The organism is Aliiroseovarius sp. (assembly GCF_030148435.1).
In the GTDB taxonomy this organism is placed as follows: domain Bacteria; phylum Pseudomonadota; class Alphaproteobacteria; order Rhodobacterales; family Rhodobacteraceae; genus JASBTN01.
Map to the genome: position 1 here is coordinate 55697 of NZ_JASBTN010000001.1, position 56850 is coordinate 112546.

The 56850-nt window shown below is 63.9% G+C and carries 51 protein-coding genes, 1 tRNA gene, 1 pseudogene and 1 riboswitch (2 of these 54 only partly in view); of the genes and pseudogenes, 30 read left to right on the top strand and 23 right to left on the bottom strand.

The genetic code is table 11. From position 1 onward, the window contains the following. The 3 genes in view from Q1V43_RS00275 to Q1V43_RS00285 are tightly spaced (each overlapping or abutting the next) and all read right to left on the bottom strand, a layout consistent with a single transcriptional unit that may run on beyond the window. On the bottom strand, window positions 1-1138 hold the 5' portion of the coding sequence (locus tag Q1V43_RS00275; RefSeq protein WP_300512730.1) for an aspartate aminotransferase family protein. The gene continues 200 nt to the left of window position 1, outside the view; the window shows 1138 of its 1338 coding nt (coding positions 1-1138); the start codon lies at window positions 1136-1138; the stop codon falls past the left edge of the window. Further along, window positions 1135-1896 carry a 3-keto-5-aminohexanoate cleavage protein gene (locus tag Q1V43_RS00280; RefSeq protein WP_300512732.1) on the bottom strand — a complete coding sequence of 254 codons (762 nt, stop codon included), beginning with the start codon at window positions 1894-1896 and terminating at the stop codon, window positions 1135-1137. The genes Q1V43_RS00275 and Q1V43_RS00280 overlap by 4 nt, the downstream gene beginning before the upstream one ends. After that, complete coding sequence (locus Q1V43_RS00285; RefSeq protein ID WP_300512734.1) at window positions 1893-4283, bottom strand: FAD-dependent oxidoreductase; 2391 nt, start codon at window positions 4281-4283, stop codon at window positions 1893-1895. Before Q1V43_RS00285 ends, Q1V43_RS00280 begins: the two co-directional genes overlap by 4 nt. Before the next feature lie 130 nt (window positions 4284-4413). Between Q1V43_RS00285 and Q1V43_RS00290 the strand changes: the two genes are divergently transcribed. The 4 genes from Q1V43_RS00290 (at window position 4414) to Q1V43_RS00305 (ending at window position 9499) form a co-directional block, all read left to right on the top strand. Continuing rightward, entirely contained in the window at window positions 4414-5301 is an 888-nt protein-coding gene (locus Q1V43_RS00290; RefSeq protein WP_300512736.1) for a MurR/RpiR family transcriptional regulator, read from the top strand. A 97-nt stretch (window positions 5302-5398) separates the two neighbouring features. Then, window positions 5399-6370: a TAXI family TRAP transporter solute-binding subunit gene (locus Q1V43_RS00295; protein ID WP_300512738.1), complete on the top strand. Its 972-nt coding sequence runs from the start codon at window positions 5399-5401 to the stop codon at window positions 6368-6370. Window positions 6371-6461: 91 nt separating this feature from the next. Next, window positions 6462-9074 carry a TRAP transporter permease gene (locus Q1V43_RS00300; protein ID WP_300512740.1) on the top strand — a complete coding sequence of 871 codons (2613 nt, stop codon included), beginning with the start codon at window positions 6462-6464 and terminating at the stop codon, window positions 9072-9074. Beyond that, window positions 9071-9499, top strand: coding sequence for a universal stress protein (locus tag Q1V43_RS00305; RefSeq protein ID WP_300512742.1), 429 nt, complete (start codon window positions 9071-9073; stop codon window positions 9497-9499). The genes Q1V43_RS00300 and Q1V43_RS00305 overlap by 4 nt, the downstream gene beginning before the upstream one ends. Window positions 9500-9704: 205 nt before the next feature. Next, window positions 9705-9802, bottom strand: a riboswitch (TPP riboswitch). A gap of 53 nt (window positions 9803-9855) precedes the next feature. Here Q1V43_RS00305 and Q1V43_RS00310 read toward each other — a convergent pair. The 4 genes from Q1V43_RS00310 to Q1V43_RS00325 all read right to left on the bottom strand — a co-directional run bounded on the left by Q1V43_RS00310 (window position 9856) and on the right by Q1V43_RS00325 (window position 16210). Further along, window positions 9856-11082: a multidrug effflux MFS transporter gene (locus Q1V43_RS00310; protein WP_300512745.1), complete on the bottom strand. Its 1227-nt coding sequence runs from the start codon at window positions 11080-11082 to the stop codon at window positions 9856-9858. 62 nt (window positions 11083-11144) lie between these two features. Further along, a complete protein-coding gene (locus tag Q1V43_RS00315; protein WP_300512747.1) occupies window positions 11145-13919 on the bottom strand; it encodes a valine--tRNA ligase in 2775 nt (924 codons plus the stop codon). 131 nt (window positions 13920-14050) lie between these two features. Beyond that, window positions 14051-15679, bottom strand: coding sequence for an alpha-D-glucose phosphate-specific phosphoglucomutase (locus Q1V43_RS00320; protein ID WP_300512749.1), 1629 nt, complete (start codon window positions 15677-15679; stop codon window positions 14051-14053). A gap of 99 nt (window positions 15680-15778) precedes the next feature. Then, window positions 15779-16210 (bottom strand): Lrp/AsnC family transcriptional regulator, encoded by a 432-nt coding sequence (locus Q1V43_RS00325; RefSeq protein ID WP_300512751.1) that lies wholly within the window; start codon window positions 16208-16210, stop codon window positions 15779-15781. A gap of 126 nt (window positions 16211-16336) precedes the next feature. Between Q1V43_RS00325 and Q1V43_RS00330 the strand changes: the two genes are divergently transcribed. Both Q1V43_RS00330 and Q1V43_RS00335 read left to right on the top strand, forming a co-directional pair. Then, a complete protein-coding gene (locus Q1V43_RS00330) occupies window positions 16337-17476 on the top strand; it encodes a type III PLP-dependent enzyme (protein WP_300512753.1) in 1140 nt (379 codons plus the stop codon). A gap of 173 nt (window positions 17477-17649) precedes the next feature. Next, entirely contained in the window at window positions 17650-18645 is a 996-nt protein-coding gene (locus tag Q1V43_RS00335; RefSeq protein WP_300512947.1) for a DUF2235 domain-containing protein, read from the top strand. 11 nt (window positions 18646-18656) lie between these two features. Here the strand turns inward: Q1V43_RS00335 and Q1V43_RS00340 are convergent, their stop codons facing one another. Beyond that, entirely contained in the window at window positions 18657-19109 is a 453-nt protein-coding gene (locus Q1V43_RS00340; protein WP_300512755.1) for a PaaI family thioesterase, read from the bottom strand. Window positions 19110-19241: 132 nt separating this feature from the next. Then, window positions 19242-20105 carry a methylenetetrahydrofolate reductase [NAD(P)H] gene (metF, locus tag Q1V43_RS00345; RefSeq protein ID WP_300512758.1) on the bottom strand — a complete coding sequence of 288 codons (864 nt, stop codon included), beginning with the start codon at window positions 20103-20105 and terminating at the stop codon, window positions 19242-19244. Between the two features lie 91 nt (window positions 20106-20196). On the opposite strand from metF, the gene Q1V43_RS00350 reads away from it, so the two are divergent. Genes Q1V43_RS00350 through Q1V43_RS00360 form a run of 3 tightly spaced genes read left to right on the top strand, consistent with a single transcriptional unit; the run spans window position 20197 to window position 22230 of the window. After that, window positions 20197-21102: a LysR family transcriptional regulator gene (locus Q1V43_RS00350; protein ID WP_300512760.1), complete on the top strand. Its 906-nt coding sequence runs from the start codon at window positions 20197-20199 to the stop codon at window positions 21100-21102. A 60-nt stretch (window positions 21103-21162) separates the two neighbouring features. After that, complete coding sequence (locus Q1V43_RS00355) at window positions 21163-21951, top strand: inositol monophosphatase family protein (protein WP_300512761.1); 789 nt, start codon at window positions 21163-21165, stop codon at window positions 21949-21951. Between the two features lie 27 nt (window positions 21952-21978). Beyond that, window positions 21979-22230 carry a hypothetical protein gene (locus Q1V43_RS00360; RefSeq protein WP_300512763.1) on the top strand — a complete coding sequence of 84 codons (252 nt, stop codon included), beginning with the start codon at window positions 21979-21981 and terminating at the stop codon, window positions 22228-22230. Window positions 22231-22263: 33 nt separating this feature from the next. Here the strand turns inward: Q1V43_RS00360 and Q1V43_RS00365 are convergent, their stop codons facing one another. Continuing rightward, window positions 22264-22998, bottom strand: a complete 735-nt coding sequence (locus Q1V43_RS00365) for a rhomboid family intramembrane serine protease (RefSeq protein WP_300512765.1) — start codon at window positions 22996-22998, stop codon at window positions 22264-22266. A 31-nt stretch (window positions 22999-23029) separates the two neighbouring features. Continuing rightward, window positions 23030-26434: a bifunctional proline dehydrogenase/L-glutamate gamma-semialdehyde dehydrogenase PutA gene (gene putA / locus Q1V43_RS00370; protein WP_300512767.1), complete on the bottom strand. Its 3405-nt coding sequence runs from the start codon at window positions 26432-26434 to the stop codon at window positions 23030-23032. A 99-nt stretch (window positions 26435-26533) separates the two neighbouring features. Between putA and Q1V43_RS00375 the strand changes: the two genes are divergently transcribed. From Q1V43_RS00375 to Q1V43_RS00460, 18 genes and pseudogenes are all read left to right on the top strand, one after another. Next, complete coding sequence (locus Q1V43_RS00375) at window positions 26534-27013, top strand: Lrp/AsnC family transcriptional regulator (protein ID WP_300512949.1); 480 nt, start codon at window positions 26534-26536, stop codon at window positions 27011-27013. A 30-nt stretch (window positions 27014-27043) separates the two neighbouring features. Beyond that, on the top strand, window positions 27044-27565 hold the full coding sequence (locus tag Q1V43_RS00380; protein WP_300512769.1) for a hypothetical protein: 522 nt from the start codon (window positions 27044-27046) through the stop codon (window positions 27563-27565). 59 nt (window positions 27566-27624) lie between these two features. Next, window positions 27625-27711, top strand: a tRNA-Leu gene (locus Q1V43_RS00385). 138 nt (window positions 27712-27849) lie between these two features. Next, entirely contained in the window at window positions 27850-29031 is a 1182-nt protein-coding gene (locus Q1V43_RS00390) for an FAD-binding oxidoreductase (protein WP_300512771.1), read from the top strand. A gap of 257 nt (window positions 29032-29288) precedes the next feature. After that, window positions 29289-29996, top strand: coding sequence for an ABC transporter ATP-binding protein (locus Q1V43_RS00395; protein WP_300512773.1), 708 nt, complete (start codon window positions 29289-29291; stop codon window positions 29994-29996). Window positions 29997-29999: 3 nt separating this feature from the next. Continuing rightward, window positions 30000-32363 (top strand): ABC transporter permease, encoded by a 2364-nt coding sequence (locus Q1V43_RS00400; RefSeq protein ID WP_300512775.1) that lies wholly within the window; start codon window positions 30000-30002, stop codon window positions 32361-32363. Between the two features lie 13 nt (window positions 32364-32376). Further along, the gene (locus Q1V43_RS00405) at window positions 32377-33582 is read left to right on the top strand and encodes an HlyD family efflux transporter periplasmic adaptor subunit (RefSeq protein WP_300512777.1); all 1206 of its coding nucleotides are present in this window, start codon (window positions 32377-32379) and stop codon (window positions 33580-33582) included. A 255-nt stretch (window positions 33583-33837) separates the two neighbouring features. Next, window positions 33838-35046, top strand: coding sequence for an aminopeptidase P family protein (locus Q1V43_RS00410; protein ID WP_300512778.1), 1209 nt, complete (start codon window positions 33838-33840; stop codon window positions 35044-35046). A gap of 341 nt (window positions 35047-35387) precedes the next feature. Beyond that, complete coding sequence (locus Q1V43_RS00415; protein ID WP_300512780.1) at window positions 35388-36488, top strand: ABC transporter ATP-binding protein; 1101 nt, start codon at window positions 35388-35390, stop codon at window positions 36486-36488. A 111-nt stretch (window positions 36489-36599) separates the two neighbouring features. After that, window positions 36600-37709 carry an extracellular solute-binding protein gene (locus Q1V43_RS00420; RefSeq protein WP_300512782.1) on the top strand — a complete coding sequence of 370 codons (1110 nt, stop codon included), beginning with the start codon at window positions 36600-36602 and terminating at the stop codon, window positions 37707-37709. Between the two features lie 129 nt (window positions 37710-37838). Further along, window positions 37839-39110 (top strand): ABC transporter permease, encoded by a 1272-nt coding sequence (locus Q1V43_RS00425; RefSeq protein ID WP_300512784.1) that lies wholly within the window; start codon window positions 37839-37841, stop codon window positions 39108-39110. A gap of 23 nt (window positions 39111-39133) precedes the next feature. Next, window positions 39134-39970, top strand: a pseudogene (locus tag Q1V43_RS00430) (ABC transporter permease); the annotation flags it as partial. 209 nt (window positions 39971-40179) lie between these two features. After that, the gene (locus Q1V43_RS00435; RefSeq protein WP_300512788.1) at window positions 40180-40806 is read left to right on the top strand and encodes an ATP-dependent Clp protease proteolytic subunit; all 627 of its coding nucleotides are present in this window, start codon (window positions 40180-40182) and stop codon (window positions 40804-40806) included. Window positions 40807-40934: 128 nt separating this feature from the next. Continuing rightward, window positions 40935-42203, top strand: coding sequence for an ATP-dependent Clp protease ATP-binding subunit ClpX (gene clpX / locus Q1V43_RS00440; protein ID WP_300512790.1), 1269 nt, complete (start codon window positions 40935-40937; stop codon window positions 42201-42203). 81 nt (window positions 42204-42284) lie between these two features. Next, entirely contained in the window at window positions 42285-42653 is a 369-nt protein-coding gene (locus Q1V43_RS00445) for a RidA family protein (RefSeq protein ID WP_300512792.1), read from the top strand. Window positions 42654-42745: 92 nt separating this feature from the next. After that, window positions 42746-43117, top strand: coding sequence for an NADH:ubiquinone oxidoreductase subunit NDUFA12 (locus Q1V43_RS00450; protein ID WP_300512794.1), 372 nt, complete (start codon window positions 42746-42748; stop codon window positions 43115-43117). Between the two features lie 32 nt (window positions 43118-43149). Then, window positions 43150-43599: an outer membrane lipid asymmetry maintenance protein MlaD gene (gene mlaD, locus Q1V43_RS00455; RefSeq protein WP_300512796.1), complete on the top strand. Its 450-nt coding sequence runs from the start codon at window positions 43150-43152 to the stop codon at window positions 43597-43599. Further along, window positions 43596-43955 carry a DUF2155 domain-containing protein gene (locus Q1V43_RS00460; protein WP_300512798.1) on the top strand — a complete coding sequence of 120 codons (360 nt, stop codon included), beginning with the start codon at window positions 43596-43598 and terminating at the stop codon, window positions 43953-43955. The genes mlaD and Q1V43_RS00460 overlap by 4 nt, the downstream gene beginning before the upstream one ends. On the opposite strand, the gene aat is transcribed toward Q1V43_RS00460, so the two are convergent. The 6 genes from aat to Q1V43_RS00490 all read right to left on the bottom strand — a co-directional run bounded on the left by aat (window position 43919) and on the right by Q1V43_RS00490 (window position 48506). Further along, window positions 43919-44608, bottom strand: a complete 690-nt coding sequence (gene aat / locus Q1V43_RS00465; RefSeq protein ID WP_300512800.1) for a leucyl/phenylalanyl-tRNA--protein transferase — start codon at window positions 44606-44608, stop codon at window positions 43919-43921. The genes Q1V43_RS00460 and aat overlap by 37 nt on opposite strands. After that, window positions 44592-45938 (bottom strand): acetyl-CoA carboxylase biotin carboxylase subunit, encoded by a 1347-nt coding sequence (gene accC / locus Q1V43_RS00470; protein WP_300512802.1) that lies wholly within the window; start codon window positions 45936-45938, stop codon window positions 44592-44594. The genes aat and accC overlap by 17 nt, the downstream gene beginning before the upstream one ends. 11 nt (window positions 45939-45949) lie before the next feature. Continuing rightward, window positions 45950-46444 (bottom strand): acetyl-CoA carboxylase biotin carboxyl carrier protein, encoded by a 495-nt coding sequence (gene accB, locus Q1V43_RS00475; protein ID WP_300512804.1) that lies wholly within the window; start codon window positions 46442-46444, stop codon window positions 45950-45952. Window positions 46445-46692: 248 nt separating this feature from the next. Then, complete coding sequence (locus Q1V43_RS00480) at window positions 46693-47172, bottom strand: hypothetical protein (protein WP_300512806.1); 480 nt, start codon at window positions 47170-47172, stop codon at window positions 46693-46695. 105 nt (window positions 47173-47277) lie between these two features. Next, window positions 47278-47895, bottom strand: a complete 618-nt coding sequence (locus Q1V43_RS00485) for a TetR family transcriptional regulator C-terminal domain-containing protein (RefSeq protein ID WP_300512808.1) — start codon at window positions 47893-47895, stop codon at window positions 47278-47280. Between the two features lie 74 nt (window positions 47896-47969). Next, a complete protein-coding gene (locus Q1V43_RS00490) occupies window positions 47970-48506 on the bottom strand; it encodes a LuxR C-terminal-related transcriptional regulator (protein WP_300512950.1) in 537 nt (178 codons plus the stop codon). A gap of 115 nt (window positions 48507-48621) precedes the next feature. On the opposite strand from Q1V43_RS00490, the gene Q1V43_RS00495 reads away from it, so the two are divergent. The 3 genes from Q1V43_RS00495 to Q1V43_RS00505 are packed head-to-tail and all read left to right on the top strand — an operon-like array spanning window position 48622 to window position 52057. Continuing rightward, complete coding sequence (locus Q1V43_RS00495) at window positions 48622-49779, top strand: acetyl-CoA acetyltransferase (RefSeq protein WP_300512810.1); 1158 nt, start codon at window positions 48622-48624, stop codon at window positions 49777-49779. Continuing rightward, window positions 49776-51257: an AMP-binding protein gene (locus Q1V43_RS00500; RefSeq protein ID WP_300512812.1), complete on the top strand. Its 1482-nt coding sequence runs from the start codon at window positions 49776-49778 to the stop codon at window positions 51255-51257. Before Q1V43_RS00495 ends, Q1V43_RS00500 begins: the two co-directional genes overlap by 4 nt. Then, on the top strand, window positions 51254-52057 hold the full coding sequence (locus Q1V43_RS00505; protein ID WP_300512814.1) for a 3-hydroxybutyrate dehydrogenase: 804 nt from the start codon (window positions 51254-51256) through the stop codon (window positions 52055-52057). Before Q1V43_RS00500 ends, Q1V43_RS00505 begins: the two co-directional genes overlap by 4 nt. Before the next feature lie 42 nt (window positions 52058-52099). Here the strand turns inward: Q1V43_RS00505 and Q1V43_RS00510 are convergent, their stop codons facing one another. The 6 genes from Q1V43_RS00510 to Q1V43_RS00535 form a co-directional block, all read right to left on the bottom strand. Beyond that, window positions 52100-52378 carry a glycine zipper 2TM domain-containing protein gene (locus tag Q1V43_RS00510; RefSeq protein ID WP_300512816.1) on the bottom strand — a complete coding sequence of 93 codons (279 nt, stop codon included), beginning with the start codon at window positions 52376-52378 and terminating at the stop codon, window positions 52100-52102. 193 nt (window positions 52379-52571) lie between these two features. Beyond that, complete coding sequence (locus Q1V43_RS00515; protein WP_300512818.1) at window positions 52572-53363, bottom strand: ABC transporter ATP-binding protein; 792 nt, start codon at window positions 53361-53363, stop codon at window positions 52572-52574. Between the two features lie 11 nt (window positions 53364-53374). Then, window positions 53375-54130 carry an ABC transporter ATP-binding protein gene (locus tag Q1V43_RS00520; protein WP_300512820.1) on the bottom strand — a complete coding sequence of 252 codons (756 nt, stop codon included), beginning with the start codon at window positions 54128-54130 and terminating at the stop codon, window positions 53375-53377. Window positions 54131-54144: 14 nt separating this feature from the next. After that, window positions 54145-55356, bottom strand: coding sequence for a branched-chain amino acid ABC transporter permease (locus Q1V43_RS00525; protein ID WP_300512822.1), 1212 nt, complete (start codon window positions 55354-55356; stop codon window positions 54145-54147). A 3-nt stretch (window positions 55357-55359) separates the two neighbouring features. Continuing rightward, the gene (locus Q1V43_RS00530) at window positions 55360-56391 is read right to left on the bottom strand and encodes a branched-chain amino acid ABC transporter permease (protein ID WP_300512825.1); all 1032 of its coding nucleotides are present in this window, start codon (window positions 56389-56391) and stop codon (window positions 55360-55362) included. A 120-nt stretch (window positions 56392-56511) separates the two neighbouring features. Continuing rightward, on the bottom strand, window positions 56512-56850 hold the 3' portion of the coding sequence (locus Q1V43_RS00535) for a substrate-binding protein (RefSeq protein ID WP_300512827.1). The gene runs 1008 nt beyond the window's last position; the window shows 339 of its 1347 coding nt (coding positions 1009-1347); the start codon falls outside the window, past its right edge; it ends in the stop codon at window positions 56512-56514.

The following is a 56850-nucleotide window of genomic DNA, read 5'->3' on the forward strand; positions in this document are numbered from 1 at the left end:
GTTCGAACGGGGTTTTCGTCGCCCGGTCGGCCACGAATTCCACCCCCCAGAACATGCCGCGCCCGCGGATGTCGCCGACATGTTCGTGTTGTGCGAACCGCGCGCGCAGCCCGGCGGCGAGGTGGTCGCCCCGCACCCGGGCCTGGCCGACCAGATCCCGTTCCAGCAGTTCCGATACGACCGCAAGCCCGGCGGCTGCCGCGACCGGGTGGCCAAGGTAGGTGTGGCCGTGCTGGAAAAAGCCGGTGCCCGCTGAAATTGCATCATAGATCCGGTCGGTGCAGAGCATTGCACCAATCGGCTGATACCCGGCCCCCAGGCCCTTGGCGATACAGAGGATGTCCGGTGCGATGCCTTCGGCGTCACAGGCGAACAGATGCCCGGTGCGCCCCATGCCGCACATGACCTCGTCGAGGATCAAGAGCACACCATACTGGTCGCAGATCTCGCGAATGCGTTTGAAATAGCCCGCCACCGGCGGCACCGCGCCCAGGGTGGCGCCAACCACCGGTTCCGCGAGGAAGGCCATGACATTCTCCGGCCCGAGGCGCAGGATTTCATCCTCCAGCGACTGGGCGGCGCGCTGGCCGTACTCCTTCAGACTCTCTCCCTCGCGCCGCTCGGCGTATTCATAGCAGGGGTCCACATGGGTGGCGTCGATCAAGAGCGGCGCGAATTGTTGGCGGCGCCATTCGTTGCCCCCGGCGGCAAGTGCGCCCAGCGTATTGCCGTGATAACTCTGACGCCGGGCAATGATCGCGCGGCGGTTCGGTTCGCCGTTCTCGATGTGGAACTGACGGGCCAGTTTCATCGCGCTTTCCACCGCTTCCGATCCGCCCGAGACGAAATAGACGCGATCGAGCCTGCCGGGGGCGTGTTTGATCAGGAGGTCCGCAAGCAGCTCGGCCGGTTCGGTTGTGAAGAAACCGGTATGGGCAAAAGCGAGTTGGTCTACCTGATCCTTTACCGCCTGTGCCACCCGGGCGTTGGAATGGCCGAGGCACGAGACAGCCGCGCCGCCGGACCCGTCGAAATAGCGTTTGCCGTCGGCGTCGATCAGGAAACATCCGTCCCCGCCCGCCGCGACGGGCAGGTCGGAATGACAGTGGCGGGGAAAGACATGGCTGTTCGGGCTCATGAGGTGCTCCTTTCAAGCAGGTCGCACAGGGCGGCAACAGAGGCCGCATTGTCGGGGTGAGGCCTGCCGTCGGCGGCCAACAGGCTGTTTTCGAACCCCACGCGCAGGTTGCCGCCCTTTTCGGCAGCGTGGGTGAGGCAGGCGTGTTCCTGCGGACCGAAGGCGCAGAGCATCCAATCGGGGACGGCCGGCAGGGCGGTCAGGAACGGGTCCAGGTCGGTGGGGGCGGAGGTCTGGCCGACCGCATAACGCCCCAATACGAAAAGCACGGAGTCTTGCTCCGGGCGCACCACGCCCTCGGCCTGCCAGCGCTTCAGAAGCGCCACGTCATCCGTGTCATACAGAATATGCTGCACCTCGCAGCCCATGTCGGCGCAGGCGGCATAGACGCGGGGGGCAAGCGCCATGTCGCGCGCGGTTTCACGCACGGCAATGGAGGCCCAGCCGGGGCGCAGCTGTTCCAGACAGTTGAGCTGCCGGGCCACGTCATAAATGCCCGCAGCCTCGGTGGTGATCTGCAGGCGCAACCCGGGCACCGCCCGGGCCAGCTCGTCCAGCGTTTCGCGATAGCGGCCCGGGTCCAGAGAATGCCCGCCCTTGTCGTCGCGCACATGCAGGTGAAGTCCATCGGCGCCCGCGGCTTTGCAGGCGCGGGCGGTTTCGACGATCTCGGCCGTGGTGAGGGGCAGGGCGGGATGATCCGCCTTGCCCCGTCTGGCCCCGTTGGGGGCCACCATGATGAAGGGATTTCGTGTCATGCTTTCATGCGCTCCCCATCCGGATCGTATAGCGGCCCAAGTGTGACTGTCGCGTCGTAAAGCGTACGGGCGATGTCGACCTGTACCCGTGCGCCATCGGCGACCGGTTCGGATACGTGACCCAGCGCGACCGGCCTGCCGATCCGGTAGCCAAAGGCACAGGAGGAGGTCTGGCCGAGGATCCTGTCATCGAGGTAGATCGGCTCGTGCCCCAGCGGCACGGCGTCCAGATCGTCCAGTGCCAGCGAGATCACGTGGCTGGCGACACCCGCGTCGCGCTGTTCGGCCAGCACTTCGGCGCCGGTAAAACCTCCGGTCTTGCGGGTGGCGAAGTCCAGCCCGGCCTGAACCGGTGTCACGTCGCTGTCGAGTTCATGGCCCATTGCGCAGAAGCCCTTTTCGATCCGCATGGAGGTCTGGGCGAAGAGGCCCGCAGGCGTCGCCCCGGCCCTGGTCATCGCGGTGTAGAGGGTGGCGGCGTCGGCGGCCTTGCAGGTGATTTCCCACCCGGCTTCGCCGACATAGGACAGGCGCGCGGCGCGAACGGGCACACCGGCCAGAGTTGCCCCGGCATGTTTGAAATAGCCGATCCCGTCCAGATTGCCGCCAAGTTCGCGGGCAATGCGCGCAGCCTCCGGCCCCATCAGCCCCAACACCGCGTAATCCTCGGTCACATCCGAGAGGCGCAGGTCGAAACCTTCGGCGGCGCGGGTGAACCAGGCCAGGTCGCGCTTTATCGCATTGGTGCCAACGAAGAGGCGGTAATGATCGTCGGCGATGCGCTGGGCGGTGATGTCGCTTTCAAACGTACCGCGGGCGTTCAGCACGGCGGTATAGATCACCGACCCCGGCGCGCGGCCCATGAACCCTGCGCAGGTTTTCAGCAGGAAGGCTTCGGCATCCGGCCCGGTCACGTCGATCTTGCCGAAGGGGGAGGCATCGAAGATCGCGGCTGCCTCGTGTGCCGCCCTGACCTCGGCGGCCACGTTCGCGAACCAGTCGGGCTTGTCGAAACGCAGGGTCGGTTCCTCGGTCTTGCCGAAATAGAGCGGCCTCTCCCAGCCATAGAACTGCCCCATATGCGCGCCTGCCGCCTTGTATTCACTGTCCAGCGGCAGGGCGCGCAGACCCCGGGCTGTGACAAGCTGTTTGCCCGGGTAGGCAATGTCGTAATGGGTGCCCAGAATTTCCGGGGCACGGGCCATCAGGTGGTCGATATTGTTGAAAACCGGGGCAAACCGCTTGGCGTCGGCTTCGGTCAGGTCATAGGCGGTGTGTCCGTGCACGATGGCATGGGCCAGGTTCATGCCCGCCCCGCCACCCGACGCCAGCCCCACCGAATTCATCCCGCAGCCCAGGAACAGCCCCCTGGTCTCGGCGGTTTCACCCAGCATGAACGTGCCGTCGGGGGTAAAGCTCTCCGGCCCGTTCAGAAGCATTTTGACCTCGGCCGTCTCCAGCGCGGGCAGACGGTTCAGGGCCAGCTCCATCATCGGTTCGAAATGGTCCCAGTCCTCGGGCAGCAACCCGAACTCGAAGCTTTCGTTCAGTACGCCGGGGGCAATCGGCTTGCCCATCGGTTCGAAACAGCCGACCAGCAGCCCGCCGCTGTCGTCACGGATGTAAAGGTGGCTGTCGTGGTCGGACAGGGTGGGCGTGTTGCCGACAATTCCGTCGATGGGCTTGGTCAGCAGGTAGAAATGTTCACAGGCCAGCGCGGGGACTTCAGCGCCGGCCATGGCGCCGGCCTCTCGCGACCAAAGGCCGGTGCAGAGCGCGATGGCGTCGCACATCACGGTGCCCCGGGTGGTCTCGACCCCCTTGATGCGGCCCTGATCGGTCAGGATGCCGGTGACGCCGGTACGTTCGAAGATCTTCGCGCCCAGGGATTTGGCCCCTTTCACCAGCGCCGCGCAGACGTCCGAGGGGCTGACCCGCCCGTCATCGGGCGACCAGACTGCGCCCAGTACGCCATCGGCATTCATCAGGGGCCAGCGTTCCTTGGCCTCGCCCGCCGAAATCGAGGCGGCCTCGATCCCATAGGCATGGGCCAGCGCCTCCTGCCGTTTCACATGGGTCAGGCGATCCGGCGTGGTGGCGATGGACAGGCTGCCCTTCTGAATCCAGCCGACATTCTGGCCGGTCTCTTCCTCGAGCCGGGCATAGAGGTCGACCGAATACTGGATCATGCGCGTCAGGTTCCGGGAATGACGCAGGGCGCGCACCTGGGCTGCCGAATGCCAGGTCGTGCCGGAGGTCAGCGCATTGCGCTCCAGCAGGATGGCGTCGCTGACCCCCATCTGGGCCAGGTGGTAAAGGGTCGAGCATCCCATGATGCCGCCGCCGATCACGACGACCGAGGCATGGGAGGGCAGGGGGGTGGACATGGGTAGGGTTCCTGTTCATGCGCTGTTGCATTGCTGCCGAAAAGTTTTGGGCTGAAAATCAAAATCAGTCAACGAAGCCGGAAAATAACGTATGTTTTGACGAATTGGTACGGCGGCAAAGGCGAATCGCATGGATCCCACATTGAAAAACCGAACGATTTCAGCGTTGAAGCGGGAGATCCCCGACCTTTCACCGCGGTTGAAAACGGTGGCCAAGTATATCGTCGACCACCCGTCGGACTTCGGACTGGATCCGATCCGCGAGACCGCGCGCAAGTGCGGGGTGTCCACATACACCCTGGTACGCATGTCCGAACGCATGGGGTTTTCCGGCTACGAAGAGATGCGCGAACCCTTTCGCCATGCGCTGGTGTCCTCGACCGCTTTCGTGGAGCGGCCCGAGTGGGTTGATGCCCTGCGCGCGCGGGGCGAGTTGGGGCGCGTGCAGGCCGAAGCCTCGGTCAATACGATGGCGATCGTGCAGCGCTCTCTTGAGCGCCAGACGCCCGAACAGATGGAGCGTGTGGCAGCGATGCTGCTGGATGGGCGCAATGTCTATCTGACGGCGGTGCGGGCGAGCTACGCCATGGCCTATTACTTTCACTATGTGGGGCGTATGGCCTTGCCATCGCTGCAACTTATCCCGCGCCACATGAACAGTGCCATCGACGAACTGAACTATGCGGGGCCCGGGGACGTGATGATCGCGATTACCTTTACCCCCTATTCACGCGAAACCATCGAAGCTTGCAAATTTGCCCGCGACCGGGGGGTGAAACTGATCATGGTCTCCGACAGCGACGTGATTTCCAGCGAATTCACGGCGGATGAGACCCTTGTCGCCTCGGTCATATCGACGCACCACTTCGGATGTTACACCGGAGCGATGGCAATCATGGAAAACCTGCTGGCGCTCCTGGTCAAACTTGGTGGAAAAGATGCCAGGCAACGAATCAAATCCTATGAAGATCTGCGCAAGGACAACAACGCTTACTGGATCGCGCAAAAAAAACATTAGTTTTCGCGTGACAGAAGAAAAAACTTCGCCGACCTTCCTCGTTACCAAAACACAAGCGCGCCAAGCGCGGACCTATCTGTAAGTGGGAGAAACACAGATGAATATCAAACTTGCATTCAGCGGCGTGGTCGCCGCGGTCACTCTGGCGCTGGGCGGTGCTGCCGTTGCGCAAGAACAGCAATTCGTGACCATCGGAACCGGCGGCGTGACCGGCGTGTATTATCCGACCGGTGGCGCGATCTGCCGTCTTGTGAACAAGGGCCGCAAGGAACACGGCGTCCGCTGCTCGGTCGAATCGACCGGTGGTTCGGTCTACAACACCCGCACCATCCGTGCCGGTGAGCTGGACTTCGGCATCGTCCAGTCGGACGTCCAGGCCGCCGCCGTTGCCGGCACCGGAAAGTTCGCCGATGACGGCGCCTATCCGGAACTGCGCGCCCTGTTCTCGGTTCACCCGGAACCGATGCACCTGATGGCCCGCGCCGACAGTGGCATCGAGACTGTCGCCGACCTGGCCGGCAAGCGCGTGAACATCGCCAACCCCGGCTCAGGCACCCGTGTTCTGGCCGAGACCCTGATGAAGTATTCGGGCCTGAGCGCCGATGACTTCTCGCTGGCCGCCGAGCTGAAATCCTCGGAACAATCCGCAGCACTTTGCGACGGCAAGATTGACGCCACCATCTGGGCCGCTGGTCTGCCGAACGGGTCGAGCCAGGAAGCGACCTCGTCCTGCGACGTGAAGATCATCCCGCTGTCGGGCGCTGGCATCGACACCCTGCTGGCCGAAAACTCGGCCTATGCGGCGGCCGCCATCCCCGGCGGCATGTATCCCGGCAACCCGGACGAAATTCCGTCCTGGGGTCCGAAGGCGACCTTCGTGACTTCGGCCAACACCCCGGATGATGTGGTCTATGCGGTGGTTTCGGCGATCTTCGAGAACTTCGAGGACTTCAAGAAACTGCACCCCGCCTTCGGCCGCCTGAAGGAAAGCGAAATGATCGTGGACGGTCTGACCGCCGAACTGCACCCGGGCGCCCTGAAATACTACCAGGAACGTGGCTGGAAATAAGCGTTTGACCGGTTGAGAAAACTGCGACCTCCGGCGCCATGAGGCGGCGGGGGTCTTCGTGCTTTCAGGTTACGGGGACATGAGGGGCAAGATGTCACAAGACAGGACCGACACGCCGCAATCCGATCAGAATGACGCGGCGCTCGAAGATTTCATCGCCGACAGCGATACCGGCGGGCGCCAGCCTGACGATGCCTTCGGCAAGGCCGCGCTGTGGTACATTCCGCTGGTATGGTCGCTCTACCAGCTTTGGATCGCGTCACCGCTGCCCTTCATCCTGAAGGTCGGTGTGTGGAACGACACCCAGACACGGGCGATCCACCTGGGGTTCGCGGTGCTTCTGGCCTTCATCGCCTTCCCCGGGCTGAAAGGCAGCCCGCGCAACCGCATCCCGATCCCGACCTGGGTCCTGGCCGTGGTCGGTGCGCTGGCGTCCTCCTACCTGTTTTATAATTATGTCGGCGTGGCCAACCGGACCGGCAACCCGAATACGCTGGACCTTGTGGTGTCCGTCATCGGTATCGTGCTTCTGATGGAGGCCGCGCGCCGTTCGCTGGGCTTCCCGCTGATGGGCGTGGCGTTGTTCTTCCTGGCTTATGTCTTCTTCGGCTCCTGGTCGGGCCTTCCGGAAGTGATCCAGTGGAAGGGTGCCTCGATCAACAAGGCGATGAGCCACATGTGGCTGACCACCGAAGGCGTCTTCGGCGTGGCGCTGGGCGTGTCCTCGGGCTTTGTCTTTCTTTTCGTGCTGTTTGGCGCGCTTCTGAACCAGGCGGGGGCGGGCAACTATTTCCTGCAACTGGCCTTTGCGGCCCTGGGGCACCTGCGGGGCGGCCCGGCGAAAGCCGCGGTCATTGCCTCGGCGGCGACCGGCCTGATCTCGGGCTCGTCCATCGCCAACGTCGTCACCACCGGCACCTTTACCATCCCGCTGATGAAGAAGGTCGGCTTTCCCGCGACCAAGGCCGGCGCGGTCGAGGTCTCCTCGTCCATCAACGGCGTTCTGACCCCGCCGGTCATGGGCGCGGTGGCCTTCCTGATGACCGAATATGTCGGCATTTCCTATATCGAAGTGGTCAAGACCGCCATCGTGCCAGCCGCGATCTCATATGTCGCGCTGGTCTATATCGTGCATCTTGAGGCGCTCAAGATGGGCATGACCGGCACCTCGCGCATGCACCCGGTGAAGTTCATGCTGGGCGCGATCTTCATCATCGCCACGTCGATCGTTATCGCCGGGGGAACGCTGTTTCTGACCGGGCTGATCGTCGATGTGCTGCAAGGCGCGCTGGGTGCGGCTTCAACCTGGGTGATCGTGGTGATCATGGCGGTGCTTTATGTGCTGGCCGTACGCTTTGCCGCGGGTCAGAAGGATCTGGAAATGAGCATCGAGAGCATGCAGCATCTGCCGCCCACGCGCGAGATATTCAAGACCGGCATCCACTACATCATGCCGATCCTGCTGCTCATGTACCTCTTGATGATCGAGCGCAAATCGCCCGGCCTGTCGGCCTTCTGGTCGGCCATTGCCATGCTGGTGATCCTGGCCACGCAGAACCCGCTCAAAGCCTATTTCCGGGGTCAGAGCGATATAGGTGCGCAGATCCGTCAGGGGATTGTCGATATCGCCGACGGGTTGATCATCGGTGCGCGCAACATGATCGGTCTGGCGGCGGCCATGGGTGTCGCGGGTATTATCGTCGGCGCCGTGACCCTGACCGGGATCGGTCAGGTGATGGCCGAATTCGTCGAGTTCCTGTCGGGTGGCAACCTGCTGGCGATGCTGTTCTTCGTGGCGCTGATTTCGATCATCCTGGGCATGGGCCTGCCGACCACGGCGAACTATATCGTCGTGTCGTCGCTGATGGCCGGTGTGGTGGTCGAACTTGGGGCGCAGAACGGGCTGATCGTGCCGCTGGTCGCGGTGCACATGTTCGTCTTCTATTTCGGGATCATGGCGGATGTGACGCCACCCGTCGGGCTGGCGAGCTTCGCTGCCGCCGCGATTTCGAAGGGCGACCCGCTGCGCACCGGCTTCCAGGCGTTCTTCTATTCGATCCGCACGGCGCTGCTGCCCTTCCTGTTCATCTTCAACACCGACCTGCTCTTGATCGACGTCGGCCCGGTGCAGGCGATCTTCGTCTTCGTCGTGGCGCTGATCGCGATGCTTCTGTTCGCGGCGGGCACGATGGGTTTCTTCATGGTGCGTTCGCGCATCTGGGAAAGCGCGGTCCTGTTGCTGGTGGCCTTTACCCTGTTCCAGCCGGGCTATTTCCTGAATCAGCTGCAGCCCGAGTTCGAAACCCGCGCGGGGGCCGAGATTTTCGACATGGCTCAGGCGGCGGAGGCAAATGGTTCGCTGCGCGTACGTCTGACGGGGGAAAGCCTGGAGGGCGATCCGGTGGATGCGCGCTTCTTGCTGCCGATGGGCGAGGCAGGCGCGGATGGCGCCACCCGGCTCTATGACGGGGCCGGGCTGGAGCTTCGCGACGAGGAGGGCAAGCTCTTTGTCGACAACCTGAACTTCGGTGGGCCAGCCGAACAACTGGGCATCGATTTCGACTGGGAGATCGTGGAGCTTGAGGTTCCCGCCGACCGCCCGCCGAAGGAGCTGTTCTATATCCCCGCCTTCCTGCTGCTGGCTGCGGTTTACCTGCTGCAAATGCGGCGCAAGGGCGCTCAAGAGGAAGGAGTACCGGCATGACGAATCATGTTCTCTGCGCGATCGACCTGACCCACCTTGAGGCGGAAAAGCCGCTTCTGCGTCGCGCCGCCGAGCTGGCGGATTTCTACGGCGCGTCACTGTCCGTGGTCACGGTTATCCCGGATTACGGCATGTCGATCGTCGGCTCCTTTTTCCAGGAAGGCACGATGAAGGCGGCCGCGGCCTCGGCCAGCGAGCAGTTGCATGCCTTCGTGGCCGACACCCTGCCAGGTGTCGACGCCGTGCAGCATATTGTCGAGGTCGGAACCGCCTACGAGCAGATCCTGGATGCGATCGAACGTTCCAAGGCGGATCTGGTGGTGATCGGTGCGCACAAGCCGAACCTGATGGACAAGCTACAGGGGCCGAACTCATCGCGCGTGGCGCGCAAGGCGCCCTGCTCGGTGCTGATCGTGCGCGACTGAACTGCGTTCCCCCCGGCGCCATGGGCACGCCGGGGAGAGGGGTGCCATGTCCTGAAAGCAAAGAAATGGTTGGTCGGACCGTGTCCATGGCCCACTGACAAAGCATAGGCTCCGCGCATGGCGCCAAGCGTACTGACCAGCGCGCAGGACAGGGTGCACCGGGTGTCATGGGGTTGCCGTCGCATGGCGCGGGGAGGAATGCGGAAGGCCTGCCCGCGCGACGTCTTCCGCCAGCGTGATCCGGGTCAGGTTCAAAGGGTAGGTCTCAGCCCAACCCAAGTTCAGGCGCCCCTGTCACGACGCCACCTAAGGGAAATAACCCCGCCGAGCAAAGTGGTTCAGGGCGGGCGGTGTGTTCACTCTGCGCGGCTGTGCCCCCGGTCACGCCGATCCAGCATCCGCCCCATAGTCAGCACCGCCACCGCCAGTCCCGCGAACAGCGCCATGGTCAGGCTGATCGCCAGGTTGGTGCCATCGAAGAGCGACGAAGCGATGAACGCGCCGAGGCTGGCCATGACCATCTGCAGTGCGCCCATCAGCGAGGCCGCGAAACCGGGCATGTCACCCGCGGGTTCCATCGCCGCCGCCATCGAGGTGGGCAGGATGATTCCGAAAGCCGCCACGTAGAGACATACGCCGCCCCAGAAGGCGGGCAGGGAGGGGTCGGCAAAGGCCAGCCCCAGGTTGACCAGCCCGGCCAGGCCCAACAGGCTGACCGCCAGGGTTCCGACCTGGCGCAGGCTGATCCGGGTCAGCAATTGGCGCGCAAACAGCGCGCCGCCCGTGTTTACCCCGGCCACGATCGCAAAGAGCGCGCCGAAGGCCTCGGGCGAGACACCGTAGCGCTGCTCGGCAATGATCGCGCCGGTGGCCCCGACCGAGACATAGCCGCCGAACGTCAGCCCGCCCACCGCCATCGGCACCAGGTAGGAGCGGGTGGTCAGGAGCCGGGCCCCCGCGCTGCGGATGAAGCCCAGGGTGAAACGCTCGGGCCTTTTCTCGCCGCCGGTTTCGCCCAGGGAAAACCAGGTGTAGGTTGCAAAGACCATGGCCAACAGGGCCAGGAAAACAAAGATCGCGCGCCAGGAAAACAGGATCAGCAGGCCCGAGCCCAGCACCGGTGCGAACATGGTGGCCATGGTCAGGATCGCGCCCAGCACGGTCATGATCCGCGCGGCTTCCTCGCCATGGGCCACATCGCGCACCATGGCGCGGGCAATGATCGGCGAGGCGCCGAACAGCCCCTGGATGAAACGGGCGATCAGCAGGCCCTGGAAACTCGCGGCCATCGCGCAGGCCAATGAGGCAAGGGTAAACCCCGCAAGCGTCATCAGAAGCGCGCGCCGCCGCCCGAAGGCATCCGAAAAGAGGCCCCAGAACAGCTGCCCCACCGCATAGGCGATGAAATAGAGCCCGACCAGCAGCGCGCCCTGTTGCTCCGGTGCGCCAAAACTGCGGGCAACCACGCCGGTGGAGGGCAGCACGATGTCCACGCTGACGGCGGTCAGCGCGGTGATGCCGCCCAGGAAGACCACCGTGTCGGTGCGGTCCAAGGCGGGTTTTGTGGCCGTTTTTCGAGCCATGCGGGCGTCCCTAAAGGAAAACGCCCCGCCGGGTCGGGCGGGGCGATGCGTTGAGCGTCGTGTTACAGATCGGCCAGGCGCGAGAGGGCTTCGTTGATCTTGGCCTCCTCCGCCTCGCGCGCGGCGAGGTTGGCGCGGGCTTCCTCGACCACCTCGTCAGGTGCGCTGGCGACGAATTTCGGGTTGTTCAACCGGCCCCGCAGCCCGCCCAGTTCCTTGGCGAGCTTGCCGAGGGTCTTTTCCAGCCGCGCCTTTTCGGCGTCCACGTCGATGATGTCCGCCAGCGGCAGGGCGAAGGCGCCACCGTCCACGGGCACGGTGATGCAGCCCTTGGGCAGTTCCGCCCGTTCGGTCAGGCTGTCGATCCGCGCCATGCGTTTGATCAGCGCCTCGTTGCCCGCCCAGGCGGCGCGACCGGCCGCGTCCATCTCCTGCAGGATCACCGGGATCTTCAGGCCGGCGGGCACATGCACCTGGGCGCGGGCCGAGCGGATATTGTCGATCACCTGAATTACCCAGTTGAGCTCGGCGCTCGCAGCCTCGTCGACCAGTTCGGCGCCATAGGTCGGCCAGTCGGCATGCACCAGCATCTTCTGGCGCTCGGATATGTCGCCCCAGAGCTGTTCGGTGATGAACGGCATGATCGGGTGCAGAAGCACCAGGCACTGGTCGATCACCCAGGCCATGGTGGCGCGGGTCTCGGCCACGACGGCGGCGTCATCGGAGTTCAGGAGCGGCTTGGCGAACTCCAGATACCAGTCGCAGACCTTGCCCCAGACATAGGCGTAAAGCCCGTTGGCGGCCTCGTTGAAACGGTAGCCGTCCAGCGCCTCGTCCACCATGATGCGGGCCTTGGCGGTTTCGCCGACGATCCATTTGTTCACGGTCTGGGTGACGGCGGCCGGGTCGAAATCAGCAGACGGTTTGCAGTCGTTCATCTCGGCAAACCGCGCGGCGTTCCACAGCTTGGTGCCGAAGTTACGGTAGCCCTTGATGCGTTCTTCGCTGAGTTTCAGCACCCCACCGATGGCCGCCATCGAGGCATTGGTAAAGCGCAGCGCATCCGCGCCGTATTCGTCGATGATCTCCAGCGGGTCGATGACATTGCCCGTGGTCTTGGACATCTTCTTACCCTTCTCGTCGCGGACAAGCTGGTGCAGGTAGACCGTGTGGAAGGGGATCTCATCCACCACCGCCAGCTGCATCATCATCATGCGCGCGACCCAGAAGAACAGGATGTCGAACCCGGTGATCAGCACATCGGTCGAGAAGTATTTCTGCATCTCGTCCGTGTCGGCAGGCCAGCCCAGGGTGCCGATCGGCCAGAGGCCGGAGGAGAACCAAGTGTCGAGAACGTCTTCGTCACGGGTCAGCGCCTTGCCACCGGCCATTTCCACTGCCTCGGCTTCGGTCGCGGCGCAATATTCCTTTCCGTCCTCATCATACCAAACCGGCACCTGATGGCCCCACCAGAGCTGGCGTGAAATGCACCAGGGCTCGATGTTCGCCAGCCAGTGGTAATAGGTCTTCTCGCCGCTCTCCGGGATGATCTTGGTGCGGCCTTTGCGTACCGCGTCCAGCGCGGGCCCGACGATTTTCGCCGTGTCCACATACCATTGGTCGGTCAGGAAGGGCTCGATCGCGACCTTCGAGCGGTCGCCATGCGGGACCATGTGGCGGTCTTCGTCGATGCCGTCCAGCCAGCCGTTGTCATGTGCTTCGGTGACGATGGCGTCGCGGGCCTCGTAGCGGTCCATGTCATGGAAACGCACCACGGTGTCGGCCAGCATTTCGGGGTCGCAGCCCTCGGCGAAGTCGGCATTGTCCTTCAGGAACATCTGCGCGCGGGTGCCCATCACGTTGATGATGCGCAGGCCGGTGCGCTTGCCCACGTCGCGGTCGTTGAAGTCGTGGGCGGGGGTGATCTTCACCGCACCCGTGCCCTTTTCCGGGTCGGCGTAGTCGTCGGCGACAATCGGGATGGACCGCCCACAGAGCGGCAGTTTCACGGTCTTGCCGATCAGGTGCTGATAGCGTTCGTCGTCCGGGTGCACGGCCACGCCGGTATCGCCCAGCATGGTTTCGGGCCGGGTGGTGGCGACGACCAGATAATCGCGGGTTTCGCGGGCGATCTCGTTGCCGTCCTCGTCCTTGGTAATGTGGGTATAGGTCTGCCCACCTTCCAGCGGATAGCGCAGGCGCCACATTTTGCCGTTCACCTCGATCTGCTCGACCTCGAGGTCCGAGATGGCGGTTTCAAAGTGCGGATCCCAGTTGACCAGGCGCTTGCCCTTGTAGATCAGACCCTTGTTATACATCTCCACGAAAACCTTGATGACGGCATCGTGGAAATTGCCCTTGGCGTCGGCCGCAGGGGCGCCGGGGGCGCCGGACATGGTGAAGGCGTTGCGCTCCCAGTCGCAGGAGGAGCCGAGGCGCTTCAGCTGGTTGACGATGGTGCCGCCGTATTCGCCCTTCCATTCCCAGACCTTCTGCAGGAAGGCGTCGCGGCCCAGTTCGCGCCGGCCGGGTTGCTGGGTGGCGGCCAGCATCTTTTCGACCTGCAGCTGGGTGGCAATGCCCGCGTGGTCCTGCCCGGGCTGCCACAGCGTGTCGAACCCGCGCATGCGGTGCCAGCGCACCAGGATGTCCTGCAGCGTGTTGTTGAAGGCATGGCCCACGTGCAGCGCGCCGGTCACATTGGGGGGCGGGATCATCACGCAGAAGCTCTCGTCGCGCGAGGCGTTGGCGCCTGCGCGGAAGGCACCGGAGACCTCCCATGCGGCATAGATTTCGCCCTCGCGGGCTTGGGCGTCAAAGGTTTTTTCCATGGCCATGGCGGTCTGTCCCAGCGTGTGAAAATGCGTCCGGGGACATGTAGCCGAAGGGCGGGGCAAGGGGAAGGGCGTTGTCAGCTCGTGCGGCCGCGCCACGCGTGTTGTCCCGCGCCCGGACCGGGCAGGGTAGGTCAGGTCATGACATCGGGTGCAGTGCGGCCGGTACGGGTGGCAATGCCGGCGATCTGATCCACGGCGCGGGCCAGCGGGGCGAGCACCTCCTGCGTGTCCAGCCCGTGGTTGCCCTCCGGCCCCTCGAACCGCTCCAGGTATACACGCAGGGTGGCGCCTTCGGTGCCGGTGCCCGACAGGCGCAAAACGGCGCGTTCGCCGGTGGTGAACTGCAGGATGATCCCCTGCCGCGCGCTGGTCGAACCGTCGATCGGGTCGAGATAGGCGAAATCCTCGGCGTTGGAGACCCCAAGCCCGGCAAACGTGCGCCCGCTCAATCCGGGCAGGGTGGCGCGCAGGTCGGCCACCAGGGCTTCGGCCTCGGGCTTCGGCAGCGCTTCGTAGTCATGGCGCGAATAGTAGTCGCGTCCGAAACGGGCCCAGTGGTCGACCATGATTTCGGCGACGCTCTGGCCGCGCCTTGCGAGGATGTTCAGCCAAAGGAGCACAGCCCAGAGCCCGTCCTTTTCGCGCACATGATCCGACCCGGTGCCCGCGCTTTCCTCGCCGCAGATCGTGATGCGGCCATGGTCCAGAAGGTTGCCGAAGAACTTCCACCCCGTGGGCGTCTGAAACGCCTCGATCCCCAGCGCCCTGGCCACCCGGTCGGCGGCAGCAGACGTCGGCATCGAGCGCGCCACGCCGGAAATCCCGCCCGCGTAGCCCGGCGCCAGTTGGGCGTTGGCCACCAGCACCGCCAGACTGTCCGATGGCGTTACATACGCCCCGCGCCCGAGGATCATGTTGCGATCGCCATCCCCATCGGAGGCAGCCCCGAAGTCCGGTGCCTCGGAGCCCATCATCAGGTCGAAAAGCACGTGGGCCCAGACCGGGTTCGGGTCCGGATGACCGCCGTTGAAGTCTTCGCTGGGCACGCCGTTGACAACCGTTCCGCGGGCCGCGCCCAGACGGCGCTCAAGGATCTCGATCGCATAGGGGCCGGTCACGGCATGCATGGCGTCGAAGCACATGGTAAACCCGTTTGCGAACAGTGCGCGAATGGCGTCGAAATCGAACAGCTGTTCCATCAGATCGGCATAGTCGCTGACCGGGTCCACCATTTCGATGATCATGTCGCCCAGGGGGGCCTCGCCCAGCGTGTCGAGCGCGGGGGCGTCGTTGTCCAGGATGAGGTAACGGCTGATCGCGCCACTGGCCGCAAAGATCGCGTCCGTCACGGCCTCGGGGGCGGGACCGCCGCTCGCAACGTTCAGCTTCAGGCCGAAGTCCCCGTCGGGCCCGCCCGGGTTGTGGCTGGCCGACAGGATCAGCCCGCCATCGGCCTGGCGGGTGCGGATGAGATGCGACGCGGCGGGGGTGGACAGAAGCCCGTCCCGACCGACGATCATGCGCGTCACCCCGTTGGCCGCCGCCATGCGCAGCACCGTCGCCATCGCCGCCTTGTTGAAGAAACGCCCGTCACCGCCCAGCACGAGGGTTTTGCCCTCAGCCCCCCAGGCGTCAAAGATGGCCTGGACGTAATTTTCCAGATACCCGGGTGTGCTGAACTCGGTCACTTTCTTGCGCAGCCCGGACGTGCCGGGCTTCTGCCCGTCGATGGGTGTGGTGGAAACGGCTTGTACCTGCATGTCGCTATCCCTTGAAAGAACTGCTCACCATAACGCGGTGGGCGCGGAAGCTTTATCAGTAGATTTCGTCAAAATTGGGGTGGCGGTTCACCGCCGTTTTTAGCCCAAACGGTCAATCCGGGTCGAGAGATGTATGAGGCTTTCCGAGCTCTTGACCCCGTCAATCTCGCCGATTGCATCCAGCGCGGCGTCCAGTTCGGCGGTCGAGCGGGCGGCCAGCTTCAACACCATGTCGAACCGTCCGGAGGCGGTATGGGCGACCTCGACCGTTGTCAGGGTCTTCAGCCGCGCCAGCACCGCCGGGGTCGAGCGTGGCTCCAATGACAACAATACGGTGGCGTGAATCTGATCCCCTCTTGCGCCATCGCCCAGTTTCAGCGCATAGCCCGCGATTATACCGCGTTCCTCAAGCCGTTCGATTCGGGCCTGTACAGTTGATCGTGCCAGTCCCAGCCGCCGGGCCAGGGTGGCCACCGGCAGACGGGCGTTTCCTTCGAGTTGAGCGAGCAATTCGCGGTCTGTGTCGTCCATGTGTCGTCTCTAGGCGTCGTTTTGTCGTATGGTATGCGACATTTTGTCATTTCCGCCACTAGAAATCGCCGGACTCAGCCTGAAAACTGAAGGAAAGCGCGACGGTTCACCCGAAGGATCAAACTCATGAGCAGACCCCTGTCGATCTGGCCCACGGCCCTGACCCATCTGAAAGCCGAGCATCCGGAGCATCCGGTGCTCTATTTCGCCCCGTCGGTCCTGCAGGACACGGCGCGCCGGTTTCTGGCCGGGTTCGACGGCATTGTGACCTATGCAGTCAAGGCAAATGACGCCCGCGTGGTGATCGAGAACCTGCTGGCCGCGGGCATAAGCGGTTTCGACGTGGCGAGCCCCGCCGAGATGCGCAAGATGCGTGCGATCAGCGCATCGGCGGATCTGCATTATAACAACCCGGTGCGCAGCCCCGCCGAAATCCGCGAGGCGGCGGCTATGGGTGTGTGTTCCTATTCGGTCGATGGCATGAGCGAGTTGGCCAAGCTGATAGGAATCGTGCCTCCAGAAGGGGTCGAGGTTTCGGTTCGCTTGCGCCTGCCGGTCGAAGGGGCGGCCTATGACTTCGGTGAGAAGTTCGGCGAGGATCCGGATGGCTGCGTACGCCTCTTGAAGGCGGTGGCCGAGGCCGGGTTTACCCCGTCCATGACTTTCCACCCCGGTACGCAATGTGCCGATCCCGCCGCATGGACCGCCTATATCCAGACCTGCGCCGACGTGGCCGAGCGGGCGGATGTGCGTCTGGCGCGGCTGAACGTGGGGGGGGGATTTGCCGCCAATAGGGGGGTGGTGCCGGATCTCGAGGCGATTTTCGACGCCATCCACACCTCCGTGGCCGAGGCTTTCGGCAGCAAAGCCCCGACCCTGGTCTGTGAACCGGGGCGCGCCATGGTGGCCGAGGCCTACGCCTTGGCCACACGGGTCAAGTCGGTGCGCGAATGCGGGTCGATTTTCATCAATGACGGCATTTATGGCGGATTTGCCGAAGCCCTTCTGATCGGTGTGGTCGAACGGGTCAGCGTGGTCCGCCCCGATGGTTCCGGCGTCACCGGCCCGACGATGGAGCGTATCGTCTACGGCCCGACCTGCGACAGTGTCGACCGCTTGCCGGGCGCCCTGCGGTTGCCAGAGGCCCTGAACGAGGGGGACTATCTGATCTTTGGGGGGATGGGCGCCTATTCCACCGCGACCGTCACCCGGTTCAACGGGTATGGCGCCATTCGCGTGATCACGGTTCGGTCAGCGGGCAACTGACGCTCTGGACAGGTCCCGCCTGGCACGGCACGTTTGTATAACGCGGGGGGTTAACCACCGGTTTACCCTGTCCGCGCCAAGATGGTGGGATGATACAGGAGCAGCAGCGCGTGTTCGAGCGCATCAGGAAATGGCTCGTCGGCAAGGTCCAGACGCGAAGCCCCGCCCGTCCGGTGCGGGGGCGGGTGAACCACGTGGTGATCCTGGACGGCACCATGTCCACGCTCGATCCGGGGGAAGAGACCAATGCCGGCCTGACCTACCGCCTGCTTTGTGACGCACCGGCAAGTGCGCGCCTGTCGATCATGTACGAGGCCGGCATCCAGTTCGAAACCTGGAAACACTCGTGGCACGTGGCGACCGGGGTGGGGATCAACCGCCAGATCCGCCGTGCCTACGGGTTCCTGGCCTCGCGCTATCGCCCCGGGGACCGGATTTTCCTGATGGGATACTCACGCGGCGCCTTTGCCGTACGCTCGCTGGCCGGGGTGATCGACATGATTGGCCTTCTGAAACCGGAACATGCCACCGAACGCAACGTGCGCGAAGTCTACCGCCATTACCAGAACGACCCGGAAAGCGCTGCGTCGTCACGGTTTGCCGAGCTTTACTGCCACGAGGAGGCCACGATCGAAATGATCGGTGTCTGGGACACGGTAAAGGCGCTGGGCCTGCGCTGGCCGCTTGTCTGGCGCTGGTTCGAGCCGTTGCACCGGTTCCACTCCACCCACCTGGGCAGCTCGATCCGACACGGGTATCACGCCCTGGCCCTGGACGAGACACGCGATGCCTTCGAACCGGTGTTGTGGAGCAGCAATGGTGATTGGGGCGGGCGGGTCGAACAGGTCTGGTTCCGCGGCACCCATGGGGACATCGGCGGACAGCTGGGCGGGTTCCACCCCGCACGTCAGCTCGCGAATATCCCGCTGGTCTGGATGCTGGGCAAGCTGGAAGGGCACGGGATTGAATTGCCGCAGGGATGGCGCGACCGGTTTCCCTGCGATGCGAACGCTCCTTCGACCGGCACAAGGCGGGGGTGGGGCAAGATGTTCGTCTATCGCCACAAGCGCAAAGTCGGGTTGGACCCGTCCGAGCGGCTGTTCAAGGCAGGCCGCATGCGCAGCGCCTCACCGGTGCAGCCGCCCGGCACCCTGCGCCACGGTCACTGAGCCCGTGTGCCTTAACGCATCTTCATGACAATGCAGGTGGTCGACCCGGTGGCATAGGGCTTTCCATCCTCGACCCCGCGCAACTCGGACACGGCGACACCGGTCGAGCGGCCGGAGTGTTGCGAAGTGCCCACTGCCTCGATCTCGGTGCCCGGCTTGATCGGGCGGATGATGTTGGTCTTGAACTCCAGCGTCGTATAGGTCGATCCCTTGGGCACCAGGGTCATCACCGCGCAGGCCATGCAGCTGTCCGCCAGCGTACCGTACCAGCCGCCATGGACCGTGCCCATCGGGTTGCTATGGTCGAACCCCGGCGTGCAGCGAAAGGACACGCGGCCCTCTTCGACGCTGTGCAGGTCGTAGTTCAGGACCCGGCTGATCGGCGGAGCGGGCAAGGTGCCATTCAGGATTCCCTGCATGAACTCTAGCCCGGACAAGGACAGAAGGCTATCCCGGTCCAGCAACTATTCGGGTTTGGGCGCGAAGTTCGTTGGAGCGCTCCTTGGACGTATCAGCAGGAGGCTGGGGTGGGGAGCGCACCGGGCAAGAGTGACGTTGGCTTCCGCCTGTCCGGGACGCGGCGTCCCGCGCCTGGATCAGGCGACGTCGCGCAGCTGAATCTGAGGGGTGATCCCCAGAGCGTGAGCCACCACACGGGTCAGGGCGGGCTTGTTCAGCGTGTAGAAATGCAGGTCTTCGACCCCGCCGTCGATCAGCTCGCTGCAGAGCTCCGTGCAGAGCGCGGTGGACAGCAGATCCTCGCGGTCGTCACGTTTGGCCTTGGCATAGGCATCGTCCAGCCATGCGGGCACCTGGGTGCCGCAGCGCCGGGCGAAGCGCTTCACGCCGTCCCAGTTTTCGATCGGCAGGATACCGGGGATGATCGGCACGTCGATCCCGGCCTTCTCGCAGGCGTCGCGGAAGCGGAAGAACGTGTCGGGCTCGAAGAAGAACTGGGTGATGGCCGAGGTCGCGCCGGCATCCACCTTGCGCTTCAGCCAGGCCACGTCGGCAGCGGTATCCGCGGCATCCGGGTGCGGTTCGGGATAGGCGCCGACGCGAATGTCGAACCCTTCGCCCGCCAACGCCTCGATCAGTTCGAGCGAATTGGCGAAGCCTTCGGGATGCGGTGTGAACCGTTCGGCCCCCTTGGGGGCATCCCCGCGCAGCGCCACGATCTCGCGTACGCCCTGTTTGGCGTAGCCTCGGGCGATCTCCAGCGTTTCTTCACGGGACGCTTCGACGCAGGTCAGATGTGCCGCGACATTCAGACCGTAATTGCGGTGGATCGTGCCGACGGCCTCATGGGTCAGGTCCCGGGTGGTGCCGCCCGCCCCATACGTGACCGAGACAAAGCTCGGGTCCAGCGGAGCCAGTTCACGCACGGTGTCCCAGAGCCGGAACGACGCGTCGAGCGATTGCGGCGGGAAGAATTCGAACGAGATACGGGGCGTGGTCATCGGGGCACCTTTGGTTTGGGTTGCCCTCTTGTGCCTGATCCCCATCTGTGAAACAAATTCATAATTCTCACGAAGATCATGAGGATCACACATGTATCTCGAATTCCGCCACCTGCGCACCATTCGCGCGATCCACGAAGCGGGTGGGCTCGCGCGGGCTGCCGACATGCTGCATATCACCCAGTCAGCCCTGTCCCACCAGGTCAAAGGGCTGGAGGAGCAGGTGGGGATGGAGCTGTTTCACCGCCGCTCGAAACCGATGAAGCTCAGCCCGGCGGGGATGAAGCTCCTCCGTCTGGCCGAACGCATCCTGCCCGAGGTTGCCGCGCTGGAGGAAGAATTCCGCGCGCTGAAATCCGGCCGTTCGGGGCGAATGCATATCGCGATCGAATGCCACGCCTGTTTCGAATGGCTGTTTCCGGTGCTCGACGGGTTCCGCCATGCCTGGCCCGAGGTTGACGTGGACATCCGCATGCGCCTGGCCTTTGACGCGCTGGAGGCGCTGCGGCGCGAGGAGGTCGACTTCGTCGTGACCTCGGACCCGGTCGACACACCCGGGATCACCTATTCGCCGCTGTTCGACTACGAACCCCGGTTCGTGGCACCCGCCACCCATCGTCTGGCCGATCGCGAGTTCATCACACCCGAGGATTTCGAGGAGGAAATGCTGATCACCTATCCGGTGGAACGCTCAAAACTGGACATCTTCACCGCGCTTCTGACACCCGCCAGGGTCGAACCCCGCGCGCAGCGTCAAGTCGAGCTGACCGAGGTTATCCTGATGCTGGTTGCCGCGGGACGCGGGGTCACGGTGCTGCCCGACTGGGTGCTGAGGGACGTGAAATACAACCCGGATTACATTACAAAACCGATCACCGAAGCGGGCCTGTCCAAGCGCATGTATGCTGCCACGCGCGAAGAGGATGCCCTGAAACCCTATATCGCCCATATGATCCGGCTGGCCCGGACAGAGCCAGTTAAGCTCCAGCGTGCGTGAAGGCTTGGCAAGCGGCCCCGCGCCGCGTATACGCGCGGCTTGAGTCTAAGGAGCCGTCCCATGCAAGGCAGTGCAAACCTGAACGTGATGATCAAGGCCGCCCGGAAAGCCGGGCGCAGCCTGGTGAAGGATTTCCGCGAGGTCGAGAACCTGCAGGTCTCGATGAAAGGGGCGGGGGACTTTGTCAGCCGCGCCGATATCGCCGCCGAAAAGATCATTCGCGAAGAGCTGATGGAAGCGCGCCCGAACTATGGCTGGCTGGCCGAAGAGAGCGGTGAGACCCCTGGCACGGACCCGACCCGTCGCTGGATCGTCGACCCGCTGGATGGCACCACGAACTTCCTGCATGGTCTGCCGCATTGGGCGATTTCGATCGCGCTTGAACACAAGGGCGAGATCGTCGCGGGCGTGGTCTTCGACGCCGCCAAGGACGAGATGTTCTATGCCGAAAAAGGCGCGGGGGCCTGGCTCAATGAAAGCCGGCTGCGCGTCTCGGGCCGCAACCGCATGATCGAATCGATCTTTGCCACCGGGCTGCCCTTCGGTGGACGCTCGGACCTGCCGGCCACCCTGCAGGACTTGGCGCGCCTGATGCCGGCCTGCGCCGGGGTGCGCCGCTGGGGCGCTGCCGCGCTTGACATGGCCTATGTCGCTGCGGGCCGCTACGACGGGTTCTGGGAACGCCGCCTGAACGCCTGGGATATCGCCGCGGGCATCGTCATCGTGCGCGAAGCGGGCGGGTTGATCGAGCCGTTGGACCCCGCAGGCAGCCTTCTCGAGGATGGCGAGGTGGTTTGCGGGAACGAACCGATTTTCGAAAAATTCTCGAAAGTCATTCGCGATTCTTGAGCCGAATTCGGCGGGTTCCCCGGACCCATGTCATGGCTGGCCGCAATTTCGCCGGATTTCGATGGCAGATTGAACGGCATGATGCGTATTTTTTATAACTTCCGGGCGAAGTTCGTCCGAGACGAGAGCGGTGCCGTGACCGTGGACTGGGTTGCCTTGACCGCGGTGGTTGTTGGAATGGGCCTGGCAGCAGGCTTTACGGTCGGGTCGAGTGTACCGGAAGTTGGCGACAATTTGTCCTCCTACATGGCCAACAGGGATGTAAACCCCTACGATTGAGTGTCGTAGCGGTGGGGATCTCGACACCCGGTCCTATTTCCGGCGGCGGACCACCGGGATGCCCGTGCGGCTGTAGCGCGCGGCAGGATGGTCCGGGTGGCCCTGGCTGCGGCGCCAGAATGCGGGCCCGCCTTCGCGCAGCCACTTGGGCAGCACCCACAGGAAGCCGACGACAAAGCCCCCGGCATGGGCCCAGTAGGCCACGCCTGCGTCCGCCCCGGCCGCGCCGTTGAACAGTTGCAGCCCGAACCAGACCACCAGCATCAGCCAGGCGGGCACCGGGAAAATCTTGAAAAAGACGATGAAGATGATCAGCACATCGACCCGCGCCCGCGGAAACAGCAGCAGGTAGCCCCCCATTACCCCCGCGATCGCCCCCGAGGCGCCGATCATCGGCGCCAGGCTGGTTGGATCCGCGGCAAATTGCAGACCTGCGGCGCCCAGGCCCGAGGCGAGATAGAAGAGGATGAAGCCCAGGTGGCCAAGCTCGTCTTCCAGGTTGTCGCCAAAGATGAACAGAAACAACATGTTGCCTGCCAGATGCATGAAGCCGCCGTGCAGGAACATCGAGCTGACAAAGCCGCCGTAGCCCATGCCCTCGCTGACCTTGGCGGGCACAAGCCCCCAGTCCCAGTAGAAAAGCGCCAGTGCCCGGTCCCCTTCCAGCGATGTGGTCATGAACAGGAACACAACGATGTTCGCCGCCATCAGCGCATAGGTGACATAGGGGGTTCGTTCGGACGGGTTGTGGTCGCGGATCGGGAACATGGGGTCAAACTCCCCGATCCGCGTGAGGGCGTCAAGCGTTGGCGGCCAGCAGTTCGGCATTGCCGCCGGAGGCGGTGGTGTCGACGCAGAGATGCCGTTCGGCCAGCACGTGGTCGGCCCGCGGCGTTCCGGTGATCAGCGGCAGGATCGCCCCCGGGCGCGCGGCCAGGGCCCGTACGATCTCACGCGCGGTCCCGTCATCGCCCCACCAGATTACTCCACCTATTTCGTGAATGGTTTCAAGGTGATAGGCCGGGAGTCTGTCGGCCAGAACAGCCTGGCCACCGGCCGCTTCGACGGCATTGGCCTGCGCCTGCGCAGCTTCACCGGGTCCCATGCAGAGGAAGGGCTGGCGGGGCAGGGTGGTCAGGCGGTTGAGCTCCCCGGTCGGGCCGGGCAGGTCCTGGGTGGTCACGATGCCGGGTGGCGGTGTGACCTGGGCCAGGGCGACGGTCACGTCGGTCAGGTCCATGCGCGGGCTGTCCGGCGCCTCGACCCGCGGCCTGTCATCGGCGCAGAACCGTTTCAGGTAGTCGGGACCACCCGCCGTGGGGCCGGTGCCGGACAGACCCTCGCCGCCAAATGGCTGGCTGCCCACCACAGCGCCGATCTGGTTGCGGTTCACATAGGTGTTGCCGACCTGCAACCGGTCGGCCACGTGCTGTACGCGATCGTCAATCCGGGTGTGCAACCCGAAGGTCAGCCCGTAGCCACGCCAGTTGATATCGTCGATCACGCGGTCCAGATCCTCGGCCCTGAACCGGGCGACATGCAGGATCGGGCCGAAAACCTCGCGCTCGAGATCGTTGATACCCTTCACGGAAATCGCGGTGGGTGGGATGAACTTGCCGCCAGTTGGTGGGCGGTTTGCAACCAGCGTGTCGCAGCCCGCGGCATAGGAGGCGATGCTCTCAAAGGCCTCGTCGTCGATCACCGGTCCCAGATCGGTCGAGAGATCCCAGGGGTTGCCCTGTTTCAGTTCGGCCATCGCGCCCTTGAGCATGGCGAGGAACCCGTCAGCGATATCGTCCTGCACATAAAGGCAGCGCAGGGCCGAGCAGCGCTGACCGGCGCTTTGGAAGCTCGACGCCAGCACATCGGCCACCGCCTGTTCGGGCAGGGCGGTCGAATCGACGATCATCGCATTCAAGCCCCCGGTTTCGGCAATCAGCGGCGCCTCGGGGGACATGTGTTCAGCCATGGCGCGGCGGATGATCTGCGCGGTTTCGGTCGAGCCGGTAAAGGCCACGCCGTTCACCCGTGCGTCGCCGGTCAGAGCGGCGCCCACCGTGAGGCCATCGCCGGGCAACAGTTGCAGAACTTCGCGCGGGACGCCCGCCTGGTGCAGCAGTTTCGTGGCTTCGAAGGCGATCAGCCCAGTCTGTTCGGCGGGTTTCGCCAGCACGCCATTGCCAGCGGCCAGCGCGCCCGCGATTTGCCCGGTAAAGATCGCCAGCGGGAAGTTCCACGGCGAGATGCAGGTAAAGATACCGCGGGCCGGGGCATCGAGCGTCGGGATGCGCGAGGCATAATAGCGCAGGAAATCAACGGCTTCGCGCAGCTCTCCCTGGCAGTCCGGCAGCGTCTTGCCCGCCTCGCGCGCCAGCAGCGCGAAAAACGGACCCAGGTGCGCCTCGTAGAGGTCGGCGGCCTTGTTCAGCACCTCGGCGCGGGTGGCGGCGTCTGCCTCCCACCGGATGGCGGCAGCCAGCGCGGTTTGAACGTCCTTGGCCGAGGCCGGGGTCAGGGTGCCAACGGCGCTGCCGTCACTGGGGTTGATGACCTCCCAGTCCTCGCCACCCTCGACTTCGCCGGCGATCAGCGGTTCGGCGGCGAAGACCACCTCGCGGAAGGGCGCGCGGGCGGCCTCGATCTGTTCCAGGTGCGGCTCGTGAGTCAGGTCGAGCCCCTTGGAATTCGCGCGGGCAGGGGCGAAAAGCTCGGGCCCGGTGGGGATATGCGGGTGCTCTGCTTCAAGCGCATCGAAGGGGCAGGCGGCGACCTCCTCGGGGGGCACGTCCTCGTCCACGATCTGGTTCACGAAGGAGCTGTTGGCGCCGTTCTCCAGCAGGCGACGGACCAGATAGGCCAACAGGTCGCGGTGGGCGCCGACCGGGGCATAGATGCGGCAGCGGGTGCTTTCCGCCGTCAGGATGATGTCGTGCAGGCGCTCGCCCATGCCGTGAAGACGTTGGAATTCAAAGGCCTGCTTGTCCCCGGCCATGTCCAGAATGGCGGCGGCGGTATGGGCGTTGTGTGTGGCGAACTGCGGGTAGATACGATCGGTCAGGCCCAGCAGTTTGCGCGCATTGGCGATGTAGCTCACATCGGTGGCCGCTTTCGACGTAAAGACCGGGAAGGCGTCCAGCCCTTCGACCTGGGCCAGCTTAATCTCGCTGTCCCAATAGGCCCCTTTCACCAGGCGCACCATGATCTTGCGGTCATGGCGCGTTGCCAGCTCGTAGAGCTGGTCCAGAACCGCACCGGTGCGCTGGCCATAGGCCTGCACCACCACGCCGAACCCGTCCCAACCGGCCAGCGCCGGATCGGCGAGGACCGCCTCGATCACGTCCAGCGACAGCGACAGGCGATCGGCCTCCTCGGCGTCGATGTTGAAGCCCATGTTCCCGGCCTTGGCCAGTTGCGCCAGCGACGAGACCCGCGGCACCAGCTCACGCATCACCCGGTCCTTCTGGGCCCGCTCATAGCGCGCATGCAGCGCCGAGAGCTTGACCGAGATGCCCGGGTTGTTGCGGATGTCGTCTGCCTTGCAGGCCACGGCGATCTCGGAAATCGCATTGGCATAGGCCATCTGGTAACGGCGTGCATCGGCATCCGTGCGCGCGGCCTCGCCCAGCATGTCGTAGGAATAGGTATAGCCCTTTTCCTCCATCGCCTGCCCGCGTTTCATCGCCTTTTCAATGGTTTCTCCCAGCACGAACTGCGCGCCCATTTCTTTCATCGCACGGCCGGTGGCGGTGCGGATGACCGGTTCGCCCAGCCGTTTCACTGCGCCCCGAAGAGTGCCCAGCACGCCCGGTTCGGCATCTTCCAGAACCTTGCCGGTCAGCATCAGCGCCCAGGTCGATGCATTGACCAGTGCCGAGGTCGACTGTCCCTTGTGACGGCCCCAGTCGGAGGGGGCGATCTTGTCTTCAATGAGTGCGTCGATCGTATCCGCGTCTGGCACGCGCAGCAGCGCTTCGGCCAGGCACATCAGCGCAATGCCCTCGTCGGTCGACAACCCGTATTCGGCCAGGAAAACCTCCATCAACCCGGGGTCCGAGCTCTCACGGATCTGTCGCACGAGCTCTGCGCCCCGGGCGGAAATCCGGGCGCGGGCCGTTTCATCCAGATTGGCCAGGGCAATCATCTCGGCCACACGGGCCGCTTCCGGGGCGTATTTCAGGCTGTCGATGGTAAAGCGATGGGTCATGGGTGTTCTCTCCGTTACGCCTATATTACCCCTTGCATGGCGGACGGGTTTCCTGAAATTATGTCCGTTGAAGGCGAAGTGACCGAAGTGGGGGGTGAAATGCGGGAAGAAGGAGAAGCGCGGCTGGACCGACACGATCGGATGATTCTAGAGATCCTGTCCACCGAGGGGCGCTTGCCGATCACCGAGCTCGCCCGGCGCATAGGACTGTCGAAAAGCCCGACCCAGGCGCGGCTGCGGCGGCTGGAAGCGGATGGGGTCATCACAGGCTACCGCGCGCTGATCGACCCGATTCGCATCGGCCGGGACCACGTGGCCTTTGTCGAGGTCAAGCTCAGCGACACCCGCGAGGCGGCGTTGTCGGCCTTCAACGCGGGTGTGGTGAAGATCCCCGAGGTCGAACAATGCCACATGCTGGCGGCGGAATTCGACTACCTGTTGAAAGTGCGCTGCCGCGACATGCGCGACTATCGCCGGGTGCTGGGCGAGGCGATATCCTCCTTGCCCCATGTGGCCCATTCGACCACACATGTGGCGATGCAGGCGGTGAAGGAGGGCCCTCTCGGCGATGTGAGTTGACCGCACGGGATGCTCGGGCAGGATGGAACTATGCGTTGGATTGTCTTTGCCCTTCTGGCCGGGCCCGCGTTTGCAAACTGCCCGGCTGCACCCGAAATCGACGCGCCGCTGCGCGTCTTGATCGATGAGGCGCGGGCGGCGCCGGATGAGCGCGCCGCGCGGGCCGTGACCGGGGACATGTGGGCACTCTGGACCCGGGCGCCGGATGACCATGCGCAAACCCTGCTGGAAAATGGTCGGGCGCGTTTGCGGCAATCCGACCTGGTCGGTGCCGAACGGCTGTTCTCCGAACTGATTTCCTACTGTCCGGACTATGCCGAAGGCTACAACCAACGCGCTTTCGCCTATTTCCTTCTGGGCGACTTTGCACTGGCCCTGCCTGACCTCGACGCGGCGCTGGAACGCTCGCCCCTGCACGTGGCGGCGATGGCGGGACGTTTCCTGACCCTGCGCGCATTGGGCCGCGAGACCGAGGCGCAGGACACCCTGCGCGCGGCGCTGGAGCTGAACCCCTGGCTGCCGGAACGCGCCTTTCTGACCAGCGAGCGCTGAGCCCTCTGGACACTCGTTTCCTCCGCGCTATTGTCCCCGCATCAGGGCCCCAGCCCAATGCCCGCGTGGTGGAATGGTAGACACAGGAGACTTAAAATCTCCAGGCCGTACAGGCCGTGCCGGTTCGAGTCCGGCCGCGGGTACCACAGGGACGGCGCAGAGCAACAATTTCGTGCAGGCGCCGCCTCGGCCTCTTTTGCTGTCTGGACTGCGCGCGGATTGCTTTTCTGCCGCGCTCATGGCACGCGGTTTGTCAGCGGTCGGGTTGCAGCAGGGAGGCGCAGGTGCAGGACAGCTATGATGTGGTGATTGTCGGGGGCGCGATGATCGGGTCTTCGGTGGCGTGGCATCTGATCTCGGACCCCGGGTTTGACGGGCGGGTGTTGGTCATCGAACGCGACCCCAGCTACCTGACCTGTTCCACGGCACATACCAACAGCTGTATCCGGATGCAGTTCTCGACCCCGCTGAATGTGCGGGTCAGCCAATATGGTGTTGATTACGTGAAGAATTTCCGCGCGCGCATGGGCGATGAGCGGGTGCCGGAGATCCATATGCATGCCTTCGGATACATGTATCTGGCGGGGGATGAAGCGGCTGCCGAAACCCTGCGTGTGAACCAGCACATGCAGGCCGGGCTGGGCGCGGCAACCCGACTCTTGACCCCGGATGAGCTTGCAGCGCAATACCCGTTCTATGACCTCGACGGCATTGTTCTGGGCAGTCACAATCCGGTGAACGAGGGCTATTTCGACGGCACCACCATGTTCGACTGGTGGCGGCGCCTGGCGCGCGAGCGGGGTGTCGAATTCCTGCATGACGAGGTGGTCGGTATGCGCTGCGAGGCCGGGAGGGTGGTCGCGGTCGATCTGGCCTCGGGCGGTGAAGTGGCCTGTGGCATGGTGGTGAACGCGGCGGGGCCGCGCGCGGGTCGTGTGGCGGCGATGGCGGGGCTTGAGCTGCCGGTCGAACCGCGCAAACGCTACACATGGGTGGTGGAGGCGGCCAGTCCGCTGGGACAGGACCTGCCGTTGACCATCGACCCCTCGGGTGTGCACGTGCGCACCGACGGCAGATACTACATGATCGGCGCGACGCCGGACGAGGATCCGGCGGTTGAGCCGGATGACTTTGTCGAGGACTTCTCGCTTTGGGAGCAGAAGGCCTGGCCCGCCGTGGCGACCCGCATTCCGCAATTCGAGGCATTGCGCGTGGTGAACTCCTGGGTCGGGCATTATGCCTTCAACACGGTGGATCAGAACGCGGTGCTGGGGCCGCATCCGGAGCTGGAGAACTTTCTCTTCGTCAACGGCTTCTCGGGGCATGGGTTCCAGCAGGCCCCGGCGATGGGGCGGGGTGTGGCGGAGTGGATCCTTCACGGCGAATACCGCACGCTGGACTTGTCGGATTTCGGCTTCGCGCGGCTGGCGAGGGGCGGCATGGATTCAGAGCTGCGCGTGATCTGAAAGGCGGGCTCCCGCCCTGCAGCTGCGCATCAGAGAGGCGTGCGACGGATTGGGCGTAGCACTTTTTTTGTACGGGAAGCGCCGCTGGGGGCTTTGCCCCCGTCCCGGGTCCCGGGACTCCCCCAGGATATTTTTGGCAAGATAAGGAGAGGGATGGCGCTGCGACTCTGTAGCGCGGGCTCTTGTAGTTCGGCCCGATTGCGCCACATCATTGTTGCGCCCGGTTTCTCGCGTCATGATTGCGTCAAGGAGGTCCGATGGCAGAGCGGATATTTCACACGTCGGGAATTACCAAGATCTACCGCACGGACGCAGTGGAGGTGCAGGCGCTGCGCGGGGTGAATGTGGAGCTGTTCTCGGGCGAACTGGCGGTGCTGCTCGGTGCTTCGGGCTCGGGCAAGTCGACGCTGTTGAACATTCTGGGCGGGTTGGACAGTGCCACGGGCGGGCAGGCGTGGTTCAGGGATCAGGAATTGACGGCGATGAAAGACCGGGCTCTGACTCGATATCGCCGCGACCACGTGGGTTTCGTTTTCCAGTTCTACAATCTGGTGCCCAGCCTGACGGCGCGCGAAAACGTGGCCCTGGTGACAGAGATTTCGCGCAACCCGATGCGTCCCGAGGAGGCGCTGGAGCGGGTTGGGCTGGACCATCGCATGGACCATTTCCCGGCCGAGATGTCGGGGGGCGAACAGCAGCGCGTCGCCATTGCGCGCGCGATTGCCAAGCGGCCCGAAGTTCTGCTTTGCGATGAACCCACGGGGGCGCTGGACAGCAAGACCGGGGTGCAGGTGCTGGAGGCCCTGGACCGGATCAATACCGACCTGGGCACCACCACCGTGGTCATTACCCACAATGCGGGCATTCGTGCGATGGCGCATCGGGTGATCCTGTTCGCGGACGGCAATATCAGCGAGATCGTCACCAATGACACCCGCGTCCACCCGTCCGAGATCGTGTGGTGAGCCATGCGGGTTCTGGATCGCAAACTGGTACGGGACATTCGGCGGCTCTGGGCGCAGAGCCTGGCGATTGGCGCCGTGCTGGCGACCGGGGTGATGATCATGGTCATGTCGGTGGGTACGCAGCGCTCGCTGATCGAGACGCGCGACACGTTCTACGAACGCAACCGGATGGCGGATATCTGGTCCGCCGTTCGGCGGGCTCCGCTGTCGGTGGCCGGGCAACTCGCCGAAATCGAGGGCGTGGCACGGGTTGAGCCGCGCATCAGCCAGTTCGCGATCCTGGACATCGCGGGGGTGATCGAACCGGCGATGGGGCAGGTGCTGTCCTTGCCCATTACGTCCGATCCCCTTTTGAACGTGCCGCTTTTGCGCAGCGGGCGTTTCCCGGCGGCAGGGCGGGGAGACGAGGTTCTGGTGAACGAAACCTTTGCGCTGGCAAACGGCTTCGGGCTGGGGGACAGCTTCCAGGTCACTCTGAACGGGCAAAAGCGCGTGGTGACAATTGTCGGCTCGGCGCTGACACCGGAGTTCATCTACAATATCGGTCCGGGGGCGCTGATGCCCGATGACCGGCGATTTGCGATTCTGTGGATGGCCGAGGATGTGCTGGGCGCGGTGTTTGACCTGGACGGGGCGTTCAACTCGGTCAGCCTGTCGCTGACCCGCGGGGCGCAACCGGACGAGGTTGCCGATGCGGTCGAGGAGATCCTGAAACCCCATGGCGGCACGGGCGCGGTCCTGCGCAAGGACCAGGTGTCCAACGCCTTTCTGGATGGCGAGCTGAAGCAGCTGGATGTCATGGCACGGGTGGTGCCGCCGATCTTCCTGGTGATCTCGGCCTTCCTGGTGAACATGGTTCTGGGGCGGCTGATTGCCTTGGAGCGCGAGCAGATCGGGCTCTTGAAGGCGCTGGGGTATCACGACCGGGAAGTCGCCTGGCATTACGTGAAGCTGGCCCTGCTGATCGGAGCTATCGGCGTATTGCTGGGTTGGGGCTTTGGCCTCTGGGCCGGGCGGGGCATGGCGGTGCTGTATCAGCAGTTCTTTCACTTCCCCTACCTGGTCTTCGTGCAATACCCGACGACCTGGGTGATCTCGGGTGCGGCCGGGCTGATGGCGGCGGTGCTGGGCGCGGTGTTTGCGGTGCGCCGGGTGGCGGTGCTGCGCCCGGCGGTGGCGATGAGCCCGCCGGCGCCGACCCGATTCCGCCGGGGCCTGCTGGACCGGGTCGTGCTTCTGTTGCGGCCGCGTCAAACGACCATGATGATTTTGCGCGCCATCGGTCGCTGGCCCCTGCGCGCGGCCCTGACCAGCCTGGGCATTGCAACTTCGGCGGCGGTGATGGTGGCCTCGATGTTCATGTTCGACGCCATGGACGAGTTGCTGGATGTCAGTTTCTCGCAGGTGAACCGTCAGGATGCGGTACTGACCTTCGCGCTGGAGCGGCCCGAGGCGGTGTTGGAGGACGTGGCGAACCTGCCCGGGGTCATGCTGGCCGAGGGCAGCTGGGATCTGGCCGCCGAGCTGACCCATGGGCCACGCGCGCGTAATGTTGGCATTTCTGCTCTGCGCGTGGGCAATGACCTGTCGCGGGTGTTCGATGCGGAAAGCGGTGATCTGATCAGGCCGGAAAACGGCGTTGTCCTGTCGCGCCGTCTGGCCGGGCATCTGGATGCGCAGGTGGGTGACGTACTGGAGGTCGAGTTCCTGCAAATGCGTGAAGCCCGGCATGAGGTCGTCGTGACCGGCGTGGTGAAACAGTATTTCGGCCTTGGCGCCTGGATGGATGCCGAAGCGCTGGCGCGGCTGTTGAACGTGGCCCCCCGCGTAACCGGAGCGAACCTGGAAATCGACGAGGCGGCGGCGCCCGCGCTTTATGAGGCCGTGAAGGACACACCAGCGATCAGCGGCGTGACCCTGATGTCGCGCATCCGGCAGAGCTTTGACGACACGATCGCAGAAAACGCGGGCATGACGACCACGATCAACTCACTGCTGGCCGCATTGATAGCAATCGGGGTGGTCTACAACTCGGCGCGCATCCAGCTGTCGGAACGGGCGCGCGAGCTCGCCTCCCTGCGCATTCTGGGCTTTACCCGGGGCGAGGTGAGCTACATCCTTCTGGGCGAGCTGGCGATCCTGACCCTGGTGGCGATCCCCATCGGGCTGTGGATGGGGGCGGGACTGGCGGCAGGCATGGTTGCAAGCTTTGACAGCGACCTCTATTCGATCCCGCTGGTCATCACGCGGGACACCTATGTACGCGCCGTTCTGGTGGTGGTGGCGGCCTCGGTCGTCTCGGCCCTGATCGTGCGGCGGCGGATCGACCGGATGGACCTGGTCGCGGTAATGAAAACACGGGAGTAAGACGATGGCAGGCATGAGACAGATTCTTCTGGGCGCCGTCGGGCTGGCCGCTGTCGGCGGTTTTGCCTGGGTGGCCTTGCAGCCCGAAGAGGTGCCCGTGGACATGGCCGTGCTGGAGCGCGGCGTGATGGAAGTAACCGTGAACGCCGAGGGTGAGACGCGCATTCGCGACGTGTTTGACGTTTCGGCCCCGGTGGCGGGGCGCGTGCTGCGCAGCCCGGTCTCGGTCGGCGATGCGGTGGTGGCCGGGGAAACCGTGGTGGCGCGGATCGAACCGGGGGAGCCCGCTTTCCTGGATGACCGGTCGCGCAGCCAGGCTGAAGCCGCCGTGGCCCAGGCCGAAGCCGCCGTGGCCCTGGCCGAGGCACAGGTGGCGATTGCCGAGGCCGACCTCGGGTTTGCCCAGGTCCAGCTGACCCGCGTGAACGGGCTGCATTCGCGCGGTACGGTGAGCCAGGCGCAGTTGGACGAGGCGGAACTGGAGCTGGACCGCGCGGCGGCGACGCTGGAAAGCGCGCATGCCACCCTTGCGATGCGCGAAGCCGAACTGGCCGCGCAGCGCGCGGTGCTGATCGAGCCGGACGCGACCGGAGGGGCGGAGGGCGCGGCCTGCTGCATCTCGCTGCTCGCCCCGGTAAGCGGGGCCGTTCTGAGCGTCGAAAGCGAAAGCGCGCGCATGGTGGGGTCGGGCACGCCGCTCTTGTCCGTTGGCCGGACTGGCGACCTGGAGGTCGAGGTGGAACTGCTCTCGACAGATGCGGTGCGGCTGTCTACCGGTGCCTCGGCCTATGTCGAGCGCTGGGGCGGGGCCGGGGATTTGCAGGCGCGTGTGCGGGTGATCGAACCCGCGGGCTTCACCAAGATCAGCGCGCTGGGCATCGAAGAACAGCGCGTGCGCGCGGTGCTGGAATTCGTCACGGAGGAAGCAGAACGCGAGGCGCTGGGCCATGGTTTCCGTGTCTTCCTGCGGATCGTCGAGTGGCGTGGCGAGGATGTGCTGCGCCTGCCGATCTCGGCTCTTTTCCGCGATGGCGACAGTTGGGCGGTGTTTGCGGTCGAGGCCGGGCAGGCGAAGCTGACCCGGGTCGAGATCGGCCACCGCGCGACCGATGTGGCCGAGGTGCTGGACGGGCTTGCCCCCGGGGCCCAGGTGGTGCTGCACCCGGGTGACAAGGTGTCGGATGGGGTGTTGGTGCTGGACCGGGCGCAACTGGAATGACCGCGCGTTCCGCCCAGGCGTGTTGTCTTGCGGAGCCTTCCGGCGCCGCTCGGGCATGACGCGCAGGTCAAGGCAACGGCCCCATTGACAGGACGGGCCTTGATGGGACAATGTGCGCCATCCGCAGCGATGGCGTCGCTGCCCATGGGTCAGGCGCAAGCCCCCATGGTCCGGAATCACTGCCCTGGACGCCGGGGTGTTGGTTGGCCGGATTTGCGACTTGTACCATCCGGCCCTTCGGAGAAGGAGAGGCGGATGGAACGCCCCCAGTTTTTTGTTTGTGAAAACGGTGAAAAGGCAAAACTGCCCTTTTCGGATGGTGAATATGAACGCCGTCTGAGCGAGCTGCGCGCGATCATGAATGCGCGTGGGGTCGAGGCGGCGGTGTTCACCTCGATGCACAATATCGCCTATTATTCAGGTTTCCTGTACTGCGCCTTCGGGCGGCCCTATGCCTGCGTGGTGACGGCGGATCGTTGCACCACCGTGTCGGCGAATATCGACGGTGGCCAGCCCTGGCGCCGCAGCTACGGTGACAATGTCATCTACACCGATTGGGAGCGCAACAACTACTGGCGCGCTGTGAAGGAGCTGGTGGGCAATGCCAAATCCATCGGCATCGAAGGCGACCATATGAGCCTGGCGCAGCGCGGGTTGCTGGACGAGTTCCTGGGCAATCGCGAAGTTGTGGACATCGCCCCCGACACGATGACGGCGCGCATGATCAAGAGCGCCGAGGAAATCGCGCTGATCCGCGAAGGCGCGCGCATCGCCGACGTGGGCGGGCAGGCGATCTATGACGCGATCAAGGAAGGCGCGCGCGAGATCGACGTGGCCATGGCCGGCCGCGACGCGATGGAGCTGGAGATTTCCCGCGCCCATCCCGACAGCGAAATCCGCGACACCTGGGTCTGGTTCCAGGCGGGCATCAACACCGACGGCGCCCACAACCCCGTGACCACGCGCCGCCTGCAGATGGGCGATATCCTGTCCTTGAACACCTTTCCGATGATCTCGGGCTACTATACCGCTCTGGAACGTACCCTGTTCCTGGGGGAGCCTGACGCGGAAAGCCTGCGTATCTGGGAGGCCAATGTCGAAGCACATGAGCTGGGCATCTCGCTGATCAAGCCGGGGGCCACCTGCGCGGGCATCACTGCCGAGATCAACAGGTTCTTCGAAAGCAAGAACCTGCTGCAGTACCGCAGCTTCGGATACGGCCACAGCTTCGGCGTGCTCAGCCACTACTATGGCCGCGAGGCCGGGCTGGAACTGCGTGAGGACATCCACACCGAACTGGTCGCGGGACATGTCGTGTCGATGGAACCGATGCTGTTCCTGCCCGAAGGTCTGGCCGGCGCGGGTGGCTATCGTGAACACGATATTCTCGTTGTGGGCGAGGATGGGGCCGAGAACATCACCGGCTTCCCCTATGGGCCGGAGCACAATATCGTCGCAGGTTGACGCAAACGCGCTGAAACCTGTCGGAGAATCTCCAGTTCTGTCGCTTTTATGCGGCAATGTGTCGAAAAGCGTGAATAGGCTGCCCCGGCGGCCTGTTCGCAGGAAAAGTGGAGAAAGAGTGCGTTGGGTTTAGTGGACGCCGAAGTTGACGTTAGGTTCAGCCGAACGATCACCGCGGAACTCCTGACGCGTTCGACGGGAAAAAAGACCGTTTTGGACTTGTCATTCGGTGTGGTTTCCCGTGAAGTGAACGAAAAAGGTCGCCTTGACTGTTGAAACCTGAATTGGTTTCGTGTTGGCTCAAGAGCAACCATAACAAATACATAGACCAGGGGGGTCACTTGGCAGACGCTGCTTCCAACGACGGTTTCGTCGTTTTTGATCGTGTCCAGAAAAGCTATGACGGGGTAAACCTGGTCGTGAAAGACCTGAACCTGTCCATTGCTCAGGGCGAATTTCTGACCATGCTCGGGCCCTCAGGTTCCGGCAAGACCACATGCCTGATGATGCTGGCGGGGTTCGAAACAGCAACCCATGGCGATATCCGCCTGGATGGGCGCCCGATCAACAATATTCCGCCGCACAAGCGCGGCATCGGAATGGTGTTCCAGAACTACGCGTTATTCCCGCACATGACGGTGGCCGAGAACCTGGCCTTCCCGCTTGAGGTCCGCAAGCTGGGCAAATCCGAGCGCGAGGCCAAGGTCAAGCGCGCGCTGGAGATGGTTCAGATGGGCGAGTTTGGTGGCCGTCGTCCGGCCCAGCTGTCCGGTGGTCAGCAGCAGCGTATCGCTTTGGCGCGCGCCTTGGTGTTCGAACCCGAACTGGTGCTGATGGACGAGCCGCTGGGTGCGCTCGACAAGCAGTTGCGCGAGCATATGCAATTCGAGATCACTCGTCTGGCCCATGAGCTGGGCATCACCACGGTCTACGTGACCCACGACCAGACCGAAGCCCTGACCATGTCCGACAATGTCGCCGTGTTCGACGATGGCCGCATTCAGCAGCTGGCTCCGCCGGCCCAGCTTTACGAGAAGCCGGAGAACAGCTTCGTGGCGCAGTTCATCGGCGAGAACAACACTCTCGAAGGTGTCGTGACCGAATTGAACGGTGACACCTGTGTTGTGCGCCTGGACGACGGCGAGGAGCTGGACGCCACCCCGGTGAACGTGTCGAAGGTGGGCGAGCGGACCAAGGTTTCGATCCGGCCGGAACGGGTCGAGTTCAACAAGGACCGCCTGCATGCCGACGCACACCTGCTGAAGGCCGAGGTTATGGAATTCATCTACATGGGCGACGTGTTCCGCACCCGTCTGCGGGTCGCTGGCAATGACGAGTTTATCATCAAGAGCCGCAACGCGCCGGACCAGGTGCGCCTGGAGCCGGGCAGCCAGATCGAGATCGGTTGGCTGCCGCAGGACTGCCGCGCGCTGGACGCCTGAAGTATTGCCCCCCGCTCCCGGGAAAGCCGGGTGCAGGGGACCAAATGGCCCCGGATCTGCCCGTCACCCGGGGACCCTCTCATAGAACGGGAAAGAAATAGGGAGTATGTAATGAAACTGACAAAGACTCTTCTGGCGACGACCGCGCTGGCTGCCACGTCAGGCGCTGCGCTGGCCGATGGCCACATGGCGAACGAGCTGACCCTGGTGTCCTGGGGTGGTGCCTATCAGGCCAGCCAGGTGAAAGCCTATGTCGAACCCTACCTGGCAATGAACCCCGGTGTGACCGTTGTCTGGGACGAGAGCTCGGCCGAGGCCACCGCCAAGATGCGCGCCATGAACGAAGCCGGCAACGTGACCTGGGACCTGGTCGACGCCGTGGCCTCGGACGCGATGCGCATGTGTGACGAAGGCCTGATCGAAGAGCTGGACCACGACGCCGATCTGGCCGCTGCCCCGGATGGCACCTCGGCATCGGACGACTTCGGCGACCTGCTGGTGTCGGACTGCTTCGTGCCGCAGATCGTCTACTCGACCACCTTCGGCTACCGCACCGACATGGTGGGTGACACCCCGCCGACCTCGATCTGCGCGATCTTCGACCTGGACGCCTACCCGGGTAAGCGTTCGCTGCAGAAACGCCCGATCGACAACATGGAATGGGCCCTGTACTGCGACGGTGTCGCCAAGGACGAGATCTATGACGTGCTGGGCACCGATGAAGGTGTCGACCGCGCGCTCGCCAAGCTCGGCACCATCAAGGACCAGGTTGTCTGGTGGACCGCCGGCGCCGAAACTCCGCAGCTGCTGGCGGATGGCGAAGTTGTCTTCGGCTCGACCTTCAACGGTCGTCTGTTCTCGGCCATCGCCGAACAGGGCCAGCCGATCGGCATGCTCTGGGACATGCAGTCCTTCGATCTGGACGGCTGGGTTCTGCCCGCCGGTCTGCCCGAAGACCGCAAGGCCCGTGCGATGGACTTCCTGAAGTTTGCCACCGACACCCAGCGTCTGGCTGACCAGGCTGCCTACATCTCCTACGGTCCGGCCCGTGCCTCCTCGGCCCCGCTGGTCGGCAAGCACGCCGAACTGGGCATCGACATGGCGCCGCACATGCCGACCGACCCGGCCAACTCCGGCAACGTGCATGTCTACGACTACGAGTGGTGGGCTGACAACCGCGATGACCTGGACGCCAAGTTCCAGGCGTGGCTGGCCAAATAATCAGGTTTCGACCTGCGGGAAGGGCCTCTTGGGCGGCCCTTCCCACCCCCCTCTTTTTCTCCTTTTTCCGAGACTTCATTCGTTAGTCACTTTGTGACCTGCAACAACGAACAAGACGACAGGGATGACATGAGCGACACGACCCTAGATGGCCCGGTGCTGGCCGCAGACGGCACACCGCTGAAGCGCAGCCTCGCGCGGGCGCTGCGCCGCCAGAAACTGCGCGCGCTGATGCTGATCGCGCCCTTGCTGATCTTCATCCTGGTGACGTTCATCATGCCGGTGGCGGACATGCTGTTCCGCTCGGTGGAAAACGGCATCGTCGAGGACACGCTGCCGCGCACCGTGGTGGCGCTGGCCGACTGGGATGCGGACAGCGGTGAACTGCCCTCGGAGGCGGTGTTTGCCGCGATGGCGGCCGACCTGAAGGACGCGGCCGAGGCCAAGACCCATACCAAGGTGGGGTCGCGCCTGAACTACGAAAACCCGGGCATTTCCTCTCTGTTCCGCAAGACAGGCCGCAGGGCCAAGAAATTCGATATCGAGGCCGACGGCCCCTGGAAGGAACAGCTGATCGATATCAACGATGGCTGGGGCGAGCGCGAAGTGTGGCGCACGATCCAGACCTATTCGCCGACGTACACCGCTGGCTACTACCTGAATGCGGTCGACATGCAGGTGGGTACCGACGGGGCCGAAATGCGCCCCGAGGATGAGCGCATCTACATGCTGCTGCTGAAGCGGACGCTGTGGATGTCGCTGCTGATCACCTTCAGCTGCATTCTGCTCGGCTACCCGGTGGCCTGGATTCTGGCCAACCTGCCGATGCGCCAGGCGAACCTTCTGATGATCCTGGTGCTGCTTCCCTTCTGGACCTCACTCCTGGTGCGGACCTCGGCCTGGAAGATCCTGCTGCAGCAGCAGGGGGTGATCAACGACATCCTCGTCTGGATCGGCCTGGTGGCGGATGACAACCGCCTGGTCATGATCAACAACCAGTTCGGCACCATCGTGGCGATGACCCATATTCTGCTGCCCTTCATGATCCTGCCGATGTATTCGGTGATGCAGACCATCCCGCCCAGCTATCTGCGTGCGGCCAAGAGCCTTGGCGCAACCGACTGGACGGCCTTCTGGAGGGTCTATTTCCCGCAGACGGTGCCGGGGATCGGCGCGGGCTCGATCCTCGTCTTCATCCTGGCGATTGGCTACTATATCACGCCGGCGCTGGTGGGCGGTACGACCGGTACCTTCATCTCGAACCGGATTGCCTTCCACATCTCGACATCGCTCAACTGGGGCCTCGCAGCCGCATTGGGTGCAATCCTTCTGGCGGTCGTCCTGGCGCTCTATTGGGCCTATGACAAGATCGTCGGCATTGACAACGTGAAGCTGGGGTAACTGACATGAGCGGAATTCCTTCTTATGCCTCCACCGGCCAGCGGGTCTGGTACTACACTTTCCGGGTCATCTGCGGGGTGATCTTCTTCTTCCTGATCGCACCGATCGTGGTGGTGATGCCCTTGAGCTTCAACGCGCAGGACTTCTTCACCTTCACGCCGGAAATGCTGCGGCTGGACCCGGCGGGGTATTCGTTGAAGCACTATCGTGACTTCTTCTCCAGCCCGGACTGGCAGCAGGCACTGGGCAACTCGGTGACGATTGCCCCGGTGGCGACGCTGCTGTCGGTCGGTTTCGGCACGCTGGCGGCCATTGGCCTCAGCCAGCCGCATGTGCCGTTCCGTCGAGCGATCATGGCAATCCTGATTTCGCCGATGATCGTGCCTCTGATCATCTCGGCCGCGGGCATGTACTTCTTCTACTCGCGCCTTGGTCTGCAGGGCAGCTACTGGGGTGTGGTGCTGGCGCATGCCGCTCTGGGCATTCCTTTCGTGATCATCACCGTGACCGCAACGCTGGTGGGCTTCGACCACTCGCTGACCCGGGCGGCGGCGAACATGGGCGCCGACCCGGTGACAACCTTCCGCCGGGTGCAGATGCCGCTGATCCTGCCGGGCGTGATTTCGGGGGCGCTGTTTGCCTTCATCACCTCGTTCGACGAGGTGGTCGTGGTGCTCTTCGTCGGTTCGGCCAGCCAGAAGACCCTGCCCTGGCAGATGTTCCTGGGCCTGCGCGAGCAGATCAGCCCGACCATCCTGGCGGTGGCAACGATCCTGGTCGTAATCTCGATCGCGCTTCTGACCACGGTCGAACTCCTGCGTCGCCGCAGCGAGAAACTGCGCGGCATGAGCCCACAGTAATCCGGCCTGCACGGTGAACCGGGAAACGGCGCCCTCGGGCGCCGTTTTTCTTTGCATGTTCCCCGTGTCAAAGAATTGTTAAGCAAATTGCGCCATGCCGGGCGAAAGCCATTCCAGCGCCCCTTGCAGCCCCCCGTGCCCGGCACTAAGACTCTGTAAGGACCCGCGCGGGTAAGATTTCGAAACGTGAACTGAGCAGGCTGACCGACATGCACGATCCCATGGAAACCTACATGAACACCCTTGTGCCGATGGTGGTCGAACAGACCTCGCGCGGCGAACGGGCCTATGACATTTTTTCGCGTCTGCTGAAGGAGCGGATCATCTTCCTTTCGGGCCCCGTGCATGACGGCATGGCGTCGCTGATCGTGGCCCAGCTTCTGCATCTGGAAGCCGAGAACCCGACGAAAGAGATTTCGATGTACATCAACTCGCCCGGTGGCGTGGTGACATCGGGTCTGTCGATCTATGACACGATGCAATACATCAAGCCGAAGGTCTCGACCCTGGTCGTCGGCCAGGCCGCCTCGATGGGGTCGCTCCTGCTTGCCGCCGGTGAGCCGGGCATGCGTTTCTCGCTGCCCAACTCGCGTATCATGGTGCACCAGCCCTCCGGTGGCTACCAGGGTCAGGCGACGGATATCATGATCCACGCCCAGGAAACCCAGAAGCTCAAGGACCGGCTGAACGGCATTTACGTGAAGCATACCGGCCAGAAGATGAAGACCGTGGTAGAGGCGCTGGAACGCGACAACTTCATGTCCGCCGAGGAAGCCAAGGAGTGGGGCCTGATCGACGAGATCGTCGAAAACCGCCCGAAAGGCGAAGAAGAATAAGAGGGAAAGGGGCACGATTTTTTCGCGTTGTGCCCCTCCCGCCGCTGCTCTAGGTTTGAAAGAGGGCGAAATGGTAGGCCGTGGGGCCCAGGATCAACCAACCGGGCGTGGCCCGAGGGAATGCAAGAATGTCGAACAACTCCTCCGGTGACAGCAAGAACACCCTCTACTGCTCGTTCTGCGGAAAGAGCCAGCACGAGGTGCGCAAGCTGATCGCGGGGCCGACCGTCTTCATCTGTGACGAATGCGTCGAGCTGTGCATGGATATCATTCGCGAGGAGACCAAATCCTCGGGGCTGAAGGCCGCCGACGGGGTGCCCACTCCGCGGGAGATCTGCGAGGTGCTGGACGATTACGTGATCGGTCAGGCGGTGGCGAAACGGGTTCTGTCGGTGGCGGTGCACAACCACTACAAACGCCTGAACCACGCCGCCAAGGCGGGGGATGAGATCGAACTGTCCAAGTCGAACATCCTGCTGATCGGCCCGACGGGTTGTGGCAAGACGCTTTTGGCCCAGACGCTGGCGCGCATTCTGGACGTGCCTTTCACCATGGCCGATGCCACCACGCTGACCGAAGCGGGCTACGTGGGCGAGGACGTGGAAAACATCATCCTCAAGCTCTTGCAGGCGTCCGAATACAACGTTGAACGTGCGCAGCGCGGCATCGTCTATATCGACGAGGTCGACAAGATCACCCGCAAGTCGGACAACCCTTCGATCACCCGCGACGTGTCGGGCGAGGGTGTGCAGCAGGCGCTGTTGAAGATCATGGAAGGCACCGTTGCCTCTGTGCCGCCGCAGGGCGGGCGCAAACATCCGCAGCAGGAATTCCTGCAGGTCGACACCACCAACATCCTGTTCATTTGTGGCGGCGCCTTCGCCGGGCTGGACAAGATCATCGCTCAGCGCGGCAAGGGGTCGGCGATCGGCTTCGGCGCCGATGTGCGCGACGAAAGCACCAAGACCGTGGGTGAGCATTTCAAGGAACTGGAGCCCGAGGATCTGCTGAAATTCGGCCTGATCCCGGAATTCGTTGGTCGTCTGCCGGTGATTGCCACGCTGGAGGATCTGGACGCCGACGCGCTTGTCACCATCCTGACCGCGCCCAAGAACGCCCTGGTCAAGCAGTACCAGCGCCTGTTCGAACTGGAAGATGCCAAACTGTCCTTTACCGAGGATGCGTTGACAGCAATCGCCAAACGCGCCATCCAACGCAAGACCGGTGCACGAGGCCTGCGCTCGATCATGGAAGACATCCTGCTGGACACGATGTTCGACCTGCCGGGCCTGGAAAACGTGGATGAGGTCGTGGTCAATGAAGAGGCCGTCGGCCCGGATGCGAACCCGCTGATCATCTACGCGGATGCCGCCGCCGAGGGCGCATCGGCCGGCTGATCCGGCCACAGAGATTTGAGGGCGCCCCACGGGGCGCCTTTTCCATTGAACACGTCACCAAGGTACATAGGGTGGACAGCCATGACCGACCGTATCCGCCGCATCCACTCCGGTGGGGAGTTCGAGGCCAGGATCGGCTATTGCCGCGCCGTGGTGGCCGGGGGTTTTGTACATGTCGCGGGCACCGTGGGGCAGGGTGACACGGTAGAGGCACAGTGCCGTGCGGCGCTCGATACGATCAGGACGGCGCTGGAAAAAACGGGTGCAAGCCTCGCGGATGCGGTGCGGGTGAACTACTACCTGCCCGACCGGCACGAATTCGAACCCTGCTGGCCGATTCTGGCCGAGGCCTTTGGCGACAACCCTCCGGCCGCGACAATGGTCGAATGCGCGCTCATCGACCCGAAATTCCGGATCGAGATCGAACTGACCGCCCTTGCACCGGCCTGACCGGTCGGGCCGGATTGCCACAGGGCCACCTGACCTCTGGACCTCGGCGCCGGATTGCGCCATATGTCTTGGGACTCGAATTGGAGGTTTACATGCGACTGCTCTCGCTTCTGACCTGGTGGCACGGTGAAACCATCGGCACCTGGCTGTTTACCCGCCGCAAGGGCGTCAAGGTTGGCGAGGACGAGCAGGGCAATGTCTTCTACCGCAACGCGGACGACAGCCGCCGCTGGGTGATCTACAACGGAGAACCCGAAGCCTCGCGCGTCAGCCCGGACTGGCATGGCTGGCTGCATTTCACCTTCAACGACAACCCGGCCGACCAGCCCTTGTCCCACAAGGCTTGGGAAGCGCCGCACCAGGACAACCTGACCGGCACCACGATGGCCTATGCGCCTGCGGGCTCGCTGCGCCAGGCGGCTCCTGCCGAACGGCGCGACTACGAGGCCTGGCAGCCGGAGTAATCCGGCCCGCACGAACTGGCCGGGGGTTTCTTATGGCGAGCCACAGCGCAGAAGTTATCACGGGCGGGGTCGTCCTGGCCGGGGCAGTCGGCTTCTTCCTTTATGCCAGCCAGATCGCGGGCTATTCCGGCACGGGCGCGCTGGACAGTTACACGGCGTCCTTCCGTTCGGTCGAAGGCATCTCGATCGGCACTGATGTGCGTCTGGCAGGCGTCAAGGTCGGATCCGTCACCGACATGGATCTGAACCCGACCACTTTCCGCGCCGACACCACATTCTCGGTGCAATCTGACGTGCCTCTGCCCGAAGACACCGCCGTGGTAATCTCCTCCGAAGGGCTGCTGGGCGGTTCCTTTGTCGAGCTTTTGCCGGGTGGTTCGCCCTTCAACCTCGATCCGGGAGCCGAGATCGAAGATACGCAAAGCTCGGTCAGCGTGGTTAATCTCCTGATGAAATTCGTAGCTGGCGGAGAAGAGGAGTGATCCGTTCCGCGCTTGTCGCCCTCATGGCCCTGACCGCCCCTGTCTTGGCGCAGGACGAGGCCAGCATCGGCACCGGTGCAACGTTGCGCGGGCTGGACAAGCACGCGGGCACGGCGGTGGACCTGCCGCTGCGCGCGGGCCAAACCGTGTCGCTGGGGTGGTTGCAGATCACACTCGCCGAATGCCGTTATCCGACCACAAATCCGTCGGGCGATGCCTTTGCCTATCTGGTGATCCGCGAGGAGGCCGGCGAAGCAGCGATCTTCGAAGGCTGGATGGTCGCCTCCTCGCCAGCGCTGAACGCGCTGGACCATGGGCGTTACGACGTGTGGGTGTTGAACTGCACCACCGATTGAGCGTCGGGCAGGGGACGGGCGTGGATGTCCGCAGCACCCTGCAAAGCCTGTTCCAGCAGATCGTGATACTGATCGCGCGGGATTTCTACTCCGCCCAGGCTGGCCAGGTGATCGGTCAGGAACTGCGTGTCGAACAGGGTGAAGCCGCAGCCGGACAGATGGGCCACCGCATGGGCCAGTGCAATCTTTGACGCGTCCCGGCGGCGCGAGAACATGCTTTCCCCGAAAAAGGCCCGCCCGAGGCTGACTCCATAGGTGCCGCCGACCAGAGCGTCGCCGTCCCAGACCTCGAAACTGTGGGCGAATCCCATGCGGTGCAGCGCCCTGTAGAGGTCAAAGATCGTCTCGTTGATCCATGTCTCGTCCCGATCGGAGCAGCCCTGCACCACGCCCGCGAAATCCTCGTCCAGTGAGATACGGAAGGGTGTCTGGCGGATACGTTTGCGCAAGGAGCGGGACAGACGAAACCCGTCCAGGGGCAACACGCCGCGCATGTCCGGATCGACCCAGAAAACGCGCGGGTCGTCGCGGCCGTCAGCCATGGGAAAGATTCCCATGGCATAGGCTCTGAGGAGCAGTTCGGGTGTCAGCTCCGGGTCATGGTCCTGATCATGCGGGGGCGGGGCCAAGGGGCCCTCAGCCCATGTTGGCATCCAGCCAGCGTTCCAGCCAGTGGATGTTGTAATCGCCCGAGTGGATGTCATCTTCTTCCAGAAGCGCGTGAAACAGCGGCACGGTGGTGTCCACCCCGTCCACGATCAGCTCGCCCAGGGCACGATGCAGGCGCGACAGCGCCTCGGCCCGGTCACGGCCATGCACGATCAGCTTGCCGATCAGCGAATCGTAATAGGGCGGGATCGAATAGCCGTCATAAAGCGCCGAATCCATGCGCACACCCAGCCCGCCGGGGGCGTGGTATTGGGTGATCTTGCCCGGGCAGGGGGCGAAGTTCGGCAGGCGTTCGGCGTTGATGCGGATTTCGATCGCGTGGCCGTTCACCACCAGGTCGTCCTGGGTGAACGAGAGCGGCAGCCCTTCGGCCACACGGATCTGTTCGCGCACAAGGTCGACACCGAAAATGGCTTCGGTCACGGGGTGTTCCACCTGCAGACGGGTGTTCATCTCGATGAAATAGAACTCGCCATCTTCATAGAGGAACTCGACCGTGCCGGCGCCGGCATAGCCCATCTCGGCAACGGCCTTGGCGCAAATGCCACCGATCCTGGCGCGTTCTTCGGGCGTAATGCAGGGGCCGGGGGCCTCTTCAAAAACCTTCTGGTGTCGGCGCTGCAGCGAGCAGTCGCGCTCGGCCAGGTGAACCCCGCCGCCCTGACCGTCGCCAAAGACCTGCACTTCGATGTGACGCGGCCGCTGGAGGTATTTCTCCATATAGACCTCGTCATTGCCGAACGCGGCTTTCGCTTCCGACCGTGCGGTGGAAAAGGCGGTGTCGATGTCGGCTTCGGTTTCGGCGACCTTCATGCCGCGCCCGCCGCCACCAGCGGTGGCCTTGATGATCACCGGGTAGCCCATCTCGGCCGCCATCTTGCGCGCCGAAGCCAGGTCCGGCACACCACCATCGGACCCGGGCACCACCGGGATGCCCAGCTTGATCGCGGTATCCTTGGCGGTAATCTTGTCGCCCATCATGCGGATATGCTTGGCCGAGGGGCCGATGAAGGCGATCTCGTGGTCTTCAAGCGCCTGCACGAAATTGGCGTTCTCCGACAGGAAACCATAGCCAGGGTGCACGGCCTGTGCGCCGGTGATCTCGCAGGCGGCGATGATACCGGCAATCGACAGGTAGCTGTCGGTGCCCGGCGGGGGGCCAATGCAGACGCTCTCGTCGGCCATACGCACATGCATGGCATCGACATCGGCGGTGGAATGCACAGCCACGGTCTTGATGCCCATTTCGCGGGCGGCGCGGATGACGCGCAGGGCGATCTCTCCGCGGTTGGCGATCAGGATTTTCTCGAACATCCCGGCCGCCCTTATTCGACGATCATCAGAGGCGCGCCGAATTCGACGGGGGCGCCGTCTTCGACCAGAATGCGTTTCACCGTGCCGGAATGCGGCGCGGGGATCTGGTTCATGGTCTTCATGGCTTCGATGATCAGCACGGTCTGGCCTTCCGACACCTGATCACCGACCTTGACGAAGGAGGGCGCACCGGGCTCGGGTTGCAGATAGGCGGTGCCGACCATCGGCGAGGGCACGGCACCGGGGTGGTTCGCCGGATCCTCGGCGGCCTCGGGGGCGGGGGCAGCAGCAGCGGCCGCCACGGGTGCAGCGGCGGGGACCGGGGCCGCAGCCACGGGGGCAGCAACCTGCGCGACCACTTCCTTTGCGCGGCTGACGCGCACGTTCAGGGCGTTGTTCTCGCCATATTCGCGCATGACCTCCAACTCGGTCAGGTCATTTTCCTGAAGCAGCTCGGCCAGTGCCTGGATAAAGGCCACGTCGTTGTCGTGCGATTTCTTTGTCATGCCGTCCTCGACCCAATTCGCCCGCGTCGCTTGGCGGGCTGATGAAGTTTCCAGCTATATAGACGTAGGGGAAAGGGGAGAAAAGGGGGCGCGGGCATTCCCTTGCAGTAAGCGCCGGGGCGGAATGCCGCGCCGGTGCTGTCTCAGCCGTGCAAAGGGGGGGCTGGGCCGGGTGTCCGGGGCCGCTATCTGTTTGAACGGAAAGACAACCCCGGCGAAAATGGCGGGTTGCGGCGGCACCGGCCCGGTCAGGCGGCATTCGCCCCGCTGGAGGGCGTGTCATATGGCTGCTCCAACTGCGCCACGCCCACGCGTTCGGCCGGTTCAAGCGCCCGGCTCTCGACCGTGACGGCGGCTGGGGCCGCGTCCGCCTCCGCACTGTCCGTGTCGGCATGCGCCGTGGGCCTGACCGCTTCGGCGTCCCGGTCGTGGTTGCGGGTGGCTTCCAGCCGGGCAAGCGTCGCCTGCAAGTCTTGTTCGACCTCCAGCAACGTGACTTCGAAAGTCGGCGGGGGGCCGGTCTGCACGTCCGGGTCGCGCCGCGCCGCATGGAGGTCGCGCGCCGCGTCAGCGGCGGTCCCATCCCGGTGGGCCGTGTTTGCATCCGTCTGCGCCCGATCCGTGCGCCGGCTTTCGTCGATCACCGGAACCTCGGGCGGTGTGCGTGTCGGCATCTGCGCGGCAATGCTGGCCTGTGCGCCGAAAGGTGCCGGTCCTGAGATGTCCATTTTCCGTGCTCCTGTGCCTGGTTCAATCAGGAGCCCCCACGGTCGTACAGGTTAGACCCAGGTGATGAACCAGGGGTTAACGCCAGAAGGTTTCGGGTGTCAGGGTTAACGTGGCGTTAGCGCGTGGCGATACAGATGATCCAGGAACCGTGCGGCATCGGCGAAATGCTCATCCGTTCGCGGGGTCAGAATCGCGCGGACCTGGGTGTCAAAATCCGCGTAATGCTGCGTTGTCGACCAGATCGAGAAAATCAGATGGTAGGGGTCTACATCGGCCAGGCGCCCTGCGGCGATCCATCCGCGCAGGACCTTGGCCTTTTCATCCACCAGAGCTTTCAGAGGCCCTTCGATCTGGTCGTGGATGCGCGGTGCGCCCTGCACGATTTCATTGGCAAACAGGCGGCTTTCCCGGGGCAGGTCGCGCGCCATGTCCAGCTTGCGCAGCACATAGGCGATGATTTCCTCGACCGGGTCGCCGTCATCCTTCAATGCCCTGAGCGGCTCAAGCCAGCTTTCCATCAACCCGGACAGCAGCTCGGTGTGGATCGCTTCCTTCGACGGGAAATAATAGAGCAGGTTCGGTTTGGACAGCCCGGCCTCCCGGGCGATCTGATCCAGGGTGGAGCCGCGAAACCCGTGGCGCGAGAACACCTCCAGCGCGGCCTCCAGGATCGTTGCCCGGTTGCGTTCCTGTATCCGCGTACGTGGTCGCGCGCTCGACATGTACTGCCCTCCACTGGTCCGGGGTTCGCCAAGGTTTGAATGTGCAGGGATTTCAGCCAAAGTTCAACATTTGGCTACAATGGCATACCAGAAAACTTGGCCACGAGCTCGGGCAGTTTACGCGCGCCGAATTTCTCCAGAAGCCGGGCGCGATGGGCCTCGACGGTTCGATAGGACAGGCCCAGCTCCAGGCCGATCTCCTTCGAGGTCTGCCCCTGGCAGGTCAGGATCGCGATCTCGCGTTCGCGCGGGGTCAGTTCGACGACAGGCCGTTCCGAGGACAGGTCGACAAAGCTCCAGACCCCACGGCGAAACGGGTTGTCCGGCGTCACGCTCTGCCCACGGACCCGGCACCAGAACAGCTCGCCATCCAGACGCCGCATGACCCGTTCATCCTCGTAACGCCCACTTTCGCGCATGACTTCCAGCCCGCGCGCCCCGATCCGCTCATAGTCCTGCGCGGTCGGATAGACCCGCGCCAGCGGCGTGTCGGCGAATTCATCGGCGGGGGCGCCGAACATCTCGCCAAAGCGCAGGTTGGCGACGCGCACCACCCGGTCTTCCAGGATGGCCAGCCCGATGGGGGCGTTGAGAAAGGCGATTTCATTCAGGTCCATGGCCTGCATCCTGCCCTGTCGGCGCGGGCATTTCCAGACGCGTATTTCTACGCGATTGCGCGACCGATGGTCCCGGTCCCATGCTTAGGGCAGCGAAAAGGAGGCCCGCATGGTGCATATCGTTGGTTGGGGACATACGAAATTCGGCAAGCTCACGGAGATGGATCTGGAGGCGCTGATCACGGCAGCCGGGGGGGAGGCCCTGACCCATGCCGGTGTGGCGCCGAAGGATGTGGACGGCATCTGGGTCGGCCATTTCAACGGCGGCATGGTGGGGGACGGGTTTCCGTCGTCGCTGGCGTTGTCGATCCATCCGGACCTGCGCTTCACCCCGGCAACGCGGGTCGAGAACGCCTGTGCCTCGGGCGCGGCGGCCATCTTTGCCGCGCGCAATGCGATCGAGGCCGGGCGCTGCAAGATCGCCCTGGTGATCGGCGCCGAGAAGATGACCCACCTGCCCACAGCCGAGGTCGCCAAGGGGCTGGGCCATGCCGCCTACCAGGCCGAAGAAGCCGGGATGAGCTTCCCGCAGGTCTTTGCCGGATTTGCGCGGGCCTATTTCGACAAATGGGGCGACCACAGCCAGGCGCTGGCCGAGATCGCGGCCAAGAACCACCTGAACGCTATGGACAACCCGCTGGCGCAGTTGCACAAGCCGCTGCCGGTCGAATTCTGCGCCGAGGTGAGCGAGAAGAACCCGATGGTGGCCGACCCTCTGAAGGTGACGGATTGTTCGCTGGTCTCGGACGGGGCGGCGGCGCTGGTGCTGGTCTCGGACGACGTGGCCGCGACCATGCCCCGCGCGGTCAGGCTGCGGGCCGCCGAGCAGGTCAATGACCTCTTGCCCATGTCGCGCCGCGATCTGACTGCATTCGAGGGACCTCGCCGGGCGATTGGCCAGGCACTTGAGGTGGCCGGGCTGGGGTTGGCGGATCTTGATCTGGCCGAGGTGCATGACTGTTTCACCATTGCCGAGCTGATGATCTACGAGGCCATGGGGTTGGCGGAACCGGGTCAGGGGGCGCGGCTTCTGACAGACGGCACCGTACGGCGCGGCGGCGTGCTGCCGGTCAACCTATCGGGCGGGCTCAAGGCCAAGGGCCACCCGGTCGGCGCGACCGGCGTGTCGATGCATGTTCTGGTGGCGCGTCAGCTCGCGGGGGAGGCCGAGGCAATGCAGCTGCCCGGTGCTTCCAAGGGGCTGGTTTTCAACATGGGCGGGTCGGGCGTGGCATCATACGCCTCCGTACTAGAGGGCGTGCGATGAACATCGCGCTCTGGCTCGAACGGATCGCAACCACGCAGGGCGACCGGCCAGCACTGTTTCGCGGGGCCAAGCAGGTGGCGGATTACGCCGGGTTCCACCGCGCCGCCACCGGGCTTGCCGGGGCGCTGAGGGCGCGCGGGATCCGCCCGGGCGACCGCGTGGCCATGTTCATGAAGAACTGCCCGGAGTTCCTGATCGCGCTCTACGGTATCTGGGCCACCGGCGCGGCGGCCGTGCCGATCAACGCCAAGCTCCACCCGAAGGAAGCCGCCTTTATCATCGAAAACGCGGGGGCAAAACTGGCGGTGGTCACGCCTGCCCTGGGTCTGGAAACGGCCAGTGACGTGGAGGTTTTGCACGGGGAGGGCTTCGACGCAGCCTGCGTCCATGACCCGGTGCCGGTGCTGAGCCGGGGCAAGGATGACCTGGCCTGGCTGTTCTACACCTCCGGCACGACCGGCCAGCCCAAGGGGGTGCGCATTACCCATGGCATGTTGGTGACAATGTCGCTGGGCTATCTGGCCGATGTGGACGAGGTGCATGGCGAGGACGCCGCCTTCTACATGGCGCCGATGAGCCACGGCGCGGGGCTTTATGCGCCCGTGCATGTGCTGCACGGCGCGCGTCATATCTGCCCGATGTCGGGCGGGTTCGACGAGGTCGAACTGCTGGATGCAGCCGAAGCGCAGGGCCCGCTGTCCATGTTCATGGCGCCGACCATGGTTCGCCGCCTGACCGATGTGGCAAAACGCGAGGGACGCCGTGGCGAAGGGATCAAGACGATCGTCTATGGTGGCGGGCCGATGTACCTGGCCGATATCGTCGAGGCGGTGGACTGGTTCGGCCCCCGGTTCGTGCAGATTTACGGCCAGGGCGAATGCCCGATGGCGATCACCGCGCTGTCACGCGAGGAGGTGGCGGACCGCAGCCATCCGAACTGGCAGGCACGGCTGGCCTCGGTCGGCCGCGCGCAAAGCGTGGTGGAACTGGCCATCGACGGGGCGAAGGCGCCCGGGGATGTGGGCGAGATCATGGCGCGGGGCCTGCCGGTCATGCCGGGGTATTGGCGCAACCTCGAAGCCACCAATGCGACCCTGGTCGATGGCTGGCTGCATACCGGCGACATGGGGTTCCTGGACGCGGATGGCTATCTGACCCTGCGGGATCGGTCGAAGGACGTGATCATCTCGGGCGGGTCGAACATTTATCCGCGGGAAGTCGAAGAGGCGCTGTTGACCCTTGAGGGCGTGCGCGAAGTGTCCGTTGTCGGCCAGCCGGACGCGGAATGGGGCGAGGTCGTGGTGGCCTTCGTGGTCGGCGACGCGCTCAGTGATACGGATCTTGACGCTCATTGCCTTGCACATATCGCACGTTTCAAGCGACCGAAGGCCTATATTCGCGTCGATAGCTTACCAAAAAACAACTACGGCAAGGTTTTGAAGACCGAGCTGCGTAAACTGCTGGAGGAAGAATCATGACAGATCTGACAGGAAAGACCGCGTTGGTGACAGGGTCGGTTCAGGGGATCGGACTGGCGGTGGCCAAAGCGCTGGCCGAGGCTGGCGCCCGCATTGCGGTGCATGGGCTGGCGGATGCCGAAACCGCCAGCGAAGTTTGTGCCGAGATCACCGCGCAGGGCGCGCCGGAAGTGCGGTTCTTTGGTACCGATCTGCGCGAACCCGACCGTATCGACCGCATGATGGCGGAACTTGAGGTCTGGGGCGGGGTGGACGTGTTGGTCAACAATGCCGGCATCCAGCATACCGCCCCGCTGGCCGAGATGCCGCGCGAGACCTGGGCGGCAATCCTGGATGTGAACCTGTCGGCCGCCTTCCACACCATGCAGGCGGCAATGCCGGGCATGGCCGAACGGGGCTATGGCCGGGTGGTGAATATCGCCTCGGTTCACGGGCTGGTTGCCTCGGTCAACAAGGCGCCTTATTGCGCGGCGAAATTCGGGCTGGTGGGGTTAAGCCGTGTTGCCGCGCTGGAATATGCGGCCCAGGGCGCGAAGGCCAGAGGAGGCGTGACGGTGAATTGCATAGCGCCGGGCTGGACCGAAACCGCGATCATCGAGCCGCAGGTGGCGGCGCGGGCGGCGCTGCATGGCGGCGACCGGGATGCGGGCGTCGCCGATCTGCTGGCCGAGAAGCAGCCCAGCCGCCGCCTGTCCGATCCGTCCGAGATCGGGGCACTGGCACTGTGGCTCTGCGATCCGGTGGCACATAACGTAACCGGCACGACCATCCCGGTGGATGGCGGCTGGACCGCGCAATAGCGATCCATTGGGGCAGGGCGGTGCAGAGCGCCCCGCTCAAACTCAGCGGCAGCGTGCCTCGTAATAGGTGCCGTCGCCGCGCGCATAGGCGCAAAGGCCGGTCTGCTGGTTGCGCGCCACAACGGTGCCGGCGGCGGCTCCGGCCAGGGCGGCAAGCACGGTCCAGTTGCTATTGGCGTTCACAATGTCCGCGGCAAGCAGACCTGCCGCCGCACCGCCCAGGGCTCCCACAGCCAGCTGCTGATCCGGTGTGAGCGTGTTGTAGCAGCCAGCCAAACCCAGACTCGCCGAAAGGGTCAGGGCTGTCAGTTTCACTCGCATGGGCCTTCCTTTCTTGCTGTCGCGTCCCGCGTCTACAATTCGCCCAAACGATACCGCCTTCAACCTCGGGGTGATCCTGTACTTCTGACAGGCTGAAACCCGCCGGAATTCGGGGAAAAAAAGGCCGGTGCACGAAGCACCGGCCGACAGGGAGTGAGGACACAGGGGTGTGCCCTCCGGGGAGTCGAATGTCTTAGATCGCGAGGTACTCCATACGCAGGGCCTCGTTGTCCAGAACCTCCTGGGCGGTGCCGTCGAAGACCACGGTGCCAGTGTCCAGGATCACCGCGCGGTCGGCCAGTTCCAGTGCGCGCACCGCGTTCTGTTCGACGATCACGGTCGTGATGCCCTGTTCCTTGATGATGTTGAGCGTCTTTTCGATCTCGTCCACGATCACCGGGGCGAGGCCCTCATAGGGTTCATCCAGCAAAAGCACCTTGATGTCGCGCACCAGCGCGCGGGCGATGGCCAGCATCTGCTGCTCGCCGCCCGACAGCGTCGTGCCCTCCTGCTTGCGGCGTTCCTTGAGGCGCGGGAACAGCTCGTAGACGCGATCCAGCGACCAGCCGATTGGCGGGGCGATCTGGGCCAGTTGCAGGTTCTCTTCCACGGTCAGGCCCTGGATGATGCGCCGGTCTTCGGGCACCAGGGCTATGCCGCGCTGCGAGGCGTCGTAGGATTTCATGTTATGCAGCGCCTCGTGGTCCAGCCAGACCTCGCCATGGGTGATCATCGGATCATCCAGTCGGGCAATCGCGCGCAGGGTCGAGGTCTTGCCCGCCCCGTTGCGGCCCAGAAGAGCCAGGATTTCACCCTCGTGTACAGTAAAGCTAACCCCTTGAACGATATAGCTTTCACCGTAATAGGCGTGTATGTCCCAGACCGAGAAGAAGGCGGGAGCGGTGGCCGCCTGGTTCTGGAATTTCGAGAAATCCCGTTTTTCACGCGTGTGGTCCGCCGGGTCGATCAGTCGTTCGTCTGCCATTGATGCCTCCCTCAATGCGCCTCACCCAGATAGGCCTCTTGGACCTTCGGATGACCTTTGATGTTTTCCGGCGTGTCCTCGACCAGGGGCGTGCCCTGGGCCAGGACGGTGATGCGCTCGGCCAGCGAGAACACCACGTGCATGTCATGTTCGATGATCGCCATGGTGATGTCGCGCTTCTCGTTGATTTCCTTCAGAAGGTCGATCGTGTTGTTGGTATCGGCGCGCGCCATGCCCGCAGTGGGCTCGTCGAGCAGCAGGAGTTTCGGGTCCTGCACCAGGCACATGGCCATTTCGAGCCGCCGCTTGTCACCCCGCGACATCGAGGCCGCGTTCATGTGGCGCTTGTCGATCATGTTCACGTCGATCAGCATCTGCTCGGCCTTTTCGACCAGTTCCTTCTCGTTCTCCACACCTTCGAAGGCATGCATGCGGAAGGCGCCGTCGCGCTTGGCAAAGCAGGGGATCATCATGTTTTCCATGACGTCCAGATCTCCGAAGATTTCCGGGGTCTGGAACACGCGGGAGATGCCCATCTGATTGATCTCGTGCGGCGTTCGGCCCAGCACCGACTGCCCGTTGAACAGGACCGAGCCCTCGTCAGGGATGAGCTTGCCCACAAAGCAGTTCAGCAGAGTGGACTTGCCCGCGCCGTTCGGCCCGATAATGGCATGCACGGAGTTTTCCTGGACCGAGAGGTTCACGTTGCCAAGCGCCTGAAGGCCCCCGAAACGTTTCCCCACGCCTTTGACTTCAAGAAGTCCCATCTTTCAGCCTCCTCTTATTCAGCCACGTGCGGCGATTGTTTCGGTTGATGCTCGGGGTCATCGATGTCTTCGTCCGACTTGCCGCGCTTGAACAGTCCCGCCAGTTTCTGGCCACCTTCGACCAGGCCACCGGGCAGGAAGATCACGACCAGCATGAACAGCAGACCCGAGGTCAGGTGCCAGCCCGAGCCGACGAAGTATTCCGCGACCCAGACCACCGCGCCTTCCAGCCCGTCCGGCAGGAAGCCGAACCACTGGCGCAAGACCTGTTCGTTGATCTTCGAGAAGATGTTCTCGAAATACTTGATGAAGCCTGCGCCCAGAACCGGGCCCATCATGGTCCCGAGGCCGCCCAGAATGGTCATCAGGACAACTTCACCCGAGGCGGTCCACTGCATGCGCTCAGCACCGGCCAGCGGGTCCATTGCAGCCAGCAGGCCACCGGCCAGACCGGCATACATGCCCGAGATCACGAAGGCCGCCAGCGTATAGGGGCGCGCGTTCAGCCCGGTGTAGTTCAGACGGGTCTGGTTGGTCTTGATTGCGCGCAGCATCAGGCCGAAGGGCGAGCGGAAGATCCGCAGGCTCAGGTAGAAGGCCAGGATCGCGATCACGGCAGAGAAGTAGTAGCCGTTGTTGAAGGTGAACTCCCACGCGCCGATGTCGGCGACCCAGAAATTCTCGCGCATGACGATGCCGAAGAAATGCGGGCTCTGCGGCTCGTTGGCGCCCATCAGGATCTGCACGTCATCGGTATAGACCTGCAGGCCGGTTTCCCCATTGGTGATCGGGGTCAGAACCGAATAGGCCAGGTTGTAGCTCATCTGCGCGAAGGCCAGCGTCAGGATCGAGAAGTAGATGCCCGAGCGGCGCAGCGAGACGAATCCGATCAGCAGCGCGAAGAGGCCGGAGGTGATGATCGCCAGCGGCAGGCCCCAGATCACGTTGTAGTCCAGAAGCTTGTACATCCAGACGACCGTGTAGGAGCCCACGCCCAGGAAGGCCGCGTGGCCAAAGGACAGGTAGCCGGTGAGGCCGAAAAGGATGTTGAAGCCGATTGCAAAGATGCCGAAGATCGCGAAACGCTGCATCAGGTCCGGGTAGCCGGCGTTGAACTGAGCGAGGCTCGAGCCTTCGGGGAAGGGTTGCAGAATGATCGGTGTCAGCAGCGTCAGCGCGATGACAATTAACAGGAAGCGGGTGTCTTTCTTGTTCAGTCCCAGCATGTCTTAGTCCTCCATCACGCCTTTGCGGCCCATCAGGCCACGCGGCCGCGTCAGCAGGATCGCGATGGCAACAAGGTAGATGATGATCTGGTCGATGCCCGGGATCATCGATTTGATCCAGTTCATCGAAGCGAAGCTTTCCAGGATGCCCAGCATGAAGCCGGCCAGCACCGCCCCGGGCAGGGAGCCCATGCCGCCGACAACGACCACGACGAAGGACAGCACCAGGAAGTCCATGCCCATGTGGTAGTTGGGCGAGTTGATCGGTGCATACATCACACCCGCCAGCCCCGCGACCGCGGCGGCCAGACCGAACATGATGGTGAAACGCTTGTCGATGTTGATGCCCAGCAGGCCCACGGTCTCGCGGTCCGCCATGCCGGCACGCACGACCATGCCGAAGGTGGTGAATTGCAGGAAGGCAAACACCGCGGCGACGATCACGGCAGCGAAACCGAAATAGACCATGCGCCAGTAGGGGTAGATGATCAGGTTCGGATCGAAGCCCAGCAGAACACCGAAGTCGAACGAGCCCTTGAAGGCCTCTGGTGCACCGGTCTGGATCGGGTTGGCGCCGAACCAGTGTTTCACCAGCTCCTGCAACACGATGGCCAGGCCGAACGTGACCAGGATCTGGTCGGCGTGGGGACGTTTGTAGAAATGCTTGATCAGGCCGCGCTCCATGATGAAGCCGACCAGAAGCATGATCGGGATCGAGAAGAGGATCGCCAGCGGCACCGACCAGTCGATGATCGCCGCACCTGTTTCGGGTCCGAACCAGCTTTCGATGTAAGGCGTTTTCACCTTCAGTGGGTTGCCCAGAAAGTCCGTTCTGGTCGGGTCGACCGTTTCGAAGGACAGGCTCAGGAGGCGCTGCAGCGAAACGGCACAGAAGGCGCCGATCATGAACAGCGCCCCGTGGGCGAAGTTCACCACGCCCAGCGTGCCGAAGATCAAAGTAAGCCCAAGCGCGATCAGCGCGTAGGCTGAGCCCTTGTCGAGCCCGTTCAGGATTTGAAGAAGGATGGCGTCCATTGTCCCCACCTTTGGATGAAACCGCTCCCCCCGGGTCGCCATGCGGCGCCGGTCAGGGGTGGTCGCGCGGGGGATATCCCGCGCGACCGATTGCTTTTAAGTGACTGATGTCGCTTGCGTTTACGCGCCTTCGTTGCAGGCGCCCAGATTGCCGCCAGCGAACATCGGGTGGTTCGGGTCGTAAGTGACCTGCTCCACCGGGGTGACTTCCACGACTTCCAGAAGGTCGAATTCCGAAGTCGGGTTCTCCTTGCCGCGCACGACCAGAACGTCCTTGAAGCACTGGTGGTCGTCGGCACGGTAGGTGGTCTTGCCGTTGCCCAGCCCGTCGAACTCGAAGCCTTCGAGGGCCTCGACCACGCCGCAGGGGTTGAAGGTGCCGGCGCGTTCACAGGCGTCGGCATAAAGCAGGGTCTGGCAGTAGACCGTATGAGCGGCCTGCGACGGCGGGAAGCCGTA

Excerpts from the sequence above, each read along its gene's own strand:
- Q1V43_RS00280 (WP_300512732.1), bottom strand. The coding sequence starts at position 1,896 with ATGACACGAAATCCCTTCATCATGGTGGCCCCCAACGGGGCCAGACGG.
- Q1V43_RS00285 (WP_300512734.1), bottom strand. The coding sequence starts at position 4,283 with ATGTCCACCCCCCTGCCCTCCCATGCCTCGGTCGTCGTGATCGGCGGC.
- Q1V43_RS00290 (WP_300512736.1), top strand. The coding sequence starts at position 4,414 with ATGGATCCCACATTGAAAAACCGAACGATTTCAGCGTTGAAGCGGGAG.
- Q1V43_RS00295 (WP_300512738.1), top strand. The coding sequence starts at position 5,399 with ATGAATATCAAACTTGCATTCAGCGGCGTGGTCGCCGCGGTCACTCTG.
- Q1V43_RS00300 (WP_300512740.1), top strand. The coding sequence starts at position 6,462 with ATGTCACAAGACAGGACCGACACGCCGCAATCCGATCAGAATGACGCG.
- Q1V43_RS00305 (WP_300512742.1), top strand. The coding sequence starts at position 9,071 with ATGACGAATCATGTTCTCTGCGCGATCGACCTGACCCACCTTGAGGCG.
- Q1V43_RS00310 (WP_300512745.1), bottom strand. The coding sequence starts at position 11,082 with ATGGCTCGAAAAACGGCCACAAAACCCGCCTTGGACCGCACCGACACG.
- Q1V43_RS00315 (WP_300512747.1), bottom strand. The coding sequence starts at position 13,919 with ATGGCCATGGAAAAAACCTTTGACGCCCAAGCCCGCGAGGGCGAAATC.
- Q1V43_RS00320 (WP_300512749.1), bottom strand. The coding sequence starts at position 15,679 with ATGCAGGTACAAGCCGTTTCCACCACACCCATCGACGGGCAGAAGCCC.
- Q1V43_RS00325 (WP_300512751.1), bottom strand. The coding sequence starts at position 16,210 with ATGGACGACACAGACCGCGAATTGCTCGCTCAACTCGAAGGAAACGCC.
- Q1V43_RS00330 (WP_300512753.1), top strand. The coding sequence starts at position 16,337 with ATGAGCAGACCCCTGTCGATCTGGCCCACGGCCCTGACCCATCTGAAA.
- metF (WP_300512758.1), bottom strand. The coding sequence starts at position 20,105 with ATGACCACGCCCCGTATCTCGTTCGAATTCTTCCCGCCGCAATCGCTC.
- Q1V43_RS00350 (WP_300512760.1), top strand. The coding sequence starts at position 20,197 with ATGTATCTCGAATTCCGCCACCTGCGCACCATTCGCGCGATCCACGAA.
- Q1V43_RS00355 (WP_300512761.1), top strand. The coding sequence starts at position 21,163 with ATGCAAGGCAGTGCAAACCTGAACGTGATGATCAAGGCCGCCCGGAAA.
- Q1V43_RS00360 (WP_300512763.1), top strand. The coding sequence starts at position 21,979 with ATGTCATGGCTGGCCGCAATTTCGCCGGATTTCGATGGCAGATTGAAC.
- Q1V43_RS00365 (WP_300512765.1), bottom strand. The coding sequence starts at position 22,998 with ATGTTCCCGATCCGCGACCACAACCCGTCCGAACGAACCCCCTATGTC.
- putA (WP_300512767.1), bottom strand. The coding sequence starts at position 26,434 with ATGACCCATCGCTTTACCATCGACAGCCTGAAATACGCCCCGGAAGCG.
- Q1V43_RS00375 (WP_300512949.1), top strand. The coding sequence starts at position 26,534 with ATGCGGGAAGAAGGAGAAGCGCGGCTGGACCGACACGATCGGATGATT.
- Q1V43_RS00380 (WP_300512769.1), top strand. The coding sequence starts at position 27,044 with ATGCGTTGGATTGTCTTTGCCCTTCTGGCCGGGCCCGCGTTTGCAAAC.
- Q1V43_RS00395 (WP_300512773.1), top strand. The coding sequence starts at position 29,289 with ATGGCAGAGCGGATATTTCACACGTCGGGAATTACCAAGATCTACCGC.
- Q1V43_RS00400 (WP_300512775.1), top strand. The coding sequence starts at position 30,000 with ATGCGGGTTCTGGATCGCAAACTGGTACGGGACATTCGGCGGCTCTGG.
- Q1V43_RS00405 (WP_300512777.1), top strand. The coding sequence starts at position 32,377 with ATGAGACAGATTCTTCTGGGCGCCGTCGGGCTGGCCGCTGTCGGCGGT.
- Q1V43_RS00410 (WP_300512778.1), top strand. The coding sequence starts at position 33,838 with ATGGAACGCCCCCAGTTTTTTGTTTGTGAAAACGGTGAAAAGGCAAAA.
- Q1V43_RS00420 (WP_300512782.1), top strand. The coding sequence starts at position 36,600 with ATGAAACTGACAAAGACTCTTCTGGCGACGACCGCGCTGGCTGCCACG.
- Q1V43_RS00425 (WP_300512784.1), top strand. The coding sequence starts at position 37,839 with ATGAGCGACACGACCCTAGATGGCCCGGTGCTGGCCGCAGACGGCACA.
- Q1V43_RS00435 (WP_300512788.1), top strand. The coding sequence starts at position 40,180 with ATGCACGATCCCATGGAAACCTACATGAACACCCTTGTGCCGATGGTG.
- clpX (WP_300512790.1), top strand. The coding sequence starts at position 40,935 with ATGTCGAACAACTCCTCCGGTGACAGCAAGAACACCCTCTACTGCTCG.
- Q1V43_RS00445 (WP_300512792.1), top strand. The coding sequence starts at position 42,285 with ATGACCGACCGTATCCGCCGCATCCACTCCGGTGGGGAGTTCGAGGCC.
- Q1V43_RS00450 (WP_300512794.1), top strand. The coding sequence starts at position 42,746 with ATGCGACTGCTCTCGCTTCTGACCTGGTGGCACGGTGAAACCATCGGC.
- mlaD (WP_300512796.1), top strand. The coding sequence starts at position 43,150 with ATGGCGAGCCACAGCGCAGAAGTTATCACGGGCGGGGTCGTCCTGGCC.
- aat (WP_300512800.1), bottom strand. The coding sequence starts at position 44,608 with ATGCCAACATGGGCTGAGGGCCCCTTGGCCCCGCCCCCGCATGATCAG.
- accC (WP_300512802.1), bottom strand. The coding sequence starts at position 45,938 with ATGTTCGAGAAAATCCTGATCGCCAACCGCGGAGAGATCGCCCTGCGC.
- accB (WP_300512804.1), bottom strand. The coding sequence starts at position 46,444 with ATGACAAAGAAATCGCACGACAACGACGTGGCCTTTATCCAGGCACTG.
- Q1V43_RS00480 (WP_300512806.1), bottom strand. The coding sequence starts at position 47,172 with ATGGACATCTCAGGACCGGCACCTTTCGGCGCACAGGCCAGCATTGCC.
- Q1V43_RS00485 (WP_300512808.1), bottom strand. The coding sequence starts at position 47,895 with ATGTCGAGCGCGCGACCACGTACGCGGATACAGGAACGCAACCGGGCA.
- Q1V43_RS00495 (WP_300512810.1), top strand. The coding sequence starts at position 48,622 with ATGGTGCATATCGTTGGTTGGGGACATACGAAATTCGGCAAGCTCACG.
- Q1V43_RS00500 (WP_300512812.1), top strand. The coding sequence starts at position 49,776 with ATGAACATCGCGCTCTGGCTCGAACGGATCGCAACCACGCAGGGCGAC.
- Q1V43_RS00505 (WP_300512814.1), top strand. The coding sequence starts at position 51,254 with ATGACAGATCTGACAGGAAAGACCGCGTTGGTGACAGGGTCGGTTCAG.
- Q1V43_RS00510 (WP_300512816.1), bottom strand. The coding sequence starts at position 52,378 with ATGCGAGTGAAACTGACAGCCCTGACCCTTTCGGCGAGTCTGGGTTTG.
- Q1V43_RS00515 (WP_300512818.1), bottom strand. The coding sequence starts at position 53,363 with ATGGCAGACGAACGACTGATCGACCCGGCGGACCACACGCGTGAAAAA.
- Q1V43_RS00520 (WP_300512820.1), bottom strand. The coding sequence starts at position 54,130 with ATGGGACTTCTTGAAGTCAAAGGCGTGGGGAAACGTTTCGGGGGCCTT.
- Q1V43_RS00525 (WP_300512822.1), bottom strand. The coding sequence starts at position 55,356 with ATGCTGGGACTGAACAAGAAAGACACCCGCTTCCTGTTAATTGTCATC.
- Q1V43_RS00530 (WP_300512825.1), bottom strand. The coding sequence starts at position 56,391 with ATGGACGCCATCCTTCTTCAAATCCTGAACGGGCTCGACAAGGGCTCA.